At 59.2% G+C, this 56,473-nt stretch carries 52 protein-coding genes (1 of these 52 cut by a window edge); 25 read left to right on the top strand and 27 right to left on the bottom strand.

Annotated features, from left to right (window positions below):
* The 4 genes from K0F88_RS24740 to rpsU all read right to left on the bottom strand — a co-directional run.
* Positions 1-10 carry the beginning of a bifunctional diguanylate cyclase/phosphodiesterase gene (locus K0F88_RS24740; RefSeq protein WP_219096923.1) on the bottom strand. Its footprint begins 3,737 nt before the window's first position, so the window shows 10 of its 3,747 coding nt (coding positions 1-10); it begins with the start codon at positions 8-10; its stop codon lies off the left edge, out of view.
* Between the two features lie 122 nt (positions 11-132).
* Positions 133-1,983: an RNA polymerase sigma factor RpoD gene (gene rpoD, locus K0F88_RS24735; RefSeq protein ID WP_010467151.1), complete on the bottom strand. Its 1,851-nt coding sequence runs from the start codon at positions 1,981-1,983 to the stop codon at positions 133-135.
* A 67-nt stretch (positions 1,984-2,050) separates the two neighbouring features.
* Complete coding sequence (gene dnaG, locus K0F88_RS24730; protein WP_219096921.1) at positions 2,051-4,030, bottom strand: DNA primase; 1,980 nt, start codon at positions 4,028-4,030, stop codon at positions 2,051-2,053.
* Between the two features lie 482 nt (positions 4,031-4,512).
* Entirely contained in the window at positions 4,513-4,728 is a 216-nt protein-coding gene (rpsU, locus tag K0F88_RS24725; protein ID WP_002551877.1) for a 30S ribosomal protein S21, read from the bottom strand.
* 199 nt (positions 4,729-4,927) lie between these two features.
* Here rpsU and tsaD point away from each other — a divergent pair, with 199 nt between their 5' ends.
* Positions 4,928-5,953, top strand: coding sequence for a tRNA (adenosine(37)-N6)-threonylcarbamoyltransferase complex transferase subunit TsaD (gene tsaD, locus K0F88_RS24720; RefSeq protein WP_219096919.1), 1,026 nt, complete (start codon positions 4,928-4,930; stop codon positions 5,951-5,953).
* 23 nt (positions 5,954-5,976) lie between these two features.
* Here tsaD and plsY read toward each other — a convergent pair whose 3' ends face one another.
* On the bottom strand, positions 5,977-6,546 hold the full coding sequence (gene plsY, locus K0F88_RS24715) for a glycerol-3-phosphate 1-O-acyltransferase PlsY (RefSeq protein WP_219096917.1): 570 nt from the start codon (positions 6,544-6,546) through the stop codon (positions 5,977-5,979).
* A gap of 74 nt (positions 6,547-6,620) precedes the next feature.
* Here plsY and folB point away from each other — a divergent pair, with 74 nt between their 5' ends.
* The gene (gene folB, locus K0F88_RS24710; protein ID WP_008051601.1) at positions 6,621-6,977 is read left to right on the top strand and encodes a dihydroneopterin aldolase; all 357 of its coding nucleotides are present in this window, start codon (positions 6,621-6,623) and stop codon (positions 6,975-6,977) included.
* Complete coding sequence (gene folK / locus K0F88_RS24705) at positions 6,968-7,486, top strand: 2-amino-4-hydroxy-6-hydroxymethyldihydropteridine diphosphokinase (protein WP_219096916.1); 519 nt, start codon at positions 6,968-6,970, stop codon at positions 7,484-7,486. Before folB ends, folK begins: the two co-directional genes overlap by 10 nt.
* 108 nt (positions 7,487-7,594) lie before the next feature.
* Here folK and K0F88_RS24700 read toward each other — a convergent pair whose 3' ends face one another.
* The 11 genes from K0F88_RS24700 to K0F88_RS24650 form a co-directional block, all read right to left on the bottom strand.
* Positions 7,595-8,824, bottom strand: coding sequence for a multifunctional CCA addition/repair protein (locus K0F88_RS24700; RefSeq protein WP_219096915.1), 1,230 nt, complete (start codon positions 8,822-8,824; stop codon positions 7,595-7,597).
* Between the two features lie 63 nt (positions 8,825-8,887).
* Complete coding sequence (locus K0F88_RS24695; RefSeq protein WP_077747309.1) at positions 8,888-10,450, bottom strand: SpoVR family protein; 1,563 nt, start codon at positions 10,448-10,450, stop codon at positions 8,888-8,890.
* Positions 10,447-11,718, bottom strand: a complete 1,272-nt coding sequence (locus K0F88_RS24690) for a YeaH/YhbH family protein (RefSeq protein ID WP_010467159.1) — start codon at positions 11,716-11,718, stop codon at positions 10,447-10,449. The genes K0F88_RS24695 and K0F88_RS24690 overlap by 4 nt, the downstream gene beginning before the upstream one ends.
* A 205-nt stretch (positions 11,719-11,923) precedes the next feature.
* Positions 11,924-13,846, bottom strand: a complete 1,923-nt coding sequence (locus K0F88_RS24685) for a PrkA family serine protein kinase (RefSeq protein WP_219096914.1) — start codon at positions 13,844-13,846, stop codon at positions 11,924-11,926.
* Between the two features lie 296 nt (positions 13,847-14,142).
* Complete coding sequence (glpE, locus tag K0F88_RS24680; protein ID WP_054044142.1) at positions 14,143-14,472, bottom strand: thiosulfate sulfurtransferase GlpE; 330 nt, start codon at positions 14,470-14,472, stop codon at positions 14,143-14,145.
* A 33-nt stretch (positions 14,473-14,505) separates the two neighbouring features.
* Positions 14,506-15,387 (bottom strand): symmetrical bis(5'-nucleosyl)-tetraphosphatase, encoded by an 882-nt coding sequence (locus K0F88_RS24675; RefSeq protein WP_219096913.1) that lies wholly within the window; start codon positions 15,385-15,387, stop codon positions 14,506-14,508.
* Positions 15,387-15,767 carry a Co2+/Mg2+ efflux protein ApaG gene (gene apaG, locus K0F88_RS24670; RefSeq protein ID WP_219096912.1) on the bottom strand — a complete coding sequence of 127 codons (381 nt, stop codon included), beginning with the start codon at positions 15,765-15,767 and terminating at the stop codon, positions 15,387-15,389. Before apaG ends, K0F88_RS24675 begins: the two co-directional genes overlap by 1 nt.
* Before the next feature lie 123 nt (positions 15,768-15,890).
* Complete coding sequence (gene rsmA / locus K0F88_RS24665) at positions 15,891-16,709, bottom strand: 16S rRNA (adenine(1518)-N(6)/adenine(1519)-N(6))-dimethyltransferase RsmA (protein WP_219096911.1); 819 nt, start codon at positions 16,707-16,709, stop codon at positions 15,891-15,893.
* Complete coding sequence (gene pdxA / locus K0F88_RS24660) at positions 16,706-17,695, bottom strand: 4-hydroxythreonine-4-phosphate dehydrogenase PdxA (protein ID WP_219096910.1); 990 nt, start codon at positions 17,693-17,695, stop codon at positions 16,706-16,708. The genes rsmA and pdxA overlap by 4 nt, the downstream gene beginning before the upstream one ends.
* Positions 17,692-19,014, bottom strand: a complete 1,323-nt coding sequence (gene surA, locus K0F88_RS24655) for a peptidylprolyl isomerase SurA (RefSeq protein WP_219096909.1) — start codon at positions 19,012-19,014, stop codon at positions 17,692-17,694. Before surA ends, pdxA begins: the two co-directional genes overlap by 4 nt.
* Positions 18,989-21,802 (bottom strand): LPS-assembly protein LptD, encoded by a 2,814-nt coding sequence (locus K0F88_RS24650; protein WP_219096908.1) that lies wholly within the window; start codon positions 21,800-21,802, stop codon positions 18,989-18,991. Before K0F88_RS24650 ends, surA begins: the two co-directional genes overlap by 26 nt.
* A gap of 130 nt (positions 21,803-21,932) precedes the next feature.
* Between K0F88_RS24650 and K0F88_RS24645 the strand changes: the two genes are divergently transcribed.
* The 3 genes from K0F88_RS24645 to K0F88_RS24635 are packed head-to-tail and all read left to right on the top strand — an operon-like array spanning position 21,933 to position 24,389.
* Positions 21,933-22,952, top strand: a complete 1,020-nt coding sequence (locus K0F88_RS24645) for an aminoglycoside phosphotransferase family protein (protein WP_219096906.1) — start codon at positions 21,933-21,935, stop codon at positions 22,950-22,952.
* The gene (gene murU, locus K0F88_RS24640; RefSeq protein WP_094470352.1) at positions 22,949-23,620 is read left to right on the top strand and encodes an N-acetylmuramate alpha-1-phosphate uridylyltransferase MurU; all 672 of its coding nucleotides are present in this window, start codon (positions 22,949-22,951) and stop codon (positions 23,618-23,620) included. The genes K0F88_RS24645 and murU overlap by 4 nt, the downstream gene beginning before the upstream one ends.
* 1 nt (position 23,621) lies before the next feature.
* The gene (locus tag K0F88_RS24635) at positions 23,622-24,389 is read left to right on the top strand and encodes a TerB family tellurite resistance protein (protein WP_094470353.1); all 768 of its coding nucleotides are present in this window, start codon (positions 23,622-23,624) and stop codon (positions 24,387-24,389) included.
* Positions 24,390-24,525: 136 nt separating this feature from the next.
* Here K0F88_RS24635 and K0F88_RS24630 read toward each other — a convergent pair whose 3' ends face one another.
* A complete protein-coding gene (locus K0F88_RS24630; protein ID WP_094470354.1) occupies positions 24,526-25,518 on the bottom strand; it encodes an alpha/beta hydrolase family protein in 993 nt (330 codons plus the stop codon).
* A gap of 73 nt (positions 25,519-25,591) precedes the next feature.
* Here K0F88_RS24630 and K0F88_RS24625 point away from each other — a divergent pair, with 73 nt between their 5' ends.
* The 10 genes from K0F88_RS24625 to trpE all read left to right on the top strand — a co-directional run bounded on the left by K0F88_RS24625 (position 25,592) and on the right by trpE (position 38,004).
* Entirely contained in the window at positions 25,592-27,988 is a 2,397-nt protein-coding gene (locus K0F88_RS24625) for a PAS domain S-box protein (protein WP_219096904.1), read from the top strand.
* A 143-nt stretch (positions 27,989-28,131) separates the two neighbouring features.
* Positions 28,132-28,773, top strand: a complete 642-nt coding sequence (locus K0F88_RS24620; protein WP_154501908.1) for a response regulator transcription factor — start codon at positions 28,132-28,134, stop codon at positions 28,771-28,773.
* Positions 28,774-29,027: 254 nt separating this feature from the next.
* Complete coding sequence (locus K0F88_RS24615; RefSeq protein ID WP_219096902.1) at positions 29,028-30,152, top strand: ABC transporter ATP-binding protein; 1,125 nt, start codon at positions 29,028-29,030, stop codon at positions 30,150-30,152.
* A gap of 48 nt (positions 30,153-30,200) precedes the next feature.
* Complete coding sequence (locus K0F88_RS24610) at positions 30,201-31,244, top strand: ABC transporter substrate-binding protein (protein ID WP_219096901.1); 1,044 nt, start codon at positions 30,201-30,203, stop codon at positions 31,242-31,244.
* Between the two features lie 146 nt (positions 31,245-31,390).
* Positions 31,391-32,638: an ABC transporter permease gene (locus tag K0F88_RS24605; protein ID WP_219096899.1), complete on the top strand. Its 1,248-nt coding sequence runs from the start codon at positions 31,391-31,393 to the stop codon at positions 32,636-32,638.
* Positions 32,639-32,650: 12 nt separating this feature from the next.
* Entirely contained in the window at positions 32,651-33,475 is an 825-nt protein-coding gene (locus K0F88_RS24600) for an ABC transporter permease (RefSeq protein ID WP_064119279.1), read from the top strand.
* Positions 33,476-33,695: 220 nt separating this feature from the next.
* Complete coding sequence (locus K0F88_RS24595; RefSeq protein ID WP_219096897.1) at positions 33,696-34,844, top strand: iron-containing alcohol dehydrogenase; 1,149 nt, start codon at positions 33,696-33,698, stop codon at positions 34,842-34,844.
* A 117-nt stretch (positions 34,845-34,961) separates the two neighbouring features.
* Complete coding sequence (gene rpe / locus K0F88_RS24590; protein ID WP_008035979.1) at positions 34,962-35,636, top strand: ribulose-phosphate 3-epimerase; 675 nt, start codon at positions 34,962-34,964, stop codon at positions 35,634-35,636.
* Complete coding sequence (locus K0F88_RS24585; protein ID WP_219096896.1) at positions 35,633-36,451, top strand: phosphoglycolate phosphatase; 819 nt, start codon at positions 35,633-35,635, stop codon at positions 36,449-36,451. Before rpe ends, K0F88_RS24585 begins: the two co-directional genes overlap by 4 nt.
* 71 nt (positions 36,452-36,522) lie before the next feature.
* Positions 36,523-38,004 carry an anthranilate synthase component I gene (gene trpE / locus K0F88_RS24580; protein ID WP_219096894.1) on the top strand — a complete coding sequence of 494 codons (1,482 nt, stop codon included), beginning with the start codon at positions 36,523-36,525 and terminating at the stop codon, positions 38,002-38,004.
* 166 nt (positions 38,005-38,170) lie between these two features.
* Here the strand turns inward: trpE and estP are convergent, their stop codons facing one another.
* Positions 38,171-40,081 carry an esterase EstP gene (gene estP / locus K0F88_RS24575; RefSeq protein ID WP_219096893.1) on the bottom strand — a complete coding sequence of 637 codons (1,911 nt, stop codon included), beginning with the start codon at positions 40,079-40,081 and terminating at the stop codon, positions 38,171-38,173.
* A 405-nt stretch (positions 40,082-40,486) separates the two neighbouring features.
* Here estP and K0F88_RS24570 point away from each other — a divergent pair, with 405 nt between their 5' ends.
* The 4 genes from K0F88_RS24570 to K0F88_RS24555 all read left to right on the top strand — a co-directional run bounded on the left by K0F88_RS24570 (position 40,487) and on the right by K0F88_RS24555 (position 43,771).
* Positions 40,487-41,080 carry an aminodeoxychorismate/anthranilate synthase component II gene (locus tag K0F88_RS24570; protein WP_219096892.1) on the top strand — a complete coding sequence of 198 codons (594 nt, stop codon included), beginning with the start codon at positions 40,487-40,489 and terminating at the stop codon, positions 41,078-41,080.
* A gap of 9 nt (positions 41,081-41,089) precedes the next feature.
* Positions 41,090-42,139, top strand: coding sequence for an anthranilate phosphoribosyltransferase (trpD, locus tag K0F88_RS24565; protein ID WP_219096891.1), 1,050 nt, complete (start codon positions 41,090-41,092; stop codon positions 42,137-42,139).
* Positions 42,136-42,972, top strand: a complete 837-nt coding sequence (gene trpC, locus K0F88_RS24560; RefSeq protein ID WP_219096890.1) for an indole-3-glycerol phosphate synthase TrpC — start codon at positions 42,136-42,138, stop codon at positions 42,970-42,972. Before trpD ends, trpC begins: the two co-directional genes overlap by 4 nt.
* 97 nt (positions 42,973-43,069) lie before the next feature.
* Positions 43,070-43,771: a lipoate--protein ligase family protein gene (locus K0F88_RS24555; RefSeq protein ID WP_094470369.1), complete on the top strand. Its 702-nt coding sequence runs from the start codon at positions 43,070-43,072 to the stop codon at positions 43,769-43,771.
* On the opposite strand, the gene crp is transcribed toward K0F88_RS24555, so the two are convergent.
* Positions 43,768-44,412 (bottom strand): cAMP-activated global transcriptional regulator CRP, encoded by a 645-nt coding sequence (crp, locus tag K0F88_RS24550; RefSeq protein ID WP_008027103.1) that lies wholly within the window; start codon positions 44,410-44,412, stop codon positions 43,768-43,770. The two genes, K0F88_RS24555 and crp, sit on opposite strands and share 4 nt — an antisense overlap.
* A 233-nt stretch (positions 44,413-44,645) precedes the next feature.
* On the opposite strand from crp, the gene K0F88_RS24545 reads away from it, so the two are divergent.
* Together K0F88_RS24545 and speD are read left to right on the top strand one after the other, a co-directional pair.
* Positions 44,646-45,068: an OsmC family protein gene (locus K0F88_RS24545; protein ID WP_007941657.1), complete on the top strand. Its 423-nt coding sequence runs from the start codon at positions 44,646-44,648 to the stop codon at positions 45,066-45,068.
* Between the two features lie 239 nt (positions 45,069-45,307).
* A complete protein-coding gene (speD, locus tag K0F88_RS24540; RefSeq protein ID WP_094470371.1) occupies positions 45,308-46,102 on the top strand; it encodes an adenosylmethionine decarboxylase in 795 nt (264 codons plus the stop codon).
* Between the two features lie 105 nt (positions 46,103-46,207).
* On the opposite strand, the gene coq7 is transcribed toward speD, so the two are convergent.
* From coq7 to hemJ, 6 genes are all read right to left on the bottom strand, one after another.
* The gene (gene coq7 / locus K0F88_RS24535; protein ID WP_010467212.1) at positions 46,208-46,855 is read right to left on the bottom strand and encodes a 2-polyprenyl-3-methyl-6-methoxy-1,4-benzoquinone monooxygenase; all 648 of its coding nucleotides are present in this window, start codon (positions 46,853-46,855) and stop codon (positions 46,208-46,210) included.
* Positions 46,856-46,962: 107 nt separating this feature from the next.
* Positions 46,963-47,301 carry a histidine triad nucleotide-binding protein gene (locus tag K0F88_RS24530; protein WP_094470373.1) on the bottom strand — a complete coding sequence of 113 codons (339 nt, stop codon included), beginning with the start codon at positions 47,299-47,301 and terminating at the stop codon, positions 46,963-46,965.
* Positions 47,302-47,382: 81 nt separating this feature from the next.
* Positions 47,383-48,171, bottom strand: coding sequence for an SDR family oxidoreductase (locus K0F88_RS24525; protein WP_219096889.1), 789 nt, complete (start codon positions 48,169-48,171; stop codon positions 47,383-47,385).
* A gap of 62 nt (positions 48,172-48,233) precedes the next feature.
* On the bottom strand, positions 48,234-49,211 hold the full coding sequence (locus tag K0F88_RS24520; protein ID WP_094470375.1) for a DUF805 domain-containing protein: 978 nt from the start codon (positions 49,209-49,211) through the stop codon (positions 48,234-48,236).
* 92 nt (positions 49,212-49,303) lie between these two features.
* A complete protein-coding gene (locus K0F88_RS24515; protein ID WP_219096888.1) occupies positions 49,304-50,272 on the bottom strand; it encodes a nitronate monooxygenase family protein in 969 nt (322 codons plus the stop codon).
* A gap of 27 nt (positions 50,273-50,299) precedes the next feature.
* Complete coding sequence (gene hemJ / locus K0F88_RS24510) at positions 50,300-50,728, bottom strand: protoporphyrinogen oxidase HemJ (protein ID WP_219096887.1); 429 nt, start codon at positions 50,726-50,728, stop codon at positions 50,300-50,302.
* A gap of 135 nt (positions 50,729-50,863) precedes the next feature.
* Here hemJ and argC point away from each other — a divergent pair, with 135 nt between their 5' ends.
* The gene (gene argC, locus K0F88_RS24505; RefSeq protein ID WP_219096886.1) at positions 50,864-51,898 is read left to right on the top strand and encodes an N-acetyl-gamma-glutamyl-phosphate reductase; all 1,035 of its coding nucleotides are present in this window, start codon (positions 50,864-50,866) and stop codon (positions 51,896-51,898) included.
* A gap of 168 nt (positions 51,899-52,066) precedes the next feature.
* Positions 52,067-52,417 (top strand): iron-sulfur cluster insertion protein ErpA, encoded by a 351-nt coding sequence (gene erpA / locus K0F88_RS24500; RefSeq protein WP_007947969.1) that lies wholly within the window; start codon positions 52,067-52,069, stop codon positions 52,415-52,417.
* A gap of 67 nt (positions 52,418-52,484) precedes the next feature.
* Here the strand turns inward: erpA and K0F88_RS24495 are convergent, their stop codons facing one another.
* Positions 52,485-53,576, bottom strand: coding sequence for an anhydro-N-acetylmuramic acid kinase (locus K0F88_RS24495; RefSeq protein WP_219096884.1), 1,092 nt, complete (start codon positions 53,574-53,576; stop codon positions 52,485-52,487).
* Between the two features lie 3 nt (positions 53,577-53,579).
* A complete protein-coding gene (locus tag K0F88_RS24490; protein WP_219096882.1) occupies positions 53,580-55,001 on the bottom strand; it encodes a peptidoglycan DD-metalloendopeptidase family protein in 1,422 nt (473 codons plus the stop codon).
* A gap of 212 nt (positions 55,002-55,213) precedes the next feature.
* On the opposite strand from K0F88_RS24490, the gene tyrS reads away from it, so the two are divergent.
* A complete protein-coding gene (gene tyrS, locus K0F88_RS24485; RefSeq protein WP_219097018.1) occupies positions 55,214-56,413 on the top strand; it encodes a tyrosine--tRNA ligase in 1,200 nt (399 codons plus the stop codon).
* Positions 56,414-56,473 lie beyond the last annotated feature (60 nt).

The raw sequence follows: 56,473 nt of genomic DNA, 5'->3' as shown, positions 1-56,473 counted from the left end.
GTCTGGGCATAACGGTCTCGTTATGGCTCGGGGGAATGTTTCGAGTGTAGACGGGCAATTCGGCGGGGGGGAAGCGCGGGGGATTTAATCTGCATAAAGCAAAACCCCCGGCCTGGGCCGGGGGTTTTGTGATCACTCGTCGAGGAAGGAGCGCAGATGCTCGCTTCTCGTCGGGTGGCGCAGCTTGCGCAGCGCCTTGGCTTCGATCTGACGAATCCGTTCACGGGTCACGTCGAACTGCTTACCAACCTCCTCGAGGGTGTGGTCGGTATTCATGTCGATACCGAAGCGCATGCGCAGAACCTTGGCTTCACGTGCAGTGAGGCCGGACAGCACTTCGCGAGTCGCTTCTTTAAGGCTCTCAACAGTGGCGACATCGATTGGCGACTGCATGGTCGAGTCTTCGATGAAGTCACCCAGATGGGAGTCTTCGTCATCACCGATCGGGGTTTCCATGGAGATCGGCTCTTTAGCGATCTTCAATACCTTGCGGATCTTGTCCTCAGGCATTTCCATGCGTTCGCCCAGCTCTTCCGGGGTCGGTTCACGACCCATTTCCTGCAACATCTGCCGGGAAATACGGTTGAGCTTGTTGATCGTCTCGATCATGTGCACCGGAATACGGATGGTGCGGGCCTGGTCGGCGATCGAGCGAGTGATCGCCTGACGGATCCACCAGGTGGCATAAGTCGAGAATTTGTAGCCGCGGCGGTATTCGAACTTGTCTACCGCTTTCATCAAACCGATGTTGCCTTCCTGGATCAGATCGAGGAACTGCAAGCCACGGTTGGTGTACTTCTTGGCGATGGAGATCACCAGACGCAAGTTCGCTTCAACCATCTCTTTCTTCGCGCGGCGGGCCTTGGCCTCACCGATCGACATGCGACGGTTGATGTCCTTGATCTCGGCGATCGTCAAACCGGTTTCGGTTTGCAGCGCGGTCAGCTTCTGCTGGCAACGAATGATGTCCGGTTGCAGGCGACCAATGGCTTCAGCGTATTTGCTTTTGCCTTTGGCCAGTGCATCGGTCCAGCTTTCGTCGACTTCGTTGCCCGGGAACTGGCGCAGGAAGTCGGCACGCGGCATGCGGGCATCACGAACGCAAAGTTGCATGATCGCGCGCTCTTGCTGACGCAGACGATCCAGGGCACTGCGAACACGCTCGACCAGGCCTTCGAATTGCTTCGGCACCAGTTTGATCGGCATGAACAGCTCAGCCAGAAGCACCAGCTCGGCGATTGCCAGCTTGTTGCCACGACCGTGCTTTTTCAGCGCCTTGCGGGTGATTTCCATCTGGTCGGAGACAGCGCCAAAACGCTGTGCCGCGATGACCGGATCCGGACCGCTTTCGGCTTCTTCTTCGTCGTCGGTGCTGGCTTCAGCTTCGTCGTCGTCGGTATCGTCGTCCGCTTTCACGGCTTTCGGATCGACAGGCGGCGGCACTTCGGCAGCAGGCGGCGCAATGCCGTCGTCCGGGTCGATATAACCGCTCAGGACGTCGGACAGGCGGCCACCTTCGGTGGTGACGCGAGTGTACTCGGAGAGAATGTGGTCAACCGTGCCAGGGAAGTGCGCGATTGCGCCCATCACTTCACGGATACCCTCTTCAATACGTTTGGCGATTTCGATTTCGCCTTCACGAGTGAGGAGCTCTACCGTACCCATTTCACGCATGTACATGCGCACTGGGTCGGTGGTGCGACCAATGTCGGTCTCGACCGCTGCCAACGCTGCTGCTGCCTCTTCGGCCGCGGCTTCGTCAGTATCGGCGTCGGCCAGCATAAGGGAATCCTTATCTGGCGCAACCTCGAATACGTTGATCCCCATGTCGTTGATCATGCGGATGATGTCTTCCACCTGTTCCGGATCTGAAATATCCTCCGGCAGGTGGTCGTTGACCTCCGCGTAAGTCAGGTAACCCTGCTCACGACCAAGTGTGATCAACTCTTTGATACGAGACTGCTGTTGCGCTTTTCCGGACATAACACCCTATCCACTGAAGGTCTTGGCGGGCAAAAAACAAGCCGAGGATTATACCTGAGCTATGACCTCACGCGCCAGTTGAGGTCGGGGTTGATACAGCCATATTGCGTTTTAATAGGTCGCGCATCTGATTTGCTATCTGATTTGCTTCCTCCGCGGTCAATCCTGGCTGCCTTGCTTTCCTGATAAGTACTTCCAGGCTATCCGTGTGTTGACTTGCCGATAGCCTAGTAATGGTGTCTAAAAACTGTTGTTCAAGGTTATCGCCGTCAATCAGCCATTCCTTTTCCGCCAAAGCCTTTAGCAGGCGCCCCTGTTCAGTCCCATGCCAGCGGGCCATCAACTGAATAGAGTTTAGCTTAGGATTTTTTTGCACGGCCTCGATCAGGGCTACCAGCAACTGAGCGTAGGTATTGCTCTCATTGGCGAAGTGGTTGGCGGTTTCGACCTTGCCAGCCAGATCCGGGTGATGAATGAGCGTGCGAAGTGCAATCAGGGTTGGGGCTTCAACAGCAATCGGTGTGCGCGGGGCGCTCGGTTGATCGCGATCACCGCCCCGCTTGCCGTTTTTGTCCCAGGGCTTCTTGTCCCACTTCTTGCCACCCGCTCCGGGTTTCTTCGGCGTCCATTCCTGCTGCGGCGCATACATCTCTTGTGCCTGCGGCTGATGGTAGTCGCTGTAATCCGGCATGGCGTCGTAATCGACGCCCGGGTCGTATGCCGGCGGCGCATCCTGAGGTGCGCTTTGAACCAGTTGGCTCACGGCTTCACCGCTGAGGCCGGTAATTTCGGTCAGGCGCTGACGCATCAGAATGCGCAGGTTCGCGCCCGGTACCTTGTCGATCAGCGGCGCGGCGAGGGTGGCCATGTGGGCCTTGCCTTCGAGCGAGCGCGGGTCCGATTCCTCGGTCAGCTGTTGAAAGAAATAATCCGCCAACGGCTGGGCGTGCTGGTTGATTCGCGCGCGGAAAGCGTCCGTTCCTTCCGAGCGGACAAGCGTGTCCGGGTCTTCACCTTCGGGCAGGAACAGAAAGCGCGCGCGCCGCCCGTCTTGCAGGCACGGCAGGGCAGCTTCCAGTGCGCGCCACGCGGCATTGCGGCCAGCCTGGTCGCCGTCGAAGCAAAAAAGCACGTTGGGTACGACGCGAAACAGTCGCTTCAAGTGCTCTTCGCTGGTGGCGGTTCCCAGGGTCGCGACGGCATTGCGCAAGCCTTGTTGGGCGAGGGCAATGACGTCCATGTAGCCTTCGACGACGATGATTTCGTCGAGGTTGCGGTTGTTCTTGCGTGCTTCATAAAGGCCGTAGAGTTCCTGGCCTTTATGGAATACCGGGGTTTCCGGTGAGTTCAGGTATTTCGGCTTGTCGTCGCCCAATACCCGGCCGCCGAAAGCAATGATGCGTCCGCGGCTGTCACGGATCGGGAACATCACGCGATCGCGAAAGCGGTCATAGCGTTTGCCGGTTTCGGCGTTCTCGATCAGCAGGCCGGCGTCGACCATGGCTTTCTGTTGTAGGGTGTCGCTGCTCAAGTGCTTGAACAGATTGTCCCAGCCGGGCGGCGCGAAGCCGAGGCCGAAGTCTCGGGCGATTTCTCCGGTCAGCCCGCGACCTTTCAAGTAATCCACAGCCGCTTTGCGCGATGGATGGCTTTTCAGGGCTTGCCGGTAAAAGTCGGCGGCCGCAGTCAGTAGCGGGTACAGCGGCGAATCAGTCGGTTGCCGCGGTTTGTGCGGCCGACCGCTTTCTTCGCGGGGGATTTCCATGCCGGCGGCTTTGGCCAGTTCTTCGACCGCCTGGACGAAATCCAGGTTGTCGTGGTCCATCATGAAGCCGAGGGCATTGCCGCCCGCGCCGCAGCCGAAGCAGTAATAGAACTGTTTATCGGGGCTGACGCTGAAAGACGGGGTTTTCTCTTTATGAAAAGGGCAGCAGGCGGTGTAGTTCTTGCCAGCCTTTTTCATTTGCAGGCGCGAGCTGACCACATCGACGATGTCGGTGCGGTTCAGAAGGTCGTCAATGAAGCTCTGGGGAATTAGCCCGGCCATGGCGTTCTCGTCATCTGCGCTTAAAGGGACCCAAAACAATGAGCGGCCGAACGCGGGTCGTTGTTTGAGGCGCGCAAAATGTGCGGCTCGACCGGTGTCGTCTGCTTAATCGCTGTCGGGAAGTGTATCTGCCGAAAATCCACTGACGTTAGTACCAATCAGTATTCGACTATATGAAAGTGTTTCGCTGAAATCCGCTGCGGCCAGTCGAGGGCCTCGGATAGCTCATAAGCGGGCACGCAAGAAGGTGCCTTGGGCTGATCGTCGTAAGAGGAATCAGTGGGTGTGCTCGTCAGTAGCCTTGGAAGGCTCGTCAGAAAAGACGTGCACCGCTGGCAAAAGAGCCAGGTCTGACGCTGTGAAGCAGGTTTGTCTCGGTCGCGTCTGCGGCTTTGACGGTGAAGCATCAAGCGTTTTCCGCAAATGCCATTAGCCCGGCTGAGGGCCGGGCTTGGCAGAAGCTTGCTACGAACGTCTGTGTATTAGTACAGACGAACGGCACGGCGCTGTTCGCGCTGAACTTTCTTCGCGTGACGCTTAACAGCGGCTGCTGCTTTACGCTTACGCTCAGAAGTAGGCTTCTCGTAGAATTCGCGGCTACGAACTTCAGCCAGTACACCGGCTTTTTCGCAGGAGCGCTTGAAACGACGCAGAGCTACGTCGAAGGGTTCGTTCTCTTTTACTTTGACGGCTGGCATCCAGAGCTACCTTCATTCATTACCGGGGTCAACATCCTCGCGGCAAAAGAGCACTTGAAGACGTCGGTTTTTAAGGGTTGCGGATGTTAACTCCTCATCGACCGGAATGCAAAGCCTCTGATCGAAAACCGCTAGTCGGGGCATCCCATGGCGACTATTATGCGCGCCTTCGAATTCAGCCTAAACAAGGCGCAAACCCATGCTAGTACTGGGATTAGAAACCTCCTGCGACGAAACCGGTGTCGCATTATATGACAGTGAGCGCGGCCTGCTGGCCGATGCGCTGTTCAGTCAGATCGACCTGCACCGTGCCTATGGCGGAGTGGTGCCGGAGCTGGCCTCGCGCGACCACGTCAAGCGCATGCTGCCCTTGATTCGTCAGGTGTTGGCCGAAGCTGACTGTGTGCCCACCGAGATCGACGCCATCGCTTATACCGCGGGTCCTGGCCTGGTCGGTGCCTTGCTGGTGGGCGCCTCTTGCGCTCAGGCGCTGGCGTTTGCCTGGGGTATTCCGGCCCTCGGTGTGCACCACATGGAAGGCCATTTGCTGGCGCCGATGCTGGAGTCGCAACCACCGCAATTCCCGTTCGTCGCTTTGTTGGTGTCTGGCGGTCATACGCAGCTGGTTCAGGTCGACGGGATCGGTCACTACACGCTCTTGGGCGAAACCCTCGATGATGCTGCCGGTGAAGCTTTTGACAAGACCGCGAAGATGATGGGCCTCAATTATCCGGGCGGTCCGGAAATCGCCAAACTGGCAGAGCGGGGCGTTGCAGGGCGTTTCACTTTTCCGCGTCCGATGTGCGACCGCCCGGGCCTGGCGTTCAGCTTCAGTGGCTTGAAAACCTTCGCCCTGAACACCTGGCAGCAGTGTGTCAGCGCCGGGGACGACAGCGAGCAAGCCCGTTGCGACATCTCTCTGGCGTTCCAGCAGGCCGTGGTGGAGACTTTGACCATCAAGTGCAAGCGCGCCCTGAAACAGGCGGGTATGAAGCGTCTGGTGATCGCAGGGGGCGTCAGTGCCAACAAGGCGCTGCGCACTTCACTGGAGAAGATGCTCGGTGACATGAAGGGCGATGTGTTTTATGCCCGTCCGGAGTTCTGCACCGACAATGGCGCGATGATCGCGTTTGCCGGTTGCCAGCGCTTGCAGGCTGGTCAGCACGAAAGCCTGGCGATCAGCGTGCAGGCGCGCTGGCCGATGGAGCAACTGTCGGCGCTGTGATGAGCGGCGCTCACGTGCGGTATTTAAAAATGCCGTTCGCGCCCGGCAAACAGGTCGCGTAGATTGCCGCGATGACGCCAGACGATCAGCCCCGTGAGTGCGCTCATGGGCAGCAGTGCCGCCGGCTCTTGCCAGGCCAGCAACGGCAGGGTCAGTGGCGTGGCGATCAGTGCGGCGAGTGAGCTGGTGCGGGTCAGATAGAACGTCAGCCCCCAGGCGCAGACCGCCAGCAATGCAGCAGGCGGATACAGGCCCAGCAGCATGCCGGCCGCGGTGGCGACACCCTTGCCACCGCGAAACCGGAAGTACAGCGGGAACAGGTGGCCGATGACGGCACAAACGCCGATCCAGGCCTGTTCTTGCAGGGAAAGACCCGCAACACCGGCGATCAGCACCGGCAGCAGGCCTTTGCAGAGGTCGCCGATCAGGGTCAGGATGGCGAGTTTCTTGCCGGCCAGGCGCAACATGTTGGTGGCACCGGCATTGCCCGAGCCACTCATTCGCGGATCGGGGTTACCCGTCAGGCGGCTGAGCAAAATGGCGAAGGACAGAGAGCCGAGCAGGTAGGCGAGGGTCGCCAGTAACCAAAACATGCTAACTATTCCGGGCGAGGACGCCCTGATTCTAACGGCGCATTGCGCCCTTGTCGTGTAGCGGAGAAAAGTGCTTGGACAGAGTGTTTATCGAGGGCCTGGAAGTCGACACCGTGATTGGTGCCTACGACTGGGAACGAGGCATCCGACAGTGCCTGCGACTTGATCTGAGCTTCGCCTGGGACAATCGCCCGGCAGCGGCAGGCGACGACCTGACCCTGGCGCTCGACTATGCGAGCGTTTCGTCGCGCATCCAGGCCTTTGCCGAGCAGGCGCAGTTCCAACTGGTCGAAACCTTTGCCGAGCGCCTGGTTGAGGTGTTGATGAGCGAATTCAAGATCACTTGGATGCGCCTCAAGCTGACCAAGCCTGGCGCCGTCCCGGCAGCCACCGGTGGTGTGGGCGTGGAGATCGAGCGCGGATGTCGCTGACTCAGGTGTATCTCGGGCTCGGTAGCAATATCGAGCGCGAAACCCATTTGCAGGCGGGCCTGGAAGCCTTGGCAGGTTTCCTGGTGGATATACGCTGTTCGGCGGTGTTCGAAAGCCAGCCGGTGGGGATCAAGAGCGGGCCGTTCTTCAATTTCGTGGTGTCGGCTTACACCGATTTGCCGCTGATGGAGCTGGACCGTCGATTGAAGTTCATCGAGGCGGACAATGGCCGTTATGCGCCGGACCGCAAGGGTTTGCCGCTGGATATCGACGTACTGCTGTTTGGCGATCTGGTGGGCAATTTCGACGGACTGATCTTGCCGCGGGCAGAGATTCTGAAAAATGCCTTTGTGCTGTGGCCGTTGTCGCTGATTGCGCCGGACAGAGTGCATCCGGGCGTAGGCAAGAGCTTTGCTGCGTTGTGGCGCGATGCGCAGATTGATCAGGTGTTGGCGCCGGTGGCTTTCGAGTGGCGCGGTGAGCAGCTGACGCCTTCGAATTTGTTGTGAGGCGGATGACGCGTTCGGGGGCAAGCCTCGCTCCTACAAGTTTTGCGTCGTTCGCCCCATCGCAAACGACCTGGACCTTGTAGGAGCGAGGCTTGCCCGCGAAGCTTTTCAGGCAGACGCCGCCTCTTTGTAGGCCTTCAGCGCTTTGAGTCGCTCACGCTTGATAGCCTCACCCAGCTCCGGCCCCTTGAATCCCTTCTCCAGCAACGGCTGTACCGCCACGCTCCGTGCCGCGGTCGCCGCCCCGCGTAAATAATCCGCCTGGGGATAACTTCTCTGCTCCAGCCCTTTGCGGCCACGGGCGTCCATCTCGCATGCTGCAATGAACTCTTCAAACCGCTGCGGCCGACGGTAAATGTCAAAACTCTGCAGCAGCTCCAGCAACGTCGAGGGTTTCAGCTCCAGGGCGCGGTGGCCGTGGGTGTGATACTGGCCCACCAGCAATGCCAGTTCCTGACAATCCTTCGGTGCCTTGAAGCGTTCGTTGACCGCTTTGATCAGCTTCAGGCCCGTGTGCTCATGGGCAATATGGCGTGGCCATTCTTCCTCGGGTGTCAGCCCTTTGCCCAGATCATGCAGCAGGCATGCCCAGCGCACGGTCAGCGGTTGTTTATGCAGCGCCGCTTGCTCAAGCACGCTCAGGGTGTGCACGCCCGTGTCGATCTCAGGGTGATGGGCTTCCGGTTGTGGCACGCCGAACAGCGCATCGACTTCCGGCATCAACACCTTGAGCGCACCACACTCACGAAGCACTTCAATGAAGACTTGCGGCTGATCTTCCATCAGCGCACGGGAAATCTCTTTCCAGCTGCGTTCCGCCGTCAAAGCCTCCAGTTCACCTGATTCGCTGAGTTGGCGCATCAGCTCCACTGTTTCAGGCGCGACGGTGAAACCCAGTCCGGAGTAACGGGCTGCGAAGCGGGCAACGCGCAGAACCCGGAGCGGATCTTCGGCGAACGCGGGGGAAACGTGACGAAGCACTCGAGCTTCGAGATCGCGCTGGCCGTGATAAGGGTCGGTCAGATTCTGCTGATCGTCTTCGGCCATGGCGTTGATTGTCAGGTCGCGACGGATCAGGTCTTCTTCGAGGGTGACTTCGGGGCTGGCGTGAAAGGTGAAGCCGCCGTAACCCCGTCCGCTTTTGCGTTCGGTACGGGCGAGGGCGTATTCCTCACCGCTCTTGGGGTGAAGAAATACCGGGAAGTCAGCGCCCACCGGGCGATAGCCCTTGGCGAGCATTTCTTCGGTGGTGGCGCCGACCACGACCCAGTCGATATCGGTGACAGGCTTGCCCAGCAGGCGATCGCGTACCGCACCGCCGACTTTATAAATCCGCATAAAAAACCTCCGTTAGCTCGACAGAATAACCTTTGCGTCGAACTTCCGGAGGCAGAAACAGTGTCAAAGATGAATGACGGCCAAGTCCAGCCGGCCGTAATCCCCCTCGCTGTGCTCGCTTCTGGGCGGGACATGGTGAACTTTCATGACCTGGTCGCCTTGCAGCGTTTCCAGGTGAATGTCGAAACCCCACAGCCTGTGCAGGTGCTTGAGCACTTCCTCGGTGGACTCGCCCAGCGGTTTGCGGTCGTGTTGCTGGTGGCGCAAGGTCAGGGAGCGGTCACCGCGCCGGTCGATGCTGTAGATCTGAATATTGGGCTCGCGATTACCGAGGTTGTACTGCGCGGCCAGGGTTTCGCGAATGGTGCGGTAGCCGCCTTCATCGTGAATGGCCGGGACCAGCAGATCGTCCTTTTGGTCGTCATCGAGAATGCTGAACAACTTCAGGTCACGGATCACCTGAGGTGACAGGTACTGCAGTATGAAGCTTTCATCCTTGAAGCTGCTCATGGCGAACTTGATGCTCGACAGCCAGTCGGTACCGGCAATCTCAGGGAACCAGCGGTAATCCTCTTCTGTCGGATGTTCACACATGCGGCGGATGTCCCGGTACATGGCAAAACCCAAGGTGTAGGGGTTGATGCCGTTGTAGTAGGGGCTGTCGAAGCCGGGCTGGTAGACCACGCTGGTGTGGGACGTTAGAAACTCCATCATGAAGCCGTCGGTGACGAGACCTTCGTCATACAGATCGTTCATCAACGTGTAGTGCCAGAACGTGGCCCAGCCTTCGTTCATGACCTGGGTCTGGCGTTGCGGGTAGAAATATTGGGCGATCTTGCGCACGATGCGCACGATTTCCCGCTGCCAGGGCTCCAGTAACGGCGCATGTTTTTCAATGAAGTACAGGATATTTTCCTGAGGTTCGGCGGGGAAACGTGCGTTGTCCTTGTCGCTGTACTTGTCCGCGCCTTTTGGAATGGTCCGCCACAGATCGTTGATCTGCTTCTGCAAATGCTCTTCCCGATCTTTTTGCCGACGGCGCTCTTCTTCAGCCGAGATCGGATAAGGGCGTTTGTAGCGGTCTACCCCGTAGTTCATCAACGCATGGCAGGAATCCAGCAGGTCCTCGACCGCATCGATGCCGTGGCGTTCTTCGCACTGCATGATGTACTGCTTGGCGAACACCAGGTAATCGATGATCGAACTGGCGTCGGTCCAGGTGCGGAACAGGTAATTGCCCTTGAAAAAGCTGTTGTGGCCATAGCAGGCATGAGCGACCACCAGGGCCTGCATGCAGATGGTGTTTTCTTCCATCAGGTACGCGATGCACGGGTCCGAATTGATCACAATCTCGTAGGCCAGCCCCATCTGCCCTCGGCTGTAGGATTTCTCGGTGCTGAGGAAGTGTTTGCCGTAGGACCAATGGTGATAACCCAGCGGCATGCCGACGGAGGCGTAGGCATCCATCATCTGCTCGGCGGTGATCACTTCGATCTGGTTGGGGTAGGTATCCAAGGCATAACGAGCCGCCAGACGACTGATTTCTTTGTCGTAGGCCTGGATCAGCTCGAATGTCCATTCGGAGCCGGTGGAAATGGGTTGGCGCTTCTGCTCTTTGGCGGTCATGTCACTAACCTGCGCTGGAAGAGTTCACGGAAGACCGGGTAGATATCCCCGGCCGAGACCAGTTGCTGCTGGGCAAAAGTGTCAGAGAAGGCTTCGGCAATGCGTTCGTACTCGAACCACAAGGCCTGGTGTTCGCGCGGGGTAATCTCAACGTAAGTGTAGTACTGCACGAACGGCATGATCTGGTTGATCAGAATGTCGCGGCAGATCGGCGAATCGTCGTTCCAGTTGTCACCGTCGGAGGCCTGGGCCGCGTAGATGTTCCACTCATTGCTCGGATAACGCTCGGCCATGATCTCCTGCATCAGCTTCAAGGCGCTGGAGACGATGGTGCCGCCGGTTTCGCGGGAGTAGAAGAACTCTTCCTCATCCACTTCGCGGGCGCTGGTGTGGTGGCGGATGAACACGACGTCGATCTTGTCGTAGTTACGCTTGAGAAACAGGTACAGCAGGATGAAGAAGCGCTTGGCGATGTCCTTGGTCGCCTGGGTCATGGAGCCGGACACGTCCATCAGGCAGAACATCACCGCCTTGGAGCTGGGGTTCGGCTGCTTGATGAGCAGGTTGTACTTGAGGTCAAAGGTATCGAGAAAGGGCACGCGATGGATGCGCGCACTGAGTTTTTCGATTTCTGCTTCGATCTCCTGAATATCACCGAAGTTATCCGGCTCATCCCGCTTGAGTCGCAGCAGTTCCTCCTTGGCTTCCCGTAACTTTGCCCGGCTGCTGCCAGACAGGGCGATTCGCCGGGCATGGGCCGAGCGCAGGGTACGGATGATGTTGATTCGCGACGGGTTACCTTCGTTGCTGATACCCGCGCGCACGGTCTTGAAGGTGTCGGTGCCGGTCAGGTTGCGCTTGACCAGGTTCGGCAGTTCGAGGTCCTCGAACATGAATTCGAGGAATTCCTCCTGGGTGATCTGGAAGACAAACTCGTCCATCCCTTCGCCCGAATTACCAGCCTTGCCCGGGCCTCTGCCACCACCACCGCCTGGCGGACGGGCAATATGTTCGCCGCTGGTGAACTCCTTGTTGCCGGGGTGCACGACCGTCTGCTTGCCGCCACGTCCATGGTGAAGCACCGGTTCGTCGATGTCGCGGCCGGGAATGCTGATCTGTTCGCCGTGTTCCATATCGGTAATGGAACGCCGACTGACCGCCTCTTCGACGGCCTTCTTGATGTGATCACGATAACGCCGCAGAAACCGCTGACGGTTCACCGTGCTCTTGTTCTTGCCATTGAGACGTCGGTCGATCACATAGCTCATGACTGCTCCTTAGAAGCTGTCCTGAAAGGGGCGAGCGGTTATGCAGCATCGTGCCGAGTGCCAAGGGGTGTTCACGCTCCCCCAAGCGCTTTGGATGCTGCCTGAACCTTCGCTTGCGACTTTCGAACACCTTCCAGAGGCCTGTGTAACAGAAAAAGCGCACACAGGTCTCTGGCTGACGACAACCGGTCTGACCGGCAGCGGGTTATTGTGATTTTCTGACCCGCAGGTACCACTCGGACAGCAGTCGTACCTGTTTGTCGGTGTAGCCCCGCTCGACCATCCGTGTGACGAAGTCGTTGTGCTTCTGCTGGTCCTCTTTGCTGGCCTTGGCATTGAAGCTGATGACCGGCAGGAGGTCCTCGGTGTTGGAGAACATTTTCTTCTCGATGACCACCCGCAGTTTTTCGTAGCTGAGCCAGGTCGGGTTCTTGCCATTGTTGTTGGCCCGGGCGCGCAGTACGAAGTTGACGATTTCGTTGCGGAAATCCTTCGGATTGCTGATGCCGGCCGGTTTTTCGATTTTCTCAAGCTCTTCGTTCAGCGCGACGCGGTTGAGGATTTCGCCGGTTTCCGGATCTCGGTATTCCTGGTCCTGGATCCAGAAGTCTGCGTACAGCACGTAGCGATCGAAGATGTTCTGGCCGTACTCGCTGTAAGACTCGAGGTAGGCAGTCTGGATCTCCTTGCCGATGAATTCGATATAACGCGGTGCCAGGTACTCCTTGAGGAAGCGCAGATAGCGTTCGCGGGTCTCGGCCTGGAATTGTTCCTGTTCGATCTGTTGTTCCAGTACATAGAGCAAATGCACCGGGTTGGCGGCGATTTCGTGTGGATCAAAGTTGAAAACCTTGGACAGGATCTTGAACGCAAACCGGGTCGACAGACCGTTCATGCCTTCGTCTACACCGGCGTTGTCGCGGTATTCCTGGATCGATTTGGCTTTTGGATCGGTATCTTTGAGATTCTCGCCGTCATACACGCGCATCTTGGAATAGATGTTGGAGTTTTCCGGCTCCTTGAGGCGTGAGAGCACGGTGAACTGGGCGAGCATTTTCAGGGTGTCGGGTGCGCAATGGGCTTTGGCCAGGGAGCTGTTGAACAGAAGCTTGTCGTAGATCTTCACCTCGTCGCTGACCCGCAGGCAGTATGGCACTTTGACGATATAGATCCGGTCGATGAAGGCTTCGTTGTTCTTGTTGTTGCGGAAGGTGTGCCATTCCGATTCGTTGGAGTGAGCCAGCAGGATCCCGGTAAACGGAATCGCCCCGAGGCCTTCGGTACTGTTGTAGTTGCCTTCCTGGGTGGCCGTCAGCAATGGGTGCAGCACCTTGATTGGCGCCTTGAACATTTCGACGAATTCCATCAGGCCCTGGTTGGCCCGGCACAGAGCGCCTGAATAGCTGTAGGCATCGGCGTCGTTCTGTGGGTATTCCTCCAGTTTGCGGATATCGACCTTGCCCACCAGCGCCGAGATGTCCTGGTTGTTTTCATCGCCCGGTTCGGTTTTGGCCACCGCGATCTGGTTGAGAATCGACGGATAGAGTTTCACCACACGGAACTGACTGATGTCGCCGCCGAATTCGGCCAGGCGCTTGGTGGCCCATGGCGACATGATGGTATTGAGGTAGCGCCGCGGAATGCCGAAGTCTTCTTCGAGGATCGCGCCATCTTCAGTGGCGTTGAACAGACCCAGCGGTGACTCGAATACCGGCGATCCCTTGATGGCGTAGAAGGGCACTTTCTCGATCAGCTGTTTCAGCTTCTCGGCCAGGGACGATTTACCGCCACCGACGGGGCCGAGCAGATAGAGGATTTGTTTCTTCTCTTCCAGGCCCTGAGCGGCATGGCGGAAATACGACACGATCTGGTCTATGCATTCTTCCATCCCGTGGAAGTCTTCAAAGGCCGGATAGCGGCGGATCACCTTGTTGGAGAAGATCCGCGACAGCCTCGAGTTGGCCGAGGTGTCGAGAAGCTCCGGTTCACCGATGGCCAGTAACAGACGCTCGGCGGCGAAGGCGTAGGCGCTGCGGTCGCTTTTGCACAGCTCCAGATACTCTTGCAGCGAGAGTTCTTCCTGGCGTGTGGACTCGAAGCGTTGTTGGAAGTGGCTAAAGATACTCATGACGTCACCTCGCTCGATACGTGGAGCCGACGCCGGATCATTCAGTCGATGCTGGCAGCAACCGGATATGCAGTCGCTGTTTACCCCCCAGAACTCTTTCGAAGCTGACTGCCCCGAAAGCTACTCCCGATGACCCGCGCGCCGGTGTACCGGCTCTCCCCTGTTTTGGATGGCCTGCGCTTAAGGATAGTTGCTAATTCGGGAGGTAAAGGCGAGATACGTAATTATGTGTGGCAGACCGTTCGTCTGCCACCGTGCGAGCCCGCGGTGGCCGGGGCTTGCACGTTACAAAAAAATTATTCGGAGGTCCCTTGCGCTGTTTCCGCAGGATAAGTCGTGCGCCACAGCTCAAAACCGCCATCCATGCTGTACACGTCGGAAAAGCCCTGGCTGATCAGGTAAGCGGCGGCACTCTGGCTGGAATTTCCGTGGTAGCAGACCACTACCGTAGGCGCATCAAGGTCGGCGGCACGGATGAAGTCCGAGATGGAAACGTTGTCGAGATGCTTCGAGCCGGCGATGTGCAGCGCGGCATAGGTTTGAGGGTCACGAACATCGACCACCACTGCGCCTTGTTCGCGCAGGGCCTGTGCCTGTTCTGGTGGGATGCGTTTGAATTCGCTCATGGCGGGCTCCTGTGGCTCGGCTGAAAGCGCAGTCTAGCGCTGGGCGCTGGCTGACGTTTGTTCGGGAATGATGGGGGCGACTGGCGGTAGTGTGTGGCCATGTTCGTCGCATTTGCACAGCTGGCGTTCACCGGTGTCTACGTTCATCAGGGTCATGGAGCCACCCCAGACACACCCGGTGTCGAGCGCGAAGACGTCTGGCTCGTCACACCGGCCTTCGAGCGCCGCCCAATGGCCGAAGATGATCTTCACGCCCTTGGTCTTGCGCTCTTTGTGCTTGAACCACGGCGCATAGCCCGGCGGTGCGGTGTCGATGCCTTCCTTGCCCTTGAGGTCGAGTTTGCCCTCGCTGGTACAAAAACGCATGCGGGTGAAATAGTTGGTGATCACGCGCAGGCGGGTTACGCCTTTGAGGTCGCTGTCCCATTTCACCGGATCGTTGCCGTACATGCCGTCAAGGTAGGCCGGGAAGCGGTTGTCGTCGCGCAGGGCTTCTTCAACTTCGGCTGCGCATTTCAAGGCTTTGCGCAGCGACCACTGGGGCGGGATGCCTGCATGGACAAGGGCAATGTTGCGCTGTTCGTCGTAGTGCATGAGCTTTTTCTGACGTATCCACTCCAGCAGCTCCAGGCAATCGGGGGCTGCGAGTATCTCGCGCAGGGTGTCGGTTTTTTTCAGGCGTTCGATGTTCTGCCCGGCCGCCAGCAAGTGCAGGTCGTGGTTGCCGAGCACGCACACCAGCGATTCGCGAATGCTGTAGAGGAAACGCAAAGTTGCCAGCGACTGCGGGCCGCGGTTGACCAGATCGCCCACTAGCCACAGACGATCCTTTTCAGGGTCGAAAGCGACTTGTTCGAGCAGGCATTGCAGCGGCTCAAGGCAGCCTTGAAGGTCGCCGACGGCATACGTCGCCATCAGTGCAGGGCTCCGGGCACCGCCAGGCGGAATGGCGCGATGATGGCGTCGAAGTGTTTGCCGTCGTCGGCCACCATCGCATAAGTACCTTGCATGGTGCCGACCTTGGTGGTCATGACCGTGCCGCTGCTGTAGGTGTGGTTTTCACCGGACTGGATCAGTGGCTGCAAGCCCACGACACCCGCGCCTTTGACCTCTTCGACATGCCCGTCGCCATCGGTGATGACCCAGTGCCGTGACAGCAACTTGGCCGGTAACTCGCCGTTGTTCTGCACGGTGATGGTGTAGGCAAAGGCAAAGCGGTTGTGCTCGGGTTGCGATTGTTCTGCCAGATAGCGGGTGACGACGCTGACGTCGACCTGATAACGAGGATCGGACATGCAAGAGGCCTTAAAAGCGAAGCGGGACGCGGGGCGTAGCTGATGGAACTCAGTCTAGGCCAAGTATCGGGTAGTAAACCAGACATGGGCGCTGGTGTCCTACCCGATAACGCTCGTCGGTTGTCAGTCGACGGCGGGGGTGGGCAGGACTTGTTCGCTGAGCTTGTCGGCCAGGCGCACGAACGCGGCAAGGTCAAGCTGCTCCGGACGAAGGCTGCCGTCGACACCGGCAGCGGTAATTTCGTCGTTGCTCAGCAGCAGTTTGAGGGTATTGCGCAGGGTCTTGCGGCGCTGGTTGAAAGCTTCGCGCACAACACGCTCCAGCAGCTTGTGATCCTTGGCCGGATGCGGCAGCACCGCGTGAGGCACCAGGCGCACGATGGCCGAATCGACTTTCGGTGGCGGATTGAACGCACCGGGGCCAACGTTGAACAGATGCTCAACCCGGCAATGATACTGAACCATGATCGACAGGCGACCCCAGTCTCCGCCGCCAGGACCTGCCGCCATACGCTGGACAACTTCCTTTTGCAGCATGAAGTGCATGTCGCGAATCAGGCTGGCGTTATGCAGCAAGTGAAAAATCAGCGGCGTAGAGATGTTGTACGGCAGGTTGCCGACGACCCGAAGGCTGCCCGGCGCTGCGTTCAGGCTGTTGAAGTCAAACTTCAGCGCGTCGCCCTGATGCAGGTTGAAGTTGCTCTTGCCAGCGAACTGCTGATTGAGGATCGGGATCAGGTCTTTGTCCAGCTCCACCACGTCCAGTTGTGCGCCGCTGCCCAGCAGGCCCTGGGTCAATGCACCCTGGCCCGGGCCGATTTCCAGCAGGCGGTCCTCGGGCTTGGCGTGAATGGAGCGCAGGATGCGGTCGATAACGCCGGCATCGTGCAGGAAGTTCTGGCCAAAACGCTTGCGCGCCCGGTGTTGGTAATGCTCGGTCATAAACGGGTCTCGGCCATCTGGTAGGCGGTTTCCAGGGCGACTTGCAGGCTGCCGGTGTCGATTTTGCCGCTGCCGGCCAGATCCAGGGCGGTGCCGTGGTCGACCGATGTGCGGATGATCGGCAAGCCCAGGGTCACGTTGACTGCCGCGCCGAAGCCTTTGTATTTCAGCACGGGCAGGCCCTGGTCGTGGTACATCGCCAGCACCGCGTCGCAGTGCTCCAGATATTTGGGGGTAAACAGAGTGTCGGCGGGCAGGGGGCCGCGAAGGTCCATGCCCTCGCCGCGCAGGCGCTCTAATGTAGGTTCGATGATGTCGATTTCTTCATGGCCCAGGTGTCCGCCTTCACCGGCGTGCGGGTTTAGCCCGCAGACCAGGATGCGTGGCTGGGCGATGCCGAACTTTTGTTGCAAGTCCGTGTGCAGAATGCGTGTGACCCGTTCCAGCCGCTCCGGCGTGATTGCATCGGCAATCTCCCGCAGGGGCAGGTGAGTGGTCACCAGCGCCACGCGCAAGCCACGGGTGGCAAGCATCATCACCACTTGCGCAGTGTGGGTCAGGTCCGCGAGAAATTCGGTGTGCCCCGAGAAGGCAATCCCGGATTCGTTGATCACGCCCTTATGCACAGGGGCGGTGATCATGCCGGCGAAATGCCCGTCGAGGCAGCCTTGACCCGCACGGGTCAGGGTTTCCAGGACGAACGCCGCATTGGCCTTGTCCAGTTTTCCGGCGGTGACCGGTGCGTTGAGCGGGGTATCCCAGACATACAGGCTGTTGGCGGGTGCCGGAACATCCGGCCAGCTGTCTGGCATTACCGGGAGCAGATCGACAACCACGCCCAGCTGCGCGGCTCGCTCAAGGAGCAGGTCGCGGCTGGTAATGGCAATCAGGGGGTGTGGCTGGGCTTGCGAGGCAAGCAGCAGGCACAGGTCGGGACCTATGCCGGCCGGTTCGCCGGGTGTCAGCGCGAAACGCTTGGGTTTCACTGCGCTGCCTGGTCTGCACCAGGAAGTTTGATCTCTACGTAAGCTTCGTCACGGATCTGACGCAGCCAGGTTTGCAGCTCTTCGTCGTATTTGCGGTTACGCAGTACGGTCATCGCTTGCTGCTCACGGGCCTGGGTAGTGCTGTCGGTGGCGCGGCGGCCAAGGACTTCCAGGACGTGCCAGCCGTATTGAGTCTGGAACGGCTTGGACAGCTGACCTTGTGGGGTCTTGGCCATCACTTCGCGGAACTCAGGCACCAATGCATTCGGGTCGATCCAGTTCAGGTCGCCGCCGTTGAGGGCGGAACCCGGGTCTTCCGAGAAGCTTTTCGCCAGTTCGCCGAAATCTTCACCCGCTTCGATTCGGGTATAGAGCGATTCGGCCAGGGCCTTGGTTTTTGCTTCGTCGCGAATCGGGCTAGGTTTGACCAGGATATGACGCACGTGCACTTCGTCACGCGTCTGGGTTTCACCGCCACGCTTGTCGAGGATCTTCAGGATGATGAAGCCGCCCGGCGTGCGCATAGGCTGGGTAATGTCGCCCACCGTCATGGTACTCAGCATGCGATCGAACGGAGGTGGCAATTGACCGGCTTTACGCCAGCCCATATCGCCGCCTTCCAGTGCGGTTTCGCTGGCGGATTTGGCGATTGCCAACTGACCGAAGTCAGCGCCTTGCTTGAGTTGCTGGTAAACCGCGTCCGCTTGCTTGGCAGCACTCTGAATCGCATCGGAGTTGGCGCTTTCCGGTGTAGGAATCAGGATGTTGGCCAGACGGAATTCTTCGGACAATTGCATCTTGCCGAGGTCGGAAGCGAGGAAATTCTTCACTTCCTGTTCAGACACCTGGATACGTTCGGCCACACGACGCTGACGCACACGGCTGATGATCATTTCGCGGCGGATCTGTTCCCGGGCGTCCTCGTAAGAGAGGCCATCGCGACTCAGGGCAGCACGGAACTGATCAATCGACATGTTATTGCGCTGGGCAATGGTGCCGACAGCCTGGTTCAGTTCTTCGTCGGTAATACGGATGCCGGAACGCTCGCCGATCTGCAGTTGCAGGTTTTCGACGATCAGACGTTCAAGCACCTGCTGATCCAGCACGTTGGCCGGTGGTACAGCAGAGCCGCGTTTGGCGATGGTTTGCTGAACTTCGTGGACCCGTTGGTCCAGTTGGCTCTGCATGACCACGTCGTTATCGACAATGGCCACCACTTTATCGATGGACTGTACCGCGGCGTTCGCCGCAGTACCCAGGAACAGCGCGCCCAACACTAGCGGGCGCAGACAATCAGAAAGCTTGGTCTTCACGTTCACGATAACCTTGGATGCCTTTGTCGAGGAAGCTCTCTACTTTGGCGCCGGTGAGGCCGCCGAGACCTTTCAGAACGATTTGTAGGAAGACGCCGTGGTCGCCTCTTTCGTTTTGTGGAGCTTCTTGACTGAACTCGTCATATGAAACCCAGTAACGGTTGATCAGGCGCAGTTTCCAGCAGCAGTTGTCGTACTCGAAACCACCGAAGGCTTCCAGGGTACGGTTGCGGTTGTAGTCATACTGCCAGCGGCTGATGGCGTTCCATTGCGGCACGATCGGCCAGATCACCGAGAAATCGTGCTGTTCGATTTTGTAGTAGTCCTTCACGAAGCCTGGAGTCCCCGGGGTGCCATAGTCACCGCCGCCGACGGACCATTTACCGGTGGTCTGGTCGTAACGGACCTGGTCATTGCGATAGCGATAGCCGGCGTTGATGACCTTGTTCGGGTTGTCTTCGGGCTGGTAGTGGAACATCGCGCTACCCGAGCGAGGGCTGCGGCTGTCCGGGTCCCAGTTGTAGTCGGCCGTGGTGCGCCAATCGCGGTTCCAGCGGTACTCGTATTCCAGCGCATAGGGTGAAACGTTGGAATGAGCGTCTTCGCGGGTTTTTGCATCGATACCCGGCAACTGGACTTCGCGGTCCTTGAAGTACAAGGCTTGGCCTACACTTATCCGTTGACGTTCGAAACCGTCGTCTTCGATCCAGCGGTTGGTCACGCCCAGCGACAGCTTGTTCTCATCGCCGACACGGTCAGAGCCCGAGAACCGGTTGTCACGGAACAGCGACGCATAGTTGAAGGTGTATTCGCCGGTGTCGAAAACTGGAATGTCTTCCTGATCTTTCTCTGGGACATAGAGGTAGAACAGGCGTGGTTCAAGGGTCTGGCGATAGTTCTTGCCGAACCATTGGGTGTTGCGATCGAAATACAGACCACTGTCAATACTTGCGATTGGAACGCCACGGCTCTGGTTGCTGCCGAATTGACCGTTGATGTTTTCGGTCCCGGTTGCAGCTGCGGCTTGATTTTGAGCCACGATCTGGTTTTTGCCGATACTGTCCAGATCAAGTTGGTACTGGGTGTACTGGTACTTGAGCGATGGCTTCAGGAAACCATAAGTCCAGTCCAGTGGCAGGCTGACGGTTGGCGCCATATTGAGACGATCGCCATTGGCGCGAGCCAGACCTTGAACGTTAGTGTCCAGACGGTCTTCCACATTGCCGTCTTCATCGGTGAAGGTGCCGTTTTTCAGGTCACGATCAAAGCGCACCAATTCGGTTTGGTAAGAGAAATCCAGGCCGCCCGGATGTACCGGCAGCGCACCGTCAAAGGTGATCTGCGGCAAACGATCATACGGCGTGATATTTGAAACGGTCGCCAGCTGGTAAGCCTGGGCGTTCAAGCGTGCGGTGTAGCTGTCGCCACGATAGGTGACAGAACCCTGCTGGTTAACGAAATCAGCGCTTTTCACACCAATCTGGTCAGTCTGCAGATCCTGGAAATAATACGGATCACTGATCTTGGTGTAATCGACCTGTGTGAGAACACGCGAATCCAGACCACCCTTGTGCTGCCAGTTATACATGTAGCGGTTTTTCTGGTAGTCGGTCTGCTTGCTGCGATCGGTGTCTTCGTCGTTGAGGTACGCCGCGCCGAACTGACCTTCGCTGGACGGGGTCAGGTAGCGGAACTCGCCTTCCATCAACAGGCCGTGCTTGCTCATGTAACGCGGATACAACGTGGCATCGTAATTCGGCGCCAGGTTGAAGTAGTACGGTGTCACCAGCATGAAGCCGGTATCGCTGCCCGTGCCGATAGTCGGCGGCAGGAAACCTGACTGGCGACGGTCGTCGATCGGGAAATAGATGTACGGCGTGTACAGGACAGGAATGTCCTTGACCCGCAGTGTCACGTTGGTCGCAGTACCGAAGCCGGTCGCCGGGTTCAAGGTGATGTTGTTGCCCTTGAGCTGCCAGGCGTTGCTGTTCGGTTCGCACGTGGTGTACGTACCATCCTTGAGGCGGATGATCGCGTTTTCGGCACGTTTGGCGTACAGCGCGTTACCGCGGATGCGCGACTTGTGCATCACGTATTCGGCGTTATCGACCTTGGCTTCACCGGTGTCGAGCTGCACGTCGGCGTGGTCGCCCACGATCAGCGCGCCGTTGTCGCGAATGCGCACGTTGCCGCTCAGCTCACCACGGCTCTCGGCCTGGTACAGGTTCGCTTCGTCGGCTTCGACCTGCATGCTGCCCTGACGCATGACGACGTCACCGGCCAGGGTCGCGACTTGTTCATCCTGCTTATAGCGAGAGGCCTTGGCGCCGATAAAGGTCGGGGCGTCACTTTTATTCGTCTTGTCATTCATGCCAGGACGAATCGGTTCGATATAGGAACCAGAGCAGTAAGGACCGGTCTCTGCCAGTTGCGCTGCCGTGAGGTTCTCGCGCGGAACCCAGTCGAGGTGACTGTAGTCTGCACTACGCGACTTCAGGCCGCGGCCTTTGGACTCGGTAACCAGCACAGGCTTGGCGCCAGTGTCTTCACTGGTGCCACTTTCGGACGCAGGTTCGCCGGTGGCGGAAACTGCGCTGCCGTCATGGACGGGACGCGGAGGCAATGCCGCCGCTGGCGCTTTTGGCGCACAGTCCCAGGCACCCGAAGCAGAGACTGAGCAGTCATACTGTTCCGCGGCGACCACGAAAGAAGTGGCTAGGGGTTGCAGGGCCAGCAGACTGCCGGTAACCAACAACGGAAATTTTTTACGAAACGCGGGGGATTTCAATGCCATCTTATTAGTCCGGGCTTCCTGCGTGCCATCTGCCCGCGGTGTGGGCCGCACGCCTCTCGATGGTCTGAAAAAGATGCTGGATAATAAAGCATGACCCGCTTGACGGCTAGCGCCGTCGGAGACCCTTGCAATGCCTGACCAAGATGTACGTTTGCAACACCTGAAAGTTTGGCTCGACGAGCAGTTGGCAATCCTCTTTGCAGAACAGGGCTGGGGCGCCGTACCCCCGGCCACATTGACTGCGGCCAGTAGTGACGCGAGTTTTCGGCGTTATTTCCGCTGGGAAGGCGAAGGCCGAAGTTTCGTCGTGATGGACGCGCCACCGCCCCAGGAAAACTGCAAACCCTTCGTGGATATCGCTTTTTTGCTGGCGAAATCCGGAATAAATGTGCCGAAAATTTATGCCGAAGACCTCGAACGCGGTTTTCTTTTGCTCAATGACCTGGGCAACAAGACTTATCTGGACGTGATCGACAGCGAAAATGCCGACGATTTGTTCGAGGATGCCCTGCAAGCATTGTTGGCTTTCCAGCAATTGCCAATGGTCGCGCCGTTGCCGAGTTATGACGTGGCCTTGCTGCGCCGCGAGCTGGAACTGTTCCCCGAGTGGTACGTGAAACGCGAGCTGGGCATCGAGTTCGACTCCGCACAGCAAATGCTCTGGCAGAACGTGACTGAGCTGCTGATCGACAGCGCCCAGGCCCAGCCTAAAGTGCTGGTGCATCGCGACTACATGCCACGTAACCTGATGCTTAGCGAGCCGAACCCCGGCGTGCTGGATTTCCAGGACGCGGTCTATGGCCCGGTGACCTATGACGTGACCTGCCTGTTCAAGGACGCCTTCCTCAGTTGGCCCGAGGAGCGTGTGCACGCCTGGCTGGAAAATTACTGGCAGCAAGCGGGTGCGCTCGGCATTCCCGTGCAGCCTGATTTCGAAGATTTCCTGCGGGCCAGCGACCTGATGGGCGTGCAGCGTCACCTGAAAGTGATTGGTATTTTCGCCCGTATCTGCCATCGCGACGGCAAGCCGCGCTACCTGGCCGATGTGCCGCGTTTCTTTGCTTATATAGACGCGGTGATCGCCCGCCGTCCTGAGCTGGCTGAGTTGGATGTGTTGCTGCTGAGCCTGCGTGCTGGAGCTCCTGCATGAAGGCGATGATTCTGGCCGCGGGCAAAGGCGAGCGCATGCGCCCGCTGACCCTGACCACACCCAAACCGCTGGTTCGTGCCGGCGGCGTGCCTCTGATCGAATACCACTTGAAAGCCCTGGCAATCGCCGGGTTTACCGAGATCGTGATCAACCACGCCTGGCTCGGTCAGCAGATCGAAAACTACTTGGGGGACGGCTCGCAATACGGCCTGCGTATTCAATACTCACCGGAAGGGGAGCCACTGGAGACCGGCGGCGGTATCTTCCGCGCGTTGCCTCTGCTGGGCGATGACGCATTCCTGGTGGTCAATGGTGACATCTGGACTGACTACGACTTCAGCGTGCTGCATCAACCCATCGCCGGGTTGGCGCACCTGGTGCTGGCGGATAATCCGGCCCATCACCCGACCGGCGATTTCACTCTGGTCGACGGGCAAGTGCGCGACGGTCAGCCCGACGCCGACACCCTGACCTACAGCGGCATTGCCGTGCTGCATCCGCAACTGTTCGACGGTTGCTCGGCCGGCGCCTTCAAGCTGGCACCGTTGCTGCGCAAGGCCATGGCCGATGGACAGGTCACCGGCGAGCGCCTGAGCGGACACTGGGTGGATGTCGGCACGCACGAACGCCTGGCTGAAGTTGAAACCCTGATAGAAGCGAGACGCTGAGATGCTGTGGCCAGGGACTCTGATTGGAGCCGGAGCGGGCTTTGCCATAGCCAGCATTCCGGGGGCCATGCTCGGTGCTTTGCTGGGACAGGCGCTGGATCGACGTTTGCACCTGCAAAGCTGGGGGCATTTGCGTGAAAAGCTCGGCGGTCGTCCGATGCTGCGCAACGATGAACTGTTGTTCGTGTTGCTGGGGCGGTTGGCCAAGAGCGATGGACGCGTGGTGGATGGCCACATCCAGCAGGCTCGTCAGGAAATGCGTGCGCTGGAAATGACCGAACCGGCGCAGCGTCGTGCCATTGCCGCGTTCAATCGCGGCAAGTCGGGCCGTGACCGGTTGCGAGGGTATCTGCGGCGCTTGAGTGCTCAGCCCCACGCCGCAGAAGGCGTATTGCGCGCCTGTTGGCGTATGGTTTGGGCCGATGGGCGTGCCGGTAACAATGAACGCGAATTGCTGGCCCAGTGGGGCAAGTGGCTGGGCTGGACGCCGCAACAAGTACTGGCGCTGGCGGCCGACTACGATCAGCACAAGCGACCGCAGGTCAGCAGCACCCTGACTTATCAGGAGGCCTTACAGCTGTTGGGGGTGTCGGCGACCAGCGAGCCGGCGCAAATCAAGCGTGCCTATCGACGCCTGCTCAGTCGCCATCACCCGGACAAGATTGCCGGCAGCGGTGCGACGGCGTTGCAGGTGCGTGAGGCGACTGACAAGACCCGCGAACTGCACACGGCCTACACGTTGATTCGTGAGCGGCGGGATTTTCGCTAGCAGGCAAGAAATGAGTCGTCAGTGATTCCGTCTTCGCGGGCAAGCCCGCTCCCACAGGTTTATGTCGATAGCAATATTGCGTACGACTCGAATCCTGTGGGAGCGTGGCTTGCCGCGAATGGGGCGACGCGGTCTATCAGTCCGCCGCCTTCTGCGGATTCAACCACCCGCGCACCCGGCGCACCAGCTGCTCTTGCTCAGCCTTGGCATCACCAGGCAACGCTTTGAGCGACACCTGGCTGAACGCCGAAGACTTCAATCGCTTGCTGGCCTGCATCCGAGCCAGCGCTGCGCTGCGGTCCAGCGGCTTATCCATATAGAAGATGTCTGCCGTCGGCAGCTTCAGTGTCGGCGTCAGTTCGACCAGCTCGGGTTTCGCCGCGGCTGGCGACTGTGCCGCGACCATCACAAACTTTTCCACTTGCGACGGCTGCTTCTCGCTCAAATAACGTGCGGCCCAGTAAGCGCCGGTGCCATGACCCAGCACGACAATGCTGCGAGCGCTTTGCTGTTCGGCATAGGCAATGGCCGCATCAATGCGCGCAAAAATGCGTTCGGCGTCGGCCTTGGCCTGCTCCTCGGTGGTTTCGGCGATGGCCTTGTCGGCAACTTCCGCTTCACCACCGGCCGCTTGCTCGATGGGGGCTGCCGTGGTCGAGTCCTTGCTGCCGGTTTCCGGCGCCTTGAGCGTTGGCGGCATTTCCACGACGCGTGGTGCAATGGCGTCGCTTTGCAGGTCGGGCAAGGTGATACTCAGGCTGCTCCACTGCGCGTCGGGCAATTTGTTACGCAACGGACCGATTGCTTGCGGCCAGTCAACGGTTTCACCGGCGCCCGGGATGATAATCACCGCACCTTTGGGCTCGGCGGTGTTGGCCGGTTTCCACAGCGCAAGAAAGGTGTCGGCGCCGGCTTGCAGTTGTTGCTGTTCCTGCGCAGGGATTTTTCGCTCAAGTGCCGTCGCTTCTTCCTGACTACGCTCAAGCAGTGGCTGGCGTTCGACCGGTTTTTCTTCTGCGGATTTTTCCGCAGCGGCAGGTGCCGGGTCGGCGGCCTCGACGGAAAAGGCGCAAGGCAGGATCAGCGACAGGCACAATGCTGGCAGTGCCAGGCGGTAGACAGGGGGCATCGGATATTCCAGGCCAGAAGTTATTCCGGCAGCCTAATGGGTTGGTCAGTATTTGTCAGTGTGTGAGACTTCAATGATGCGTTTTCGCTGCCTGTGGGTTATCGGCTGTTTGTGGTTTCCCTTGATGAGTTGGGCGGCTTCCGCGCCACCGACGCACGTCGCGCCCTTGTCGCCCCAGCAACAACAGTGGCTGGCAGCGCACGGCGAATTGCGTGTCGGGCTGGTGTTGCAGGCGCCTTACGCGCAATACGATCGCCGCTTGCAGCGCCTGTCGGGGGTCAACGTCGAGTTGATGAAATGGCTGGCCAAAGCGCTCAAGGTCGAGCTGAGCTGGCGTAATTTCCCCGACCTTGCGCAACTGGAAGCCGCCGCGCGCGAGGGTGAAATCGACATCGCTCCCGGGCTGACCCAAACCCCCGCCGGCCTGCGGTTCTGGCAATTCTCCGACCCCTACATGCGGGTGCCGCAACTGGTGGTCAGTGACCAGAAAAGCACAGGTGCCGTGGAGCTGGAAAAACTCGACAGCCAAACCCGCGTCGCTGTGCGCATGCCCAGTGCGACGGCTGACTATCTGCGCGGCAACTATCCCCATCTGAACCTGCAAGGCGTACCGATCGAGCGCCAGGCATTGCAGTTATTGCTGAGTCAGCAGGCCGGTTATGCCGTGGTCGATGAAGCGCAATTGGGGCGGCTGTCCGTAGAACCTGAATTCGCCGGGCTGGTCGTGGTAGGTGACATCGGTTTGCCGCAATTGCTGCGAGTGGCCACACGACGGGACCAGCCGGAACTGGCCGGCATTGTCGAAAGTGCACTGCGGGCGATCCCGGCCAAGGACCTGGAGCAACTGCACAACCAATGGCTGCAACCCAAGTACCCGCGTCTGACCGAATCCCGGGGATTCTGGCAAAACCTCTGCCTGCTGATGGCGGTATTGATGCTGAGCAGCATGGCCATCGTGTTCTGGCAGCGCCGCCAACAACACAGCCTGGAGCAGCGACTATTGGCGGCGCGCGAGGACATTGCCCTGCGCGAGGCCAGTGAAGAAGCGTTGCGCCTGACCCAGTTTTCCATCGATCAGAGCACCGTCGGCATTCTCTGGGTCAACTGGGACAGCCACGTGCGCTACGCCAACCGCGCGGCTGAAACCATGCTCGGGTATCCGGCCGGTGCAATCATTGATCGGCCGTTGATCGACTTCGAGCCGGGTCTGCACATGGACCGCTGGCTGAACCTGTGGAAGCGCGCCCGGGCCAGTGAAGAAGGGCCGCAAAGTTTCGAGACCAACTGTGTTCGAGCGGATGGCAGCATCCTGCCGACCGATGTTTCATTGAGCTTTCTGCGCTTTCGCGAGGGCGAATACCTGGTGGTCTACCTCAACGACGTCACCGAACGTCGGCGCGCCCTGGCGGCGTTGCAGGAAAGTGAAGCGCGGTTGCAGGGGATTGCCGCCAACGTTCCGGGACTGGTCTTTCGCCTGGAGCGAGCACCGGTGACAGGGCAGATCGACTTTGCCTACATCAGCGAAGGCAGCGAGAGCCTGTCGGGTTATTCGCCGGCAACTCTGGCCCATCGCGACAAAGGCCTGCGCAGCCTGGTGCACCCGGACGACAAGGCCAGCTATCACCAGACTCAGGACCATGCGCTGGACACCGACAGCGACTGGTCATGGCAGGGGCGGATTCTCACCCGTTCGGGTGAGCAGCGCTGGGCCGAGATCAAGGCCATCACCCGCCGGCTCGAAGACGGCGCCTATGTCTGGGACGGAATTGTCTGGGACATCAGCGAGAGCAAGCGCATCGAGCTGGAGCTGGCCAGTTCCCGCGAGCAACTGCGTGAGCTGTCCGCTCACCTGGAGAGCGTGCGGGAAGAGGAAAAAGCGCGCATTGCCCGGGAAGTTCACGATGAGTTGGGTCAGATGCTCACCGTGCTGAAGCTGGAAACCTCCATGTGCGAATTGGCCTACGCCCAGCTCGACCCCGGTCTGAACGAGCGCCTGAACAGCATGAAGCGCTTGATTGCGCAGCTGTTCCAACTGGTGCGCGATGTCGCGACGGCGCTGCGACCGCCGATTCTCGATGCCGGGATCGCCTCGGCGATCGAGTGGCAGGCCCGGCGTTTCGAGGCGCGCACGCAGATTCCGTGTCTGGTGCAGGTGCCGGAGAACCTGCCGGTGCTCAGCGATGCCAAGGCCATTGGGCTGTTCCGAATCCTTCAGGAAGCGCTGACCAATGTCATGCGCCATGCCCAGGCGCATACTGTCGAACTGACGTTGGCGCTGGAAGGCGACGAGTTGTGTCTGACGGTCAGCGATGATGGCGTAGGATTTATACCCGCTACCGGCAGGGCGACCTCCTTCGGGGTGGTCGGCATGCGTGAGCGGGTGTTGATCATGGGCGGCCAGTTGTCGCTTGAGAGTGAGCCGGGGGAGGGCACGACGTTGAGTGTGCGGGTACCGGTGGATGAAGCCTGAATTTTTGTGGTGTCTGTACTGACGCTATCGCGAGCAAGCTCGCTCCCACAGGGGACTGTGTCAGTGCAGAAATCTTTGGCATTCCCCCAATCACTGTGGGAGCGGGCTTGCCCGCGATAGATCTTGGCTCTTACATAAAAAGAATGGAGAAGACTGTGATCCGTGTACTGGTAGCCGAAGACCACACCATCGTCCGTGAAGGCATCAAGCAGTTGATTGGCCTGGCCAAGGACTTGCTGGTGGTGGGGGAGGCGAGCAATGGCGAGCAGTTGCTCGAAACCCTGCGGCACGTGCCCTGCGAAGTGGTGTTGCTGGACATCTCCATGCCCGGCGTCAATGGCCTGGAAGCGATTCCAAGAATTCGTGCGTTGAACAATCCGCCGGCCATCCTGGTGTTGTCGATGCACGACGAAGCGCAAATGGCTGCACGGGCGTTGAAGGTCGGCGCGGCGGGTTACGCGACCAAGGACAGCGATCCGGCACTGCTGCTGACGGCAATCCGCAAAGTCGCGGCAGGCGGTCGCTACATTGACCCGGACCTGGCGGACCGCATGGTCTTCGAAGTCGGCCTGACCGATTCGCGGCCGTTGCACTCGTTGCTCTCGGAGCGTGAATTCTCGGTGTTTGAACGGCTGGCCCAAGGCGCCAACGTCAACGACATCGCCCAGCAACTGGCACTGAGCAGCAAAACCATCAGCACCCACAAGGCGCGGTTGATGCAAAAGCTCAACATCACCTCACTGGCGGAACTAGTGAAATACGCGATGGAACACAAACTCCTCTAAAGAACACCGCTGTCCCTGTGGGAGTTCGTCGTCATATCCATTTGCGACATCCTGAAAACCCGCTTTTGCCCATTTTTGCGGCTCGTAGCTGCAAATCACCGTTGCACCTGTCCATCCCCGCCATCCTTGTAGGGCAATCCCTACCCCCAACCTTCCATCCCGCTGAGGCGATTCTCTCCTGCGCCCCGATTTGCGTGGTCAGCAGCGTCCACTAGGCTTAGCCCACAGCAGTCATCAACAAAAAAGGTGTGGGTATGAGCCAGGTCGATTCAAACGCAGGGGCCAGTGACATTCTGGTCAGCTTTCGTGGAGTGCAAAAAAGCTACGACGGCGAGAACCTGATCGTCAAAGACCTCAACCTGGAGATTCGCAAAGGTGAGTTCCTCACCTTGCTCGGGCCGTCCGGCTCCGGCAAGACCACCAGCCTGATGATGCTCGCCGGTTTCGAAACACCCACCGCCGGCGAAATCCAGCTGGCCGGACGCTCCATCAACAACGTGCCGCCGCACAAGCGCGACATCGGCATGGTGTTCCAGAATTACGCGTTGTTCCCGCACATGACGGTCGCCGAGAACCTGGCGTTCCCGCTGACCGTGCGCGGCTTGAACAAGAGCGATGTCAGTGACCGGGTCAAGCGTGTGCTGAGCATGGTTCAGCTCGACGCCTTCGCCCAGCGCTATCCGGCGCAACTGTCCGGCGGTCAGCAACAGCGTGTCGCCCTGGCCCGCGCATTGGTGTTCGAACCGCAACTGGTGCTGATGGACGAACCCCTCGGCGCACTGGACAAACAACTGCGCGAACACATGCAGATGGAAATCAAACATCTGCACCAGCGCCTCGGCGTGACCGTGGTCTACGTGACTCACGACCAGGGTGAAGCCCTGACCATGTCCGACCGCGTGGCGGTGTTCCATCAGGGCGAGATCCAGCAGATCGCCGCGCCGCGCACCCTCTATGAAGAACCGAAAAACACCTTCGTGGCCAATTTCATCGGCGAGAACAACCGCCTCAACGGCCGCTTGCACAGTCAGACCGGCGACCGTTGCATCGTCGAACTCGGTCGCGGTGAAAAGGTTGAAGCGCTGGCGGTCAATGTCGGCAAGACCGGCGAACCCGTCACGCTGTCGATTCGACCGGAGCGCGTGAGCCTCAATGGCTCCAGCGAGTCCTGCGTCAACCGCTTCTCAGGGCGGGTGGCGGAATTCATCTACCTGGGCGACCACGTCCGGGTTCGCCTGGAAGTCTGCGGCAAGACCGACTTTTTCGTGAAACAACCGATTGCCGAGCTTGATCCTGCGCTCGCCGTCGGCGATGTGGTACCGCTTGGCTGGCAGGTCGAACACGTTCGCGCGCTCGACCCACTTCTAGAGGCGCATTGATCGCCCCTGCTTCAACAACACCAACCCTGCACGTGGAGAGAACAATAAATGTTGAGATCCCTGAAATTCACCGCTTTGGTCATGGGCATGATCGGTGCGGCACACGCGATGGCGGCGGGCCCGGACTTGACCGTGGTGTCCTTTGGCGGGGCGAACAAGGCGGCGCAGGTCAAAGCCTTCTACGCACCGTGGGAAGCGGCAGGCAACGGCAAGATCGTGGCTGGCGAATACAACGGTGAGATGGCCAAGGTCAAAGCCATGGTCGACACCAAGAGCGTGTCCTGGGACCTGGTGGAAGTTGAGTCGCCAGAGCTGTCTCGCGGTTGCGACGAGGACATGTTCGAGCAGCTTGATCCTGCGCTGTTCGGCAAATCCGAGAATTACGTCAAGGGCGCGATCCAGCCTTGCGGCGTAGGTTTCTTCGTGTGGTCGACCGTGTTGGCCTACAACGCCGACAAGCTGGCCTCGGCACCGACCAGTTGGGTGGATTTCTGGGACACCAAGAAATTCCCGGGCAAGCGCGGCCTGCGTAAAGGCGCCAAGTACACCCTGGAATTCGCACTGATGGCCGACGGCGTTGCGCCGAAAGACGTCTACAAAGTGCTGGCCGGCAAAGACGGTCAGGACCGCGCATTCAAGAAACTTGATGAGCTCAAGCCAAGCATTCAGTGGTGGGAAGCCGGCGCACAACCGCCGCAATACCTCGCGTCCGGTGACGTGGTCATGAGCTCGGCCTACAACGGCCGGATCGCTGCGGTACAGAAAGAAAGCAATCTGAAAGTCGTGTGGAACGGCGGTATCTACGACTTCGACGCATGGGCCATTCCAAAAGGTCTGGATAAAGCACGCGCTGAAGCGGCGAAGAAATTCATCGCGTTCTCGGTGGCGCCGCAGCAGCAGAAGACCTACTCGGAAAACATCGCTTACGGCCCGGCCAACATTCAAGCCGTACCGTTGCTGTCCAAGGATGTCCTGAAAGACATGCCGACCACCCCGGAAAACATCGCCAACCAGGTGCAGATCGACGTCAGCTTCTGGGCTGACAACGGCGAGCAACTGGAACAGCGCTTCAACTCCTGGGCTGCGAAGTAACCACAACCTTTGTGGGAGCGGGATTGCCCGCGATGAGGGTGGGTCAGACAACAGAGATGTTGAGTCTGATGACGCCATCGCAGGCAGCCAGCTCCCACAGGTTGTTTGTACGCCTCTGTAACGATCAAAGATTTCCGGAGTACGCCATGGCCACCGCCATTCCCCTGAACGCGGGCACTGACCCCACCTTGAAGCAGCGGCTCAAGCACGCCGAGCGGATCAACCGCTGGAAGGCCCAGGCCTTGATCGCGCCCCTGGTGCTGTTTCTGTTGCTGGTGTTCCTGGTGCCGATCGTGGCGCTGCTCTACAAAAGCGTTGGTAACCCTGAAGTGGTCGGCGGCATGCCGCGCACTGTGGCGGCCATCGCCAGTTGGGACGGCCGCGGCCTGCCCGCCGAGCCGGTGTACAAAGCGGCCAGCGAAGACCTCGCTGAAGCCCGCAAGAATCAGACCCTGGGCGACCTGTCCAAGCGCTTGAACATGGAGTTGGCCGGCTACCGCAGCCTGCTGACCAAAACCGCCCGCGCCTTGCCGTTCACCACTGAACCGGCCTCTTATAAAGAAGCGCTGGAAGGCCTCGACGAACGCTGGGGCGATCCGGCCTATTGGCAGGCAGTGCGCCGCAACACCAGCAACATCACGCCGTACTACTTGCTGGCGGCGGTCGATCATCGCATCGACGACCTCGGCGAAATCGCCCCGGCCACGCCTGACCAGGCGATTTACCTCGACATCTTCGCCCGCACGTTCTGGATGGGCCTGATCATCACCGTGATCTGCTTGTTGCTGGCGTATCCCTTGGCTTACTTGCTGGCGAACCTGCCGTCACGCCAAAGCAACCTGCTGATGATTCTGGTATTGCTGCCGTTCTGGACCTCGATCCTGGTGCGGGTGGCCGCGTGGATCGTGTTGCTGCAATCGGGTGGACTGATCAACAGCGGCCTGATGGCGATGGGCATCATCGATAAACCGCTGGAGCTGGTGTTCAACCGCACAGGCGTCTACATCTCGATGGTGCACATCCTGCTGCCGTTCATGATTCTGCCGATCTACAGCGTGATGAAAGGCATCTCGCCGACCTACATGCGCGCCGCGATTTCCCTCGGCTGCCACCCGTTCGCCAGTTTCTGGCGGGTGTACTTCCCGCAGACCTATGCCGGTGTCGGCGCCGGTTGCCTGTTGGTGTTCATCCTCGCCATTGGCTACTACATCACCCCGGCGTTGCTGGGCAGCCCGAACGATCAGATGGTCAGTTACTTCGTCGCCTTCTACACCAACACCAGCATCAACTGGGGCATGGCGACCGCACTCGGTGGGCTGCTGCTGTTGGCGACCGTGGTGCTTTATCTGATTTACAGCTGGCTGGTGGGCGCCAGTCGCCTGCGTCTGAGCTAAGGGGAGAATGAAATGCTGAGTCCTTATATGTCGCCTATCGAGCGGGTGTGGTTCTACAGCTTGCGGATTCTCTGCGGCTTGATTCTGCTGTTCCTGATTCTGCCGGTGCTGGTGATCATTCCGCTGTCGTTCAACTCGGGCAGTTTCCTGGTCTATCCGCTGCAAGGCTTCTCGCTGCACTGGTACCAGGACTTCTTCGCCTCGGCGGAATGGATGCGGGCATTGAAGAACAGCATCATCGTCGCTCCGGCGGCGACGGTGCTGGCGATGATCTTCGGGACGCTGGCGGCAATCGGCCTGACTCGGGGGGATTTCCCGGGCAAGGCACTGGTGATGGCGCTGGTGATTTCGCCGATGGTGGTGCCGGTGGTGATCATCGGTGTGGCCAGCTATCTGTTCTTTGCGCCGCTGGGCCTGGGCAACAGCTTCTTCTCGCTGATCGTGGTGCACGCGGTGTTGGGCGTGCCGTTTGTGATCATTACCGTGTCGGCGACCTTGCAGGGGTTCAACCATAACCTGGTGCGCGCCGCTGCCAGTCTGGGGGCTTCGCCGCTGACGGCGTTCCGCCGCGTGACGTTGCCGCTGATTGCGCCGGGCGTGATCTCGGGTGCGCTGTTTGCCTTCGCGACGTCGTTCGATGAAGTGGTGGTGACGCTGTTCCTCGCCGGTCCGGAACAAGCGACCTTGCCGCGGCAGATGTTCAGCGGTATCCGCGAAAACCTCAGCCCGACGATTGCTGCTGCAGCAACCCTGTTGATCGCCTTCTCGGTGATCCTGTTGCTGACCCTGGAGTGGCTGCGTGGCCGCAGCGAAAAACTGCGCACCGCCCAGGTCTGAAACTACACACTAGCCCCTGTGGGAGCGAGCTTGCTCGCGATAGCGGACTATCAGTCGACAACAATGTTGAATGTCAGTCCGTCATCGCGAGCAAGCTCGCTCCCACAGGGATTCAGGGTGTTTTCGGGATGTTGGGTCATTCACAGGCTGAATAGCAGACAAACCCCAATCCCCAGCTACTATTGTGCCCAGCTCCCCTATTCATAAGAGGCTGCGCACGATGAGTCTTTCCTCTTTCAAAATTGCTCACAAACTGATCACCGGCGCAGGTGCCATCGAGCAACTGGCCGCCGAACTCACCCGCCTGGATGTCGACAACCCACTGATCGTCACCGACGCTGCATTGGTCAAGTCCGGCACGGTCGAGCTGGCGCTGGCGCAGTTGGGCGACCGGACCTACGAGATTTTCGACCGTGTGCTGCCAGACCCGGAAATCGCCATCGTCGAAGACTGCATGCGGGTTTACCGCGAGGGCGGGCATGACGGTCTGATTGGCCTCGGCGGCGGCAGCGCCATCGACATCGCCAAAAGCGTCGCGGCCTACGCCGGATACCACGGTGCGCTGGAGGATCTGTTCGGCGTCGATCAGGTGCCACGCAAAGGCCCGCCGCTGATCGCCATCCCGACCACGGCCGGCACCGGTTCGGAGGTGACCAATGTGGCGATCCTCTCCGACAAGGTCGCGCAGCTGAAGAAGGGCATTGTCAGCGACTATCTATTGCCGGACGTGGCGCTGGTCAGTCCGCAAATGACCCTGACCTGCCCACGCAGCGTCACCGCTGCCAGCGGTGTCGACGCGCTGGTGCACGCCATCGAATCCTATTTGTCGGTCAACGCCTCGCCGATCACCGATGCCCTGGCCATCGGCGCCATCAAGCTGATCGCCAAAGCGCTGCCCAAGGCCTACGCCAACCCGTCCAACCTGCAAGCCCGTGAAGACATGGCCACCGCCAGCCTGATGGCCGGTATGGCCTTCGGTAATGCCGGGGTCGGCGCGGTTCATGCACTGGCGTATCCGCTGGGCGGGCGTTTCAACATCGCTCATGGCGTCAGCAACGCCTTGCTGCTGCCGTATGTCATGACCTGGAACAAAATGGCCTGCGTCGAGCGCATGCAGGATATTGCCGAAGCCATGGGGGTGAAAACTGCCCATCTGAGCGCCAACGAAGCGGCGGACAAAGCCGTGGAGGCAATGACCGCATTGTGCGCGGCGGTAGAGATTCCGCCAGGGCTGCGCAGCTTCGGTGTTCCGGAGGATGCGATCCCGGCCATGGCCGTGGAAGCGGCGGGGATCGAGCGCCTGATGCGCAACAATCCACGTAAATTGAGCGCCATCGATATCGAGAAGATCTACCGAGCGGCGTTCTAGAGCCTGCGCTCACTTTAATGATTGATGACAGGCCCAATCATCGCGGTCACAGTGCGCGCGTCAAAGCATGAGGTATACAATGCGCGCCATCGTGATTCTGCTCAAAAAAGGTGCGTCATGCAGCCCTTCGTCATTGCTCCGTCGATTCTCTCCGCCGACTTCGCCCGCCTGGGTGAAGAAGTGGACAACGTCCTGGCCGCCGGCGCCGACTTCGTGCACTTCGATGTCATGGACAACCACTACGTACCGAACCTGACCATCGGCCCGATGGTCTGCGCCGCACTGCGCAAGTACGGCGTGACCGCGCCGATTGACGCTCACCTGATGGTCAGCCCGGTGGACCGCATCGTCGGTGACTTCATCGAGGCCGGCGCGACCTACATCACCTTCCACCCGGAAGCCACGCAGCACGTTGACCGTTCCCTGCAACTGATCCGCGAGGGCGGCTGCAAGTCGGGCCTGGTGTTCAACCCGGCAACACCGCTGGACGTACTCAAGTACGTGATGGACAAGGTCGACATGATCCTGCTGATGAGCGTCAACCCGGGCTTCGGCGGGCAGAAGTTCATTCCCGGCACCCTCGACAAGCTGCGTGAAGCACGCGCGCTGATCGATGCCTCCGGCCGCGACATCCGCCTGGAAATCGACGGCGGCGTGAACGTGAACAACATTCGTGAAATCGCTGCGGCTGGCGCCGACACCTTCGTCGCCGGTTCGGCGATCTTCAATGCACCGAACTACCAAGAGGTGATTGAAAAGATGCGTTCCGAACTGGCGTTGGCCCGTCCATGAGTGGCTTTGAGCAGCTGTTCCCGGGGCGTCTGCCGCGTCTGGTGATGTTCGATCTGGATGGCACGCTGGTCGATTCGGTCCCCGACCTCGCGGTGGCCGTGGATAACATGCTGCTCAAAATGGGGCGCGAGCCCGCCGGCCTCGAGTCGGTGCGCGAGTGGGTCGGCAACGGCGCGCCGGTGCTGGTTCGTCGTGCGCTGGCCGGTGGCATCGACCATTCGGCGGTTGACGACGGCGAAGCCGAGGGCGCGCTGGAGATTTTCATGGAGGCTTACAGCGAGAGCCATGATCTGACTGTGGTCTATCCCGGCGTGCGTGACACCCTGAAATGGCTGCACAAGCAGGGTGTCGAGATGGCGCTGATCACCAACAAGCCGGAGCGTTTCGTCGCGCCGTTGTTGGACCAGATGAAAATCGGCCGTTACTTCAAATGGATCATCGGCGGCGACACGCTGCCGCAGAAGAAGCCTGACCCGGCCGCGCTGTTTTTCGTGATGAAAATGGCCAACATCCCGGCCTCGCAGTCGCTGTTTGTCGGCGACTCACGCAGCGATGTGCTGGCGGCGAAAGCGGCAGGGGTCAAGTGCGTAGCCCTCAGCTACGGCTACAACCATGGCCGGCCGATTTCGGAAGAATCGCCGGCGCTGGTGATCGACGATCTGCGCAAGCTAATTCCCGGTTGCCTGGATCCGGCCGCTGAGATAACGTTGCCCGACGTTGCTCAATCCCCTTCTGGAAACGCCATCGTGGTGGTCACTCGCAAACTCTGGATGAAAGTCATCAAGGCCCTGGCCCGCTGGCGTTGGCGCGCCTGACTCGATTCTGGCCGGGTTTCCGGCGCGTTTGCATACCTGACTGTTAGCACCTCAAGCCACGAGGCTACCCCATGATCCGCGAAGAATTCCTGCGTTTGGCCGCTGCCGGCTATAACCGTATCCCGTTGGCCTGCGAAACCCTGGCCGACTTCGACACGCCGCTGTCGATCTACCTGAAACTGGCCGATGAGCCCAACTCCTACCTGCTGGAATCGGTGCAGGGCGGGGAGAAGTGGGGGCGTTATTCGATCATCGGTCTGCCGTGCCGCACCGTGCTGCGGGTTCACGACAACCTCGTGAGCGTGACCCACGACGGCGTCGAGATCGAAAGCCATGAAGCCGAAGATCCGTTGGCCTTCGTTGAAGCATTCAAAGCCCGCTACAACGTGCCGACCATTCCTGGCTTGCCGCGCTTCAATGGCGGTCTGGTGGGTTACTTCGGTTACGACTGCGTGCGCTATGTGGAGAAGCGTCTGGGCAAATGCCCGAACCCGGACCCGCTGGGTGTGCCGGACATTCTGTTGATGGTCTCCGACGCGGTGGTGGTGTTCGACAACCTCGCCGGGAAGATGCACGCCATTGTGCTGGCCGATCCGTCGCAGGACGATGCGTTCGAGCAAGGTCAGGCGCGACTGGAAGAGCTGCTGGAAAAACTCCGTCAGCCGATCACCCCGCGCCGCGGCCTGGATTTCAGCAAGCAACAGTCGGCTGATCCGGTGTTCCGTTCGAGTTTCACCCAGGACGATTACGAAAAAGCCGTCGACACCATCAAGGAATACATCCTGGCCGGTGACTGCATGCAGGTCGTGCCGTCCCAGCGCATGTCGATCGACTTCAAGGCAGCGCCGATTGATCTGTACCGGGCGCTGCGTTGCTTCAACCCGACGCCTTATATGTACTTCTTCAACTTCGGCGACTTCCACGTCGTCGGCAGTTCGCCGGAAGTGCTGGTGCGGGTCGAAGACAACCTGATCACCGTGCGCCCGATTGCCGGCACTCGCCCTCGCGGGGCTAACGAAGAGGCTGATCTGGCGCTGGAAAAAGACCTGCTGTCGGACGACAAGGAAATCGCCGAGCACTTGATGCTGATCGACCTGGGTCGTAACGACACCGGCCGTGTCTCGGAAATTGGTTCGGTGAAGCTCACCGAGAAGATGGTCATCGAGCGTTATTCCAACGTGATGCACATCGTCTCCAACGTTACGGGCCAATTGAAGGCCGGGCTGACGGCGATGGACGCGCTGCGGGCGATTCTGCCGGCGGGCACGTTGTCGGGCGCGCCGAAGATTCGTGCGATGGAAATCATCGATGAACTGGAGCCGGTCAAACGTGGTGTCTACGGCGGGGCGGTGGGCTACTTCGCCTGGAACGGCAACATGGACACCGCCATTGCGATCCGCACCGCGGTGATCAAGGACGGCGAGCTGCACGTGCAGGCAGGTGGCGGCATCGTCGCCGACTCGGTCCCGGCGCTGGAATGGGAAGAAACCCTGAACAAGCGCCGCGCGATGTTCCGCGCCGTGGCCCTGGCCGAGCAAACCCCGGACGCCTGAGTTCACACAAAAACCTGTGGGAGCGAGCTTGCTCGCGATAGCGGTGGGTCAGGCAACATCTATGTTGATGTGATGCCCCCATCGCGAGCAAGCTCGCTCCCACAGGGATATCACCAGCATAAAAAACGCGGCGCCTGTGAGGGCGCCGCGTTTTTTTGCCTGATGTTTAGAAGTCCAGCGCAACGCCTAGGTTAATGCCTTGCTGAGTAAAGTCATCATCCTTGCGAATGTCATAACTTGCCCGCAAAGCCAGGTCCTTGGTGAGGTTGTGGCTCACGCCCAGGTTCAGGCGGTTCAGGTTGGTCTGCGGGGTGTAGCCGGCCAGGGTGTAGTGGTTGTTTGGCAGGCTGTTGAGGTTCATGGTCACATCCTGGGTATCGTCGTTGTACTCACGCTCGTGAGCCAGTTCGCCGAACACCTGGGTCTGCGAGGTGATCTGGTACTTGCCCTGGAAGCCAATGCCAAGACGCCGGGAAATGCGCGACTGATCGTCGAATGTCAGCGCGGTGGAGTCGGCGCCGTTTTCCGAGTAACCGTCGACTTCAACTTTGGCGAAATCAGCGCTCACGAATGGCGACAGATGCCACGGGCTGCTCGCCAGCGGCGCGATGTCGTACCCCACGCGACCGCTGAAAGCCACCAGGTAGCCGTCGGTATCGCCTTTCTCCCCGCGTTCATTGACCCCCAACTGGAATTTACGTTTGAGGCTGTCGTAATCCAGATGCCCGGCGGTCACGGCCGCGTCACCCCACCAGCGGTTTTGCTGGTACTGGGCGAACGCCGTACCCATGTATGTGTTCAGCTTGTAGTCCGAGTCGTGATCGCCGGCTTCGAGCTTCTGGTTGTAGAAGCCCGCCGCCAAACCTACGCGCCATGCGTAGTTTAGCCGGTAGCTGCCGCCGATGTTCAGGTTGGCGCCATTGCCGTCAGCACTGGCGCCACTGCGCTGGCTGTCGAAGTCCTGATGCTGGCCGCCACCGGCGACAATCGCCCGCCATTGACCCACGCCTTGCCAGTTTTCCCAATCGGCCAGCCATTGGTTGCGCAACTCATCCTGATGGGAACGTAAAGTACTTTGGGCCATTTGTGGCAACAGGGTCGCTTCCCAGGGCGCGGCCAGCAGCGAGTAAGCGTAATCAGCAATCAGACGTTGCCCGGCTTCGGTCGGGTGCACCGAGTCGTTGTAGATCAGCTTGGTCGGGTCCGGGGTGGCACTGTTGATCCCGTATCGAGCATTCTCGGTGCAACTGTCGCCGCTGAAGCAGGTGGCGCTCAGGTTCTGGTCGGTGGCCAGGCCGAACTGCCCCGGGTTGGCAAACGTCTCTTTGAGCAGCACCGGAATGTTGAGCGGGATGACGTTGGCATTGACGTTTTGCAGTTGGCTCACCAGTTCGGTGTTGAACTGGGAACTGAGCTGGGACGTGAACGCTTGCAACGGGGTGCCGTTGAAGGCTGGGGTAAAGCCGATGTCCGGCAGCAACCAGACCATGATGTAGCGGGCACCGGCCTGTTGCAGGGTTTGCACGCTGCTGACCAGGCGATCGGCGGCGGCGCTGGCCTGGGGCAGGCTGGTGACGCGACCTTGCAGGAAATCGTTGCCACCGCCCGACAGGTAATACAGCGCATTCGGGTCGGCGCGGAAATTGTTCGACGGCAGGTAGCCTGCCCGGGTGCGATCGCCCGTGGCGGAGGTGCTGGTGATCGAATCGAGAATCTGGTCGGTGCGATAACCCCCGACGGCCCAGTTATTACCATCGGGCTGGCCATTGTTGGCGCGTACCGCCGAGGAAGATGAGGCTGTCTGATCCGCCGTAAACCCCAGTTTCCCCCCCAGGATCTGCGTGGAGTTGAGCGAGCGGACTTCACCGCTGCCATCCAGGTAAACCGGCCCCGTCCGGTTCGTAAAGCGCTCAGTCGAGCCAGCTGGCCCGCCTGTGTCGGCAAAGGTCCCGGCATCGTTGAGACTGTCGCCGAAGACGACGAAATTGGAGTAAGGGTTAGGCGCGGCGATCGCCTGGGCGCAGGCCGCGGCGAGCAAGCATCCTGCGAGCGGTACAAACAACGTCTGTTTGATCATGAGCAAGTCCGTTTATTTATTGTTGTAGTGAACGAAACGACAGTACCAAAAACTTCCGGCCTTTTGCCATCGGTCGCGAACCCTTTGATTGTTTCGCAGCCAGTGGCCCCGGCCATATTGCACGCTCTGCCCAGCTAAGTTACTGTGCCGAGACGTATGAATGAGACCTTCCCCGTGTTGATCATCAGCAAACTTCTGGATCAAGTCATCAAGGCACACGCCCGCTGGCGTTGGCGCGCCTGAATTCTTTTGCCGGCCCCGCCGGACCTGTACCGCTTTGCCTTCTTCACCCGTATGACATACCGCTTTGCTGGCGCACCCGGCGACTGACAAAGCGCAGGACGCTGCGGGTAATCATTCGAAGGCTGTAATTAAAGTCAGTGAATTCAAGAGGTTCCAAACGCCATGTTGCTGATGATCGATAACTACGACTCTTTTACCTACAACGTTGTGCAGTACCTCGGTGAGCTCGGCTCCCAGGTCAAAGTCGTGCGCAACGATGAACTCACCATTGCCGACATCGAAGCCCTCAACCCTGAGCGCATCGTCGTGTCCCCCGGTCCTTGCACCCCGACCGAAGCCGGCATCTCGCTTGACGTGATCAAGCATTTCGCCGGCAAACTGCCGATTCTCGGCGTCTGCCTCGGCCACCAGTCCATCGGCCAGGCTTTTGGCGGTGATGTGGTCCGCGCCCGGCAAGTGATGCACGGTAAGACTAGCCCGGTATTCCACGAGGACAAGGGCGTATTCGAAGGCCTGAATCGTCCGCTGACGGTGACGCGCTATCACTCGCTGATCGTCAAGCGCGAAACCCTGCCCGATTGCCTGGAACTGACCGCCTGGACCCAGCTCGAAGACGGCTCGGTCGACGAGATCATGGGCCTGCGCCACAAGACATTGAACATCGAGGGTGTGCAGTTCCACCCCGAGTCTATCCTCACCGAGCAGGGCCACGAGCTGTTCGCAAATTTCCTCAAACAAACCGGCGGCACGCGCTAAGGACTTTTCATGAATATCAAGACAGCCCTGAGCCGTATCGTCGACCACCTCGACCTCAGCACCGATGAGATGCGCGATGTGATGCGCGAAATCATGACCGGGCAATGCACGGACGCGCAGATCGGCGCGTTCATGATGGCCATGCGCATGAAGAGCGAAAGCATCGATGAAATCGTCGGCGCGGTCTCAGTCATGCGCGAGCTGGCGGACAAGGTCGAACTCAAGACCCTCGACGGCGTCGTCGATGTGGTCGGCACCGGCGGTGATGGTGCAAACATTTTCAACGTCTCGACGGCTTCCTCCTTCGTGGTGGCAGCAGCCGGTTGCACCGTGGCCAAGCACGGTAACCGTGCGGTGTCGGGCAAAAGCGGCAGCGCTGACTTGCTGGAGGCGGCCGGTATCTACCTGAACCTGACCCCGGTCCAGGTGGCGCGCTGCATCGACAACGTCGGCATCGGCTTTATGTTTGCCCAGACCCATCACCGAGCCATGAAGTTCGCCGCCGGCCCGCGCAAGGACCTTGGCCTGCGTACCCTGTTCAATATGCTCGGCCCGCTTACGAATCCGGCCGGCGTGAAACATCAGGTAGTGGGCGTGTTCAGTCAGGCGTTGTGCCGGCCATTGGCCGAAGTCTTGCAGCGCCTGGGCAGCAAGCACGTGTTGGTGGTGCACTCGAAGGATGGCCTGGACGAGTTCAGCCTGGCGGCGCCCACCTATGTGGCCGAACTGAAGAATGACCAGATCACCGAATATTGGGTCGAGCCAGAAGACCTGGGCATGAAGAGCCAGAGCCTGCATGGCCTGGCAGTGGAAAGTCCGGCGGCGTCCCTTGAGCTGATTCGCGATGCCTTGGGCAAGCGCAAGACCGAGAGCGGTCAGAAAGCCGCTGAGATGATCGTGCTCAATGCCGGTGCGGCGCTGTACGCCGCCGACCTGGCGACCAGTTTGAAAGAAGGCGTTGCCCTGGCGCACGATGCGCTGCACACAGGCCTCGCTCGGGAAAAACTTGAGGAGTTGGGTGCATTTACCGCGGTATTCAAAGTGGAGAATGAGGGATGAGTGTACCGACGGTTCTGGAAAACATTCTGGCCCGCAAAGTCCAGGAAGTTGCCGAGCGTAGCGCCCGTGTGAGCCTGGCGGAGCTGGAAAGTCTGGCCAAGGCGGCCGATGCACCCCGTGGTTTTGCCAAGGCATTGATTGCTCAGGCCAAGTTGAAACAGCCGGCCGTCATTGCCGAAATCAAGAAAGCGTCGCCGAGCAAAGGCGTGATCCGCGAGCACTTCGTTCCAGCCGACATCGCCAAAAGCTACGAGAAGGGCGGCGCGACGTGCTTGTCGGTACTGACCGATATCGATTACTTCCAGGGCGCCGATGCGTATCTGCAGCAGGCGCGGGCAGCGTGCAACCTGCCGGTGATCCGCAAGGATTTCATGATCGACCCGTACCAGATCGTCGAAGCCCGTGCCTTGGGTGCTGACTGCGTGCTGTTGATCGTCTCCGCGCTGGATGACGTGAAAATGGCCGAGCTGGCGGCCGTGGCCAAAAGCGTCGGCCTCGATGTGCTGGTGGAAGTCCATGATGGCGACGAGCTGGAGCGGGCCTTGAAAACCCTCGACACGCCGCTGGTCGGCGTGAACAACCGCAACCTGCACACCTTCGACGTCAGCCTGGAAACCACGCTCGACCTGTTGCCACGTATCCCGCGTGATCGCCTCGTGATTACTGAGAGCGGCATTCTCAACCGGGCTGATGTGGAACTGATGGAAATCAGCGATGTGTATGCGTTCCTGGTGGGTGAGGCATTCATGCGCGCCGAAAGCCCGGGCACCGAATTGCAGCGCCTGTTCTTTCCTGAGCGCGGCGGTCCGGTCAGCGGTTCTACTCTCGACTGAACATTTTTTGCAGGCAACCCGATCCCCTGTGGGAGCGGGCTTGCCCGCGAAGAGGCCATCCAGTACGCCAAAGACTTCATGTCTTACGGAGTCATCCATGCCCCCACCAATCTCTCTGACCGTCGAAGCCGGCCTGCTTGCCGAACAGGACTTGTTGGCGCATGTGTGTACCGGCGAGTCGGAGTTCGGCCTGCTGTTCTGGCAACCCAACGACCGCGCACTGGTCATGCCGCGACGCCTGAATCGTCTACCCGGTTTCGAAGCTGCCTGCGAAGTCTCAGCCGCCGCCGGCTGGCCGGTGCTGTTGCGTGAAACCGGCGGCGAGCCAGTGCCGCAATCGGCCTCCACGATCAACATTGCCCTTGTCTACGCTCCCCCGCGTAGCGAAGGCGATCAAAACCGGATCGAAACCGCTTACCGCCGACTCTGCGACCCGATCTGTCAGTTACTGGATGAGCTGGGCGGCGTTTCGTCCTTGGGCGAAGTTGATGGCGCGTTCTGCGATGGCCGTTTCAACGTCAATCTTGACGGCCGCAAGATGGTGGGCACTGCCCAGCGCTGGCGCCAGAGCAAGGGCGGCACGCGTCCGGTCGGGTTGGTGCACGGTGCGTTGTTGCTGGATAACGAACGTGAGTCGATGGTTGCCGCAGTCAATCGCTTCAATGAAGCGTGCGGTCTTGAGCAGCGGGTGCGCGCCGAAAGCCACATTGCCCTGCATGAGAAATTTGCCGTGCCCGATGCGCTCAGGCGGCTTGATGCGCTTTATCGCCAGTTGCTGGCAGACATGTTCAAGGCTTAGCGCGTACCGAAGACCACCATGGTCTTGCCTTTGACGTCCACCAGGTTGCGTTCTTCCAGATCCTTGAGCACGCGACCGACCATCTCCCGTGAACAACCGACAATCCGCCCGATTTCCTGACGGGTCACTTTGATCTGCATGCCGTCCGGGTGGGTCATGGCGTCCGGCTGTTTACACAGTTCCAACAGGCAACGGGCGACGCGGCCCGTGACGTCGAAGAAGGCCAGGTCGCCGACCTTGCGCGTGGTATTGCGTAGGCGCTGTGCGATTTGTCCGCTGAGCACGTAAAGAATGTCTGGATCCTGCTGGGACAGCTCGCGGAATTTCGCGTAGCTGATTTCCGCTACTTCACACTCGATCTTCGCACGCACCCAGGCGCTGCGTTCCTGTTCGAGCCCGGCTTGTTCAAACAAACCCAACTCACCAAAAAAGTCCCCGGAGTTCAGGTAGGCGATGATCATTTCGCGGCCGTCGTCATCCTCGATCAGGATCGTCACCGAACCCTTGATGATGAAGAACAACGTTTCCGAGCGGTCACCGGCGCAAATGATGTTGCTCTTGGCCGCGTAACGACGGCGCTGACAATGCATCAATAGCTTGTCGAGGTTCTTGATTTTGGGGGTTGGGGCAATAGCAACCATGGTTGTATCCCGAAAAGACTTCACGGTGTGTTTGGTTTTTTATGAGTCGCAGACGACGGCTGGGCAAAGGCTGGCCATGCGCCAGCGAATTGGCGCCAGCTTAACAGACACTTCCTGCAATATTCGAGAAATTACCTACAGTTCGGAAGGTTATGCCCTACAAACGCAAGGCACTGTCAGTCCTGGGCCCTGTGCTAAGCTGGCGACCCTTTTTTATGCAGTGGAGTCTGGCGATGAAGGCACGCATCCAATGGGCTGGCGAAGCCATGTTCCTCGGTGAATCCGGCAGCGGTCACGTCGTGGTCATGGACGGTCCGCCCGATGCAGGCGGTCGCAACCTGGGTGTCCGGCCAATGGAAATGCTCCTGCTGGGTGTCGGCGGTTGCAGCAATTTCGATGTGGTCAGCATCCTCAAGAAGTCCCGTCAGGCCGTCGAAAGCTGTGAAGCTTTCCTCGAGGCCGAGCGTGCGACCGAGGATCCGAAAGTCTTCACCAAGATCCACATGCACTTCGTGGTCAAGGGTCGCGGGCTGAAAGAAGCCCAGGTCAAACGCGCCATCGAGCTGTCGGCGGAGAAGTATTGCTCGGCTTCGATCATGCTCGGCGCGGCCGGAGTGGCCATTACCCACGACTACGAGATCATCGAACTCGGTTGAATCGACATTCAACTATCATAAAAGCAGTGCAGACTCTGGCGATCCCAAGCTGACGTCTGCATAATGCGCCACTTTTTTCAGGGTAGTGGCCTCGTCATCGACAGGCTGCGAACCCGAACAGACAACCAAAATCGCCATCGCGAAGAGGTGTTAACCGTCCTACGCAGCTGCGTTGTTCGCATCTGACGGGCATGCTTGATCACGCGGCCCGGGCCGCAATACATAGAGAGTTTTTAACGGTGAAAAGCAAACTCAAGCTCCACGGGTTCAATAACCTGACAAAGACCTTGAGCTTCAACATCTATGACATCTGCTACGCGGAAACCCCGCAAGACCAACAGGCTTACGTTGAGTACATCAATAAAGAGTACAACGCGAAACGCCTGACGCAGATCCTCACGGAAGTTGTCGATATCATTGGTGCCAACATCCTGAACATCGCCAGTCAGGACTATGAACCCCAGGGCGCCAGCGTCACGATTCTGATCTCTGAAGAGCCGGTAACCCCGACCGACAGCCAGATCGAAGAATCGCCGGGCCCGTTGCCCGAGATTATCCTGGCCCACCTCGACAAGAGCCACATCACGGTGCACACCTACCCGGAGATCCACCCGGACGATGGCATTGCGACATTCCGTGTGGACATTGACGTGTCGACCTGTGGCGTCATTTCACCGCTTAAAGCGCTCAACTTCCTGATTCACCAGTTCGATTCGGACATCGTGACCGTGGATTATCGCGTGCGCGGCTTCACCCGTGACGTGGAAGGCAAAAAGCACTTCATCGATCACGAGATCAACTCGATCCAGAACTACCTGTCCGAAGACACCCGCGGCGCGTACCAGATGACCGACGTGAACGTGTACCAGGAAAACCTGTTCCACACCAAAATGCTGCTGAAGAACTTCGAACTGGATGACTACCTGTTCGGCGATGCCACCAGCAACCTGTCCTCCGAGCAGCGTGCTCAGGTGACTGACCGTGTGAAACACGAAATGCTGGAAATCTTCTACGCGCGCAACGTGCCGAACTAAGATTTTCGAACACAAAAAAGGCGACTACCTCACGGCAGTCGCCATTTTTATGGCTGGAACAACGCGCCCTTGCTCGCGATGGCGTCCTTTCCGGCAGCGTATCCGTCAGATCCGATAAGTACTCTTGGTCATTACCTTGGCCAACAAACTCATTCCGAACTTCACCGGCGCCGGAAAACGGAATCCACCGGCATCCAGCGCACTTTCGGCATGATGCTCTTCATCAATCCGCATCTGCTCAAGAATCGCCCGGGACTTCTCGTCCTCCGCCGGCAATTGCTCAAGGTGCTCGTTCAAATGTTTGCACACCTGATGCTCGGTGGCGGCGACAAAACCCAAGCTGACCTTGTCGCTGATCAATCCGGCCACTGCGCCAATCCCGAACGACATGCCGTAGAACAGCGGGTTGAGAATGCTGGTGTGGCTGCCCAGTTGCTGGATGCGTTGCTCGCACCAGACCAGGTGATCGATTTCTTCTTCGGCAGCATGTTCCATGGCGGCCCGCACGTGCGGCAGCTTGGCGGTCAGGGCCTGACCCTGATACAGCGCCTGGGCGCAAACTTCACCGGTATGGTTGATGCGCATCAAGCCAGCAACGTGGCGGGTATCTTCGTCACTCATTTGCGCATCCGGCTGCACAATGGCGGGCGACGGACGGTATGGCTGGCCACTGAAAGGCAGCAACGTCCGCATCGCGGCATCGGCTTGCAGCAGAAGACGGTCAATCGGCGAGTAGTGACGCTGGGTAGTCATGCTGACCTCCGGGAGGAATCTCGGCGGCCAGTTTAACCCAATCGGCCGGGGAAGGTTTGCGCTGGGTCATGCGGGAGTGGCTGGCCACTCCCTGGAAGCTTTTGTAATCAGCCCGGCGGCCAGTGCATCTGGCGCTGACCCAGCACATGCATATGAATGTGGTAGACAGTCTGTCCGCCCAGTTCATTGCAGTTCATGACCACACGGAAACCTTCTTCGCAGCCCAGCTCCAGGGCCAGGCGCTGGGCGGTGAACAGAATATGCCCGGCCAACGCCTTGTCGTCCTCGGTGAGGTCGTTGAGGGTGCGCACTGCTTTTTTCGGAATGACCAGAAAGTGCACCGGTGCCTGTGGGGCGATGTCGTGGAAGGCCAGTACCTGGTCGTCCTCGTAGATGATCTTCGCCGGGATTTCCCGGTTGATGATCTTGGTGAACAGAGTATCCACAGCTGTTTTCTCCGTTGTTTGGACTGGCCTGAGTGTACTCATGGGTTATCCCCGAGCCCAGCCTTTTACCTTGGGGCATGGTCAACGGGGGCAGTAGGCCTTGTTGACCATGCCAGCGATTGTCCGGTTCAGCCAGCGAGAGCCAAGTCGTGGCAGGAAGGCGCGCCAGCGATTGCCTCGACCCGGAATAATGATTGCGCGATTTTTCTCCAAGGCGCGCACGGTATACAGCGCAACCTCTTCGGGACTCATGAGCATGTTGCTGTCGGCCAGTTTGCCGGTATTCAGTTGAGCGGTACGGAAGAACCCGGTACGGGTCGGACCGGGGCACAGCACCGAGACCTTGACCGCACATTTCTTCAGTTCGACGCGCAACCCTTCGGAAAAATGCAGCACATAGGCTTTGCTGGCGTAGTACGTGCTCATCCATGGGCCGGGTTGGAAAGCGGCCGTTGAGGCGACATTCAGAATCTGCCCGCCCCCCTGCAAGGCCATGCTGTTGCCGATGGCATGGCACAAGCGGGTGAGTGCCAGGATGTTCACTTCGATCAGGTCCTGCTCGGTCATCCAGTCCTGGGCCAGAAATGGCCCGCAGGTGCCGATGCCCGCGCAGTTGATCAGCAAATCGATTTGCCGGTCACCTTCTTCCAGTTCCAGCAGAAACCCGGACAGCCGTAATGGCTCACCGAGGTCGCAGGCACGAAACAATACTTCCACGCCAAAGCGTTGGGTCAGTTCAATGGCAATACTTTCCAGCTGATCACGTTGGCGGGCCACCAGAATCAGGCTGCGGCCACGGCGGGCTAGCGCTTCGGCCATCGCCAGGCCGATGCCACTGGAAGCGCCAGTGATCAGAGCGTAACGGGTCATGCAGTTCTCCATCGCAACAGCTCCGCGCCGGCGACGCGGGTGTCACGGGCGGGGAGCGCTGTTCATTCTTTCGCAGAGTCTACAGGGGCCGGGGCTTCTTCGGCTTCATCGTCTGCAGAATCGGGTGCCTGCTCAGCCTCTGCGGCCGGCTCGACTTCGACTTCTTCAGTGATCACCGAGCTGCTGTCGTAGCTGGTTTCGGCAGCAGTTTCATACTCTTGCTGGATCGCCGTGAGGCCTCCGGCCAGCGCGCCAACCAAGACGATGGCGATTAATACGACCCACAGCGAAGACAGCACTTTGACCGCCGTGGTGTTGGGGGGAGGCGGTGCGCCGTAGCGATTGGCGATGTTGGTGCCCGGGGCGATCATGATCACCAACGGGAAGAAGCTGCCTACGAAGGGTACGAGGTTCAGCAGCCAGAGCCAGCCGGACCAGCCGATGTCGTGCAGGCGCTGAACGCTGATCTGAATGCTCACGACCGCCATGGCAATGAACAGGAAGAACGCAACCAGGCCACCGAGAATCAGGCCTGCAGTCGAATCGGCGCTGATGATGGCGAAGGCGAAAATGGCCAATACCGAACCGACGGCCAGCGTGACCAGCGTCAGGACCATTGTCCAGGCGAGATAGCGCAAACGACCGATGCGGCCTTCAACGCTGAATGGCTTGAGTGGAGCATACGCGGGCAGGCTTTCGCCGACGGTGGCTCGGGGTGGTGCGTAAGGGGATGCGGGGTCGGCAAATACCGGTTGGCTGGCGACAGGCCTGTGTTCGTGGGCTTCGGCCAGGTTCAGCTCAATGGACGATTCGCTTTCGATGCGAGCATCGATGCCGGTTTTCGTCAGCGCCTGGAGGTAGGTTTGTGCGTCGGCGTGCGACAGGTCTTTCTTGAGCGTAACCGTCTTGCCAGTGAACAGTCGTTCGACCGCACCGACTTCGCTTTTGTATAGCTCGGCCAACTTCTGTTTGGCCGTGGTGGCGTCAACGCCTGGCAGCAGAGCGCCGTCGAACACGATCTTGAAACGGTTGTCGCTCATTGCGAGGCATCCTTGTCGCGAGAATTTGTAATAGGGTGTGTTTCAAGCGTGGATTGTAAGGCCAGGCGGGTCGGGCAGGCCAAACTTTCATCTCATCGTGGCCAGCGTTTGGGCAGCTCGGCCGCCAGTTCCAGAGCCTTGCGGTATTCCGCGTCAAGTCGTGCGACCAATTGATCGACGCTCGGCAAATCATCGATTTCCCCGACACCCTGGCCCGCAGACCACACGGTTTTCCATGCTTTGGCTTCATCGCTGATCGGCTTGAGTTTGGAGCCGAAGTTGACCTCGCCCTTGCCTTGCAGTGCTGCCATGTCGAAACCGGCAGCCTCCAGGCTTTGACGCATGAAACTCGCCGGTACGCCTGACACTGCCGGCGTATGGACGATGTCCGCGGCTCTGGACGTCAGCAGCATCTCTTTGTAGGCGTCAGGCGCATGACTTTCAGTGGTGCCGATAAATCGCGTACCGAAGTAGGCCAGGTCCGCGCCGAGCAATTGCGCAGCAAGGATCTCGTGGCCGTGGTTAAGGCAGCCTGCCAGCAACAGGGTCTTGTCGAAAAACTGGCGAATCTCGGCAATCAGCGAGAACGGGCTCCAGGTCCCGGCGTGTCCACCGGCACCCGCTGCCACGGCTATCAAGCCATCCACACCGGCTTCGGCGGCTTTTTCGGCATGGCGCCGCGTCGTGACGTCATGGAACACCAGTCCGCCATAACTGTGGACGGCATCGACGACTTCTTTCACTGCACCGAGACTGGTGATCACGATCGGAACTTTATGCTCGATGCAGATCGCAAGGTCTGCTTGCAGCCGTGGGTTGGTGTTGTGAACGATCAGGTTGACCGCGTAAGGCGCCGGATTCTCCAGTGTCGCCAACCCTGCTTCGATCTCTTCCAGCCAGGCCTTGAAGCCGCTGCTCTCGCGCTGGTTCAGCGCGGGAAAGCTGCCGACCACGCCGTTACGGCAGCAGGCGAGCACCAATTGCGGATTGGAAATCAGAAACATCGGCGCTGCCACCACGGGCAGACGCAAACGTTGTTCGAGCAAAGCGGGCAGCGACATTGGAAGTACCCCGGTGAGTTGTGCTTATTAGAACGGCCGAACGACGACCAGAATTACGATAGCCAGCAATATCAGAACCGGCACTTCATTGAACCAGCGATAAAAGACATGGCTGCGGGTGTTTTCGCCACGGGCAAAACGTTTCACCTGCGCGCCGCACATGTGGTGGTAGCCGATCAGGATCACCACCAGGGTCAGCTTGGCGTGAATCCACGCGCCTTGACTGAAGATGCTCGGGTTCAGCCAGATCAGTGCAATGCCGAATATCAGGGTAGCGATCATCGCCGGGCCCATGATGCCGCGGTACAGCTTGCGCTCCATGAGGCTGAAGCGTTCCTTGCTGACGGTGTCTTCGCTTTGCGCGTGATAAACGAACAGGCGCGGCAGGTAAAACAGGCCGGCAAACCAGCAGACCATGCTGACGATATGAAGCGCTTTGAGCCACAGATAAAGCATTTTTAGTTATTCCCAGGTTCACGGTAGCCCGAATAGTAGAGGCTTGACTGTCCGCACGTCACCTTGACGGTTGTCGCAGGGCCGCGCGGCCCCTATTATCGACGGCTTTCCAGTGGGTTCGTTGAGGGCAGGTTTATGGTCAAGGTCGGTATCGTCGGCGGCACGGGTTACACCGGTGTCGAACTGCTGCGTCTGTTGGCACAGCATCCGCAAGCTGAAGTGGTTGTGATCACTTCCCGATCCGAGGCCGGTCTGGCCGTGGCCGACATGTACCCGAACCTGCGAGGCCACTACGACGGCCTGGCCTTCAGCGTTCCGGATATCAAGACGCTGGGCGCTTGTGATGTGGTGTTCTTTGCCACGCCACACGGCGTTGCCCATGCGCTGGCGGGTGAATTGCTGGCAGCCGGGACCAAGGTTATCGACTTGTCGGCGGATTTCCGTCTGCAAGACTCTGCCGAGTGGGCCAAGTGGTACGGCCAGCCGCACGGTGCACCGGAACTGCTGGAAGAAGCGGTCTACGGGTTGCCGGAAGTCAATCGCGAGCAGATCAAGGATGCTCGCCTGATCGCCGTGCCGGGTTGCTACCCAACCGCGACGCAATTGGGTTTCCTGCCTTTGCTCGAAGCCGGACTGGCCGATACCACGCGTTTGATTGCTGACTGCAAATCCGGTGTCAGCGGTGCTGGTCGTGGCGCTTCGGTCGGTTCGCTGTACGCCGAGACGTCGGAAAGCATGAAAGCCTACTCCGTCAAAGGTCACCGTCATTTGCCGGAAATCCGTCAGGGTTTGCGTCGCGCAGCGGGCAAGGATGTCGGTCTGACCTTCGTTCCGCACCTGACGCCGATGATTCGTGGCATTCATTCGACGCTGTACGCGACCGTCGTGGATCGCTCGGTGGATCTCCAGGCGCTGTTTGAAAAGCGTTATGCCAACGAACCGTTCGTCGACGTAATGCCGGCCGGCAGCCATCCGGAAACCCGTAGCGTGCGTGGTGCCAACGTTTGCCGTATCGCCGTGCATCGTCCGCAGGACGGTGATCTGGTGGTGGTGCTGTCGGTGATCGATAACCTGGTCAAAGGTGCGTCGGGTCAGGCAGTGCAGAACCTGAATATTCTGTTCGGGCTGGATGAGCGCCTGGGCCTGTCCCACGCCGGCATGCTGCCGTAAGGCTTTATCCCGCTCAGCAAAAAGGCCCGTTGAACGGGCCTTTTTGCGTTTCGAACCGGCAATCGGGTTTATTGATATACCGTAACAATAGTTGACCAATTTTCTAGGAGAAGCGGATAATGCGCGTCATCACGCATTATGGCGGCGTAACGCCGGGAGATAGTCAGCATGAGCGTCGAATCCTTCACCCCCACCGCTTTGCAATTCACCCACGGTGCCGCGCACAAGGTGAAGAGCCTGGTCGATGAAGAGGGGAATGATCGCTTGAAGCTGCGCGTATTCGTTACGGGCGGCGGTTGTTCAGGTTTTCAGTACGGTTTCACCTTCGATGAAGAAGTGGCCGATGACGACACCATCGTCGAGCGCGAAGGTGTGAGTCTGGTCGTAGACCCGATGAGCTTCCAGTACCTGGCCGGTGCCGAGGTGGATTATCAGGAAGGTCTGGAAGGTTCGCGTTTCGTGATCAAGAATCCGAACGCCAGCACCACGTGTGGTTGCGGCTCTTCGTTCTCGATCTGATCGCGCTTCACCGCAGTATCAAACGCCGCAGGGCTTCAGGGCTTTGCGGCGTTTTGCTGTGCGGCCTTTATGCTGGGTAGATGGCGCCGAGTACGCGCAGGCCGCGGGCGCCGGTGACGCTCGGGCGGTTGGCGGCGATGCCTTCCAGGCAGCAATGGGCCAGCCAGGCGAAGGCCATGGCTTCGACCCAGTCCGGGTCCACACCGTAAGCGGCAGTGCTGCTGACCGACGCGTTCGGCAGCAGGGCGGCCAAACGGTTCATCAGCGTGGCGTTGTGCGCGCCACCACCGCAGACCAGCAGCTCCTGAGTGTCTGATTGGGCATGCTGCAGTGATTCGACGATGGTCAGTGCGGTGAGCTCAAGCAGAGTGGCTTGCACGTCTTCAGCGGCGAAATTCGGCAATTTCGAGAGGTGGTGTGTCAGCCATGGCAGGTTGAACACTTCTCGCCCGGTGCTTTTCGGGCCTTTGGTCACGAAGAATGGATCGCTCAGCAACTCATTCAGCAGAACCGGTTCAACCTTGCCGCTGGCGGCCCATTGGCCGTCGCGATCAAAGTTGTCGCCGCGTTGCTGATGAATCCAGGCATCCAGCAGGACGTTGCCTGGACCGCAGTCGAAACCGGCGACAGGTTTGCCGGGCTCGATCAGGCTGAGGTTGCTGAATCCGCCAACATTCAACACTGCACGATTGCCGGCACGTTCATCAAACAACGCTTCGTGAAAGGCCGGCACTAATGGTGCGCCTTGCCCGCCAGCGGCTACGTCACGGCTGCGGAAGTCGCTGACCACGGTGATGCCAGTCAACTCGGTGAGTAGGGCAGGGTTGCCGATCTGAACCGTGAAGCCGCGCGCCGGTTCATGGCGAATGGTCTGGCCGTGGCTGCCAATCGCGCGAATGTCTTCGGGTTTCAGGTTGTGTTGGTGGAGGAGAGTGTTAATGCCCTGAGCCGCCAGTTTCACCCAGTTCTGCTGGGCGATGGCGGAGCGGGCAATCTCGTCCGGGCCGCTGGCGCACAAGCCAAGCAGCTCGGCGCGCAGGGAATCAGGCATTGGGGTGTAGTGCGTGGCGATCAGGTTGATCGCTGGGGTCAACTCGATTAGCGCAATGTCCAGGCCATCGAGGCTGGTCCCGGACATCACACCGATATAGAGCGTCATGATTTAGCGCTTCGAAGCCAGCATGGTGGCTTTCTCTTGGTCCATGCGCGCCATCAACGGCTGACTCTGCGCGAGGAAGCGTGCGCGTTCCCCTTTGGAGATCGGGTCGGCCATCGCAACCTTCTGGCCCAGTGGGTCGACGTGCACGCCATTGACCTGGAACTCATAGTGCAAGTGTGGGCCGGTGGAGAGCCCGGTTGTGCCGATATAACCGATCACCTGGCCTTGCTTGACGCTGCCACCGGTTTTGACGCCTTTGGCAAAGCCCTGCATGTGGCCGTAAAGCGTGCGGTAGGTGTTGCCATGCTGAATGATCACGGTATTGCCGTAGCCGCCACGGCGACCGGCCAGCAACACTTTGCCGTCACCGGCCGCTTTGATCGGTGTGCCGCGTGGTGCTGCGTAATCAACACCTTTGTGGGCGCGGATCTTGTTCAGAATCGGGTGTTTGCGGCCCATGGAGAATTTCGAGCTGATGCGGGCGAAGTCTACCGGCGTGCGGATGAACGCCTTGCGCATGCTGTTGCCGTCAGCGGTGTAGTAGCTGCTGTTGCCTTGCTTGTTGGTGTAACGCACGGCGGTGTAGGTCTTGCCGCGGCTGGTGAAGCGCGCAGAAAGGATCGGACCGTTGCCGACAGCCTTGCCGTTTACGACTTTCTGCTCATAGATCACATCAAACTCGTCACCTTGGCGAATATCCTGGGCGAAGTCGACGTCATAGCCAAACACGCTGGCCATGTCCATGGTCAGGCTGTGGGACAGGCCGGCACGCGCGGCAGACTGCGACAGCGAGCTGTTGATCACGCCATGAGCATAGGCAGAACGCACGGTAGGTTTGGCGGTAATGCGGTTGAACGTATAACCCTTGTCATTTTTGGTCAGGGTGATGCTTTCGAGGTCGCTGACCTTGCTGTGCAAGTTGGTCAGCTGGCCGTCTGGGGTCAGTTCGAATTCGAGTTTCTGGCCGTGTTTGAGTTGGCTGAATTGCTTGGCCTGTTTGTCGCTGGCCAGTACTTCATGCACCGAAGTGGCAGGTAGGCCGACTTTCTCAAACAGCGTGGACAGCGTGTCGCCTTTGGAAACGATCACTTCCCTGTGGCCTGGCGCCTTCTTTTCTTCGACGGCCGGGGCAGGTGCAGGCTCGGCCTGGGCGGTTTCCTGTGGTTCTTCGGCGCTGTTTTCGATCTGCGCGAAAGGCGAAGCTGTCGGTTCATTTGTGGCTTGGACGGCTTCAGCAGCGTCTTGATCTTGTGTCAGTTGTTCGGCAGGACTTTCCAGCTCAAGACTCAACGTCGTCTTTTTGGCTTCTACATCACTGGAAGGGAATACCAGAAGCGCCAGGCTCAGAAGAGCGGCGATACCACTTGCTGCGAGCAGGTGGGTCTTCGGGTAAAGCGGTGGCGCTTTAGACGATTCTTTGGTCATAGGTAATTTTTGACTTTGAAAAAGATGAATTGGAAAAGATGAATGACATGATGAAGATGAAATAACTGTATAAAATATAACCAAATCATCTCTGAAGCAAGCCCGTGGTCACTCTGCCAGCGGATTGGCGTCATTGCGCCGGCCAAACTTTGTATTTGACCCGTGATCTTGTATGGTTGGTCCCCTTTGAATTCGAGCCTTGCGGGTCTGTTATGAAGTCGGTTGAAGAGCAGCTAGCGCTGATTAAACGTGGTGCGGAAGAACTGTTGGTCGAGTCCGAGCTGATCGAAAAGCTCAAGCGTGGCCAGCCACTGCGTATTAAGGCAGGCTTCGATCCGACCGCGCCGGATTTGCACCTGGGTCATACCGTGCTTATTAATAAGCTGCGTCAGTTCCAGGAACTGGGTCACCAGGTGATTTTCCTTATAGGTGACTTCACCGGGATGATCGGTGATCCGAGTGGCAAGAGTGCAACGCGTCCTCCGCTCACCCGTGAGCAGGTTCTCGAGAATGCCGAGACCTACAAGACTCAAGTCTTCAAGATTCTTGATCCGGCCAAAACCGAGGTGGCGTTCAACTCCACCTGGATGGACCAGATGGGGCCGGCGGACTTCATTCGTCTGACTTCGCAGTACACCGTGGCTCGCATGCTTGAGCGCGATGACTTCGACAAGCGCTATACGACCAATCAGCCAATCGCTATTCACGAGTTCCTCTATCCGCTGGTTCAAGGGTATGACTCGGTCGCTTTGCGCGCGGATGTCGAGTTGGGTGGTACCGATCAGAAGTTCAACCTGCTGATGGGGCGTGAACTGCAGCGGAGTTATGGTCAGGAGGCTCAGTGCATTCTGACGATGCCGCTGCTCGAAGGACTGGATGGCGTGAAGAAGATGTCCAAGTCTTTGGGCAACTACGTCGGTATCCAGGAAGCGCCGGGTGTCATGTACGGCAAGCTGGTCTCTATTCCGGATGTGCTGATGTGGCGCTACTTCGAATTGCTCAGTTTCCGTTCCATGGATGAGATCAACGCGTTCCGTGCCGATGTCGAGGCGGGCGCCAATCCCCGTGATATCAAGATCAAGCTGGCCGAAGAGATCGTTGCGCGTTTCCATGGTGAAGAGGCTGCGACCAATGCTCACCGTGCGGCGGGTAATCGTATGAAGGATGGCGAGCTGCCGGACGATCTGCCAGAGATCGAGCTGACTGCTACTGAAGACATGCCGATTGCTGCTGTCCTTAATAAGGCAGGCTTGGTGAAGAACTCGGCGGTGGCTCGTGATCTGCTGAATTCCGGCGGTGTGCGTATAGATGGTGAGGTGGTTGATCGCACCTTTATATACGTACTGGGTGCGACCCATGTTTGCCAGGCCGGAAAGAAGGCGTTTGCGCGTATCACGCTCAAATCTGAATAAAGCTGAGATTAGGGGTTGACGGCAGATTCTGGAAGTCTATAATTCGCCCCACTTCCGGCG

Origin of the sequence: Pseudomonas sp. UMAB-40 (genome assembly GCF_900095275.1) — a bacterium.
GTDB classification, from domain to species: domain Bacteria; phylum Pseudomonadota; class Gammaproteobacteria; order Pseudomonadales; family Pseudomonadaceae; genus Aquipseudomonas; species Aquipseudomonas mandelii_B.
This window is presented reverse-complemented; position numbering and strand designations above follow the sequence as displayed.

What these genes read in the sequence shown, in the direction of transcription:
- K0F88_RS24585 (WP_219096896.1), top strand. Translation starts at nt 35,633, where the DNA reads ATGAGTGGCTTTGAGCAGCTGTTCCCGGGGCGTCTGCCGCGTCTGGTG.
- apaG (WP_219096912.1), bottom strand. Translation starts at nt 15,767, where the DNA reads ATGTCCGATCCTCGTTATCAGGTCGACGTCAGCGTCGTCACCCGCTAT.
- K0F88_RS24625 (WP_219096904.1), top strand. Translation starts at nt 25,592, where the DNA reads ATGATGCGTTTTCGCTGCCTGTGGGTTATCGGCTGTTTGTGGTTTCCC.
- K0F88_RS24605 (WP_219096899.1), top strand. Translation starts at nt 31,391, where the DNA reads ATGGCCACCGCCATTCCCCTGAACGCGGGCACTGACCCCACCTTGAAG.
- K0F88_RS24690 (WP_010467159.1), bottom strand. Translation starts at nt 11,718, where the DNA reads ATGAGCTATGTGATCGACCGACGTCTCAATGGCAAGAACAAGAGCACG.
- tsaD (WP_219096919.1), top strand. Translation starts at nt 4,928, where the DNA reads ATGCTAGTACTGGGATTAGAAACCTCCTGCGACGAAACCGGTGTCGCA.
- K0F88_RS24650 (WP_219096908.1), bottom strand. Translation starts at nt 21,802, where the DNA reads ATGGCATTGAAATCCCCCGCGTTTCGTAAAAAATTTCCGTTGTTGGTT.
- K0F88_RS24615 (WP_219096902.1), top strand. Translation starts at nt 29,028, where the DNA reads ATGAGCCAGGTCGATTCAAACGCAGGGGCCAGTGACATTCTGGTCAGC.
- K0F88_RS24685 (WP_219096914.1), bottom strand. Translation starts at nt 13,846, where the DNA reads ATGAGTATCTTTAGCCACTTCCAACAACGCTTCGAGTCCACACGCCAG.
- K0F88_RS24570 (WP_219096892.1), top strand. Translation starts at nt 40,487, where the DNA reads ATGTTGCTGATGATCGATAACTACGACTCTTTTACCTACAACGTTGTG.
- K0F88_RS24695 (WP_077747309.1), bottom strand. Translation starts at nt 10,450, where the DNA reads ATGACCGCCAAAGAGCAGAAGCGCCAACCCATTTCCACCGGCTCCGAA.
- K0F88_RS24600 (WP_064119279.1), top strand. Translation starts at nt 32,651, where the DNA reads ATGCTGAGTCCTTATATGTCGCCTATCGAGCGGGTGTGGTTCTACAGC.
- argC (WP_219096886.1), top strand. Translation starts at nt 50,864, where the DNA reads ATGGTCAAGGTCGGTATCGTCGGCGGCACGGGTTACACCGGTGTCGAA.
- K0F88_RS24520 (WP_094470375.1), bottom strand. Translation starts at nt 49,211, where the DNA reads ATGAGCGACAACCGTTTCAAGATCGTGTTCGACGGCGCTCTGCTGCCA.
- trpD (WP_219096891.1), top strand. Translation starts at nt 41,090, where the DNA reads ATGAATATCAAGACAGCCCTGAGCCGTATCGTCGACCACCTCGACCTC.
- trpC (WP_219096890.1), top strand. Translation starts at nt 42,136, where the DNA reads ATGAGTGTACCGACGGTTCTGGAAAACATTCTGGCCCGCAAAGTCCAG.
- glpE (WP_054044142.1), bottom strand. Translation starts at nt 14,472, where the DNA reads ATGAGCGAATTCAAACGCATCCCACCAGAACAGGCACAGGCCCTGCGC.
- K0F88_RS24490 (WP_219096882.1), bottom strand. Translation starts at nt 55,001, where the DNA reads ATGACCAAAGAATCGTCTAAAGCGCCACCGCTTTACCCGAAGACCCAC.
- rpsU (WP_002551877.1), bottom strand. Translation starts at nt 4,728, where the DNA reads ATGCCAGCCGTCAAAGTAAAAGAGAACGAACCCTTCGACGTAGCTCTG.
- rpoD (WP_010467151.1), bottom strand. Translation starts at nt 1,983, where the DNA reads ATGTCCGGAAAAGCGCAACAGCAGTCTCGTATCAAAGAGTTGATCACA.
- erpA (WP_007947969.1), top strand. Translation starts at nt 52,067, where the DNA reads ATGAGCGTCGAATCCTTCACCCCCACCGCTTTGCAATTCACCCACGGT.
- K0F88_RS24595 (WP_219096897.1), top strand. Translation starts at nt 33,696, where the DNA reads ATGAGTCTTTCCTCTTTCAAAATTGCTCACAAACTGATCACCGGCGCA.
- K0F88_RS24675 (WP_219096913.1), bottom strand. Translation starts at nt 15,387, where the DNA reads ATGGCGACGTATGCCGTCGGCGACCTTCAAGGCTGCCTTGAGCCGCTG.
- K0F88_RS24700 (WP_219096915.1), bottom strand. Translation starts at nt 8,824, where the DNA reads ATGCGGATTTATAAAGTCGGCGGTGCGGTACGCGATCGCCTGCTGGGC.
- estP (WP_219096893.1), bottom strand. Translation starts at nt 40,081, where the DNA reads ATGATCAAACAGACGTTGTTTGTACCGCTCGCAGGATGCTTGCTCGCC.
- K0F88_RS24525 (WP_219096889.1), bottom strand. Translation starts at nt 48,171, where the DNA reads ATGACCCGTTACGCTCTGATCACTGGCGCTTCCAGTGGCATCGGCCTG.
- rsmA (WP_219096911.1), bottom strand. Translation starts at nt 16,709, where the DNA reads ATGACCGAGCATTACCAACACCGGGCGCGCAAGCGTTTTGGCCAGAAC.
- plsY (WP_219096917.1), bottom strand. Translation starts at nt 6,546, where the DNA reads ATGTTTTGGTTACTGGCGACCCTCGCCTACCTGCTCGGCTCTCTGTCC.
- coq7 (WP_010467212.1), bottom strand. Translation starts at nt 46,855, where the DNA reads ATGACTACCCAGCGTCACTACTCGCCGATTGACCGTCTTCTGCTGCAA.
- folK (WP_219096916.1), top strand. Translation starts at nt 6,968, where the DNA reads ATGTCGCTGACTCAGGTGTATCTCGGGCTCGGTAGCAATATCGAGCGC.
- crp (WP_008027103.1), bottom strand. Translation starts at nt 44,412, where the DNA reads ATGGTTGCTATTGCCCCAACCCCCAAAATCAAGAACCTCGACAAGCTA.
- K0F88_RS24515 (WP_219096888.1), bottom strand. Translation starts at nt 50,272, where the DNA reads ATGTCGCTGCCCGCTTTGCTCGAACAACGTTTGCGTCTGCCCGTGGTG.
- tyrS (WP_219097018.1), top strand. Translation starts at nt 55,214, where the DNA reads ATGAAGTCGGTTGAAGAGCAGCTAGCGCTGATTAAACGTGGTGCGGAA.
- K0F88_RS24545 (WP_007941657.1), top strand. Translation starts at nt 44,646, where the DNA reads ATGAAGGCACGCATCCAATGGGCTGGCGAAGCCATGTTCCTCGGTGAA.
- K0F88_RS24635 (WP_094470353.1), top strand. Translation starts at nt 23,622, where the DNA reads ATGCTGTGGCCAGGGACTCTGATTGGAGCCGGAGCGGGCTTTGCCATA.
- K0F88_RS24610 (WP_219096901.1), top strand. Translation starts at nt 30,201, where the DNA reads ATGTTGAGATCCCTGAAATTCACCGCTTTGGTCATGGGCATGATCGGT.
- dnaG (WP_219096921.1), bottom strand. Translation starts at nt 4,030, where the DNA reads ATGGCCGGGCTAATTCCCCAGAGCTTCATTGACGACCTTCTGAACCGC.
- K0F88_RS24645 (WP_219096906.1), top strand. Translation starts at nt 21,933, where the DNA reads ATGCCTGACCAAGATGTACGTTTGCAACACCTGAAAGTTTGGCTCGAC.
- K0F88_RS24630 (WP_094470354.1), bottom strand. Translation starts at nt 25,518, where the DNA reads ATGCCCCCTGTCTACCGCCTGGCACTGCCAGCATTGTGCCTGTCGCTG.
- rpe (WP_008035979.1), top strand. Translation starts at nt 34,962, where the DNA reads ATGCAGCCCTTCGTCATTGCTCCGTCGATTCTCTCCGCCGACTTCGCC.
- trpE (WP_219096894.1), top strand. Translation starts at nt 36,523, where the DNA reads ATGATCCGCGAAGAATTCCTGCGTTTGGCCGCTGCCGGCTATAACCGT.
- murU (WP_094470352.1), top strand. Translation starts at nt 22,949, where the DNA reads ATGAAGGCGATGATTCTGGCCGCGGGCAAAGGCGAGCGCATGCGCCCG.
- K0F88_RS24495 (WP_219096884.1), bottom strand. Translation starts at nt 53,576, where the DNA reads ATGACGCTCTATATCGGTGTGATGTCCGGGACCAGCCTCGATGGCCTG.
- K0F88_RS24620 (WP_154501908.1), top strand. Translation starts at nt 28,132, where the DNA reads ATGGAGAAGACTGTGATCCGTGTACTGGTAGCCGAAGACCACACCATC.
- K0F88_RS24555 (WP_094470369.1), top strand. Translation starts at nt 43,070, where the DNA reads ATGCCCCCACCAATCTCTCTGACCGTCGAAGCCGGCCTGCTTGCCGAA.
- hemJ (WP_219096887.1), bottom strand. Translation starts at nt 50,728, where the DNA reads ATGCTTTATCTGTGGCTCAAAGCGCTTCATATCGTCAGCATGGTCTGC.